General features: G+C 50.2%; 47 protein-coding genes and 2 pseudogenes (1 of these 49 running past the window's edge). 22 read left to right on the top strand and 27 right to left on the bottom strand.

The window, feature by feature from the left end; translation table 11 throughout:
* The 5 genes from NDA02_RS19370 to NDA02_RS19350 form a co-directional block, all read right to left on the bottom strand.
* Nucleotides 1-706: the 5' portion of a PAS domain-containing protein gene (locus tag NDA02_RS19370; protein ID WP_190790276.1), read on the bottom strand. The gene continues 4346 nt to the left of window position 1, outside the view; 706 of the gene's 5052 nt are visible here — the first part of the coding sequence; its start codon is at nt 704-706; the stop codon falls past the left edge of the window.
* Nucleotides 707-1136: 430 nt separating this feature from the next.
* Nucleotides 1137-4811 (bottom strand): urea carboxylase, encoded by a 3675-nt coding sequence (gene uca, locus NDA02_RS19365; RefSeq protein ID WP_348255659.1) that lies wholly within the window; start codon nt 4809-4811, stop codon nt 1137-1139.
* A 7-nt stretch (nt 4812-4818) separates the two neighbouring features.
* Nucleotides 4819-5454 carry an urea amidolyase associated protein UAAP2 gene (locus NDA02_RS19360; protein WP_190791624.1) on the bottom strand — a complete coding sequence of 212 codons (636 nt, stop codon included), beginning with the start codon at nt 5452-5454 and terminating at the stop codon, nt 4819-4821.
* Nucleotides 5455-5485: 31 nt separating this feature from the next.
* A complete protein-coding gene (locus tag NDA02_RS19355) occupies nt 5486-6277 on the bottom strand; it encodes an urea amidolyase associated protein UAAP1 (protein ID WP_348255658.1) in 792 nt (263 codons plus the stop codon).
* A 485-nt stretch (nt 6278-6762) separates the two neighbouring features.
* Nucleotides 6763-7245, bottom strand: a complete 483-nt coding sequence (locus NDA02_RS19350) for an Lrp/AsnC family transcriptional regulator (protein WP_348248015.1) — start codon at nt 7243-7245, stop codon at nt 6763-6765.
* 303 nt (nt 7246-7548) lie between these two features.
* Between NDA02_RS19350 and NDA02_RS19345 the strand changes: the two genes are divergently transcribed.
* Together NDA02_RS19345 and NDA02_RS19340 are read left to right on the top strand one after the other, a co-directional pair.
* Entirely contained in the window at nt 7549-8397 is an 849-nt protein-coding gene (locus NDA02_RS19345) for a hypothetical protein (protein WP_348255657.1), read from the top strand.
* Between the two features lie 65 nt (nt 8398-8462).
* Nucleotides 8463-9611 (top strand): aromatic ring-hydroxylating dioxygenase subunit alpha, encoded by a 1149-nt coding sequence (locus tag NDA02_RS19340; protein ID WP_348255655.1) that lies wholly within the window; start codon nt 8463-8465, stop codon nt 9609-9611.
* 4 nt (nt 9612-9615) lie between these two features.
* Here NDA02_RS19340 and NDA02_RS19335 read toward each other — a convergent pair whose 3' ends face one another.
* The gene (locus NDA02_RS19335; RefSeq protein WP_348255653.1) at nt 9616-10647 is read right to left on the bottom strand and encodes an alpha/beta fold hydrolase; all 1032 of its coding nucleotides are present in this window, start codon (nt 10645-10647) and stop codon (nt 9616-9618) included.
* A 180-nt stretch (nt 10648-10827) separates the two neighbouring features.
* Between NDA02_RS19335 and NDA02_RS19330 the strand changes: the two genes are divergently transcribed.
* Nucleotides 10828-11889 (top strand): IS4 family transposase, encoded by a 1062-nt coding sequence (locus NDA02_RS19330; RefSeq protein ID WP_348255675.1) that lies wholly within the window; start codon nt 10828-10830, stop codon nt 11887-11889.
* 7 nt (nt 11890-11896) lie between these two features.
* Here the strand turns inward: NDA02_RS19330 and NDA02_RS19325 are convergent, their stop codons facing one another.
* Nucleotides 11897-12661, bottom strand: coding sequence for an SDR family oxidoreductase (locus NDA02_RS19325; RefSeq protein WP_190791556.1), 765 nt, complete (start codon nt 12659-12661; stop codon nt 11897-11899).
* 55 nt (nt 12662-12716) lie between these two features.
* Entirely contained in the window at nt 12717-13397 is a 681-nt protein-coding gene (locus NDA02_RS19320) for an isochorismatase family cysteine hydrolase (protein WP_190791557.1), read from the bottom strand.
* A 471-nt stretch (nt 13398-13868) separates the two neighbouring features.
* Between NDA02_RS19320 and glnT the strand changes: the two genes are divergently transcribed.
* The 15 genes and pseudogenes from glnT to arsH all read left to right on the top strand — a co-directional run bounded on the left by glnT (nt 13869) and on the right by arsH (nt 27739).
* Nucleotides 13869-15230, top strand: a complete 1362-nt coding sequence (glnT, locus tag NDA02_RS19315; RefSeq protein WP_190791558.1) for a type III glutamate--ammonia ligase — start codon at nt 13869-13871, stop codon at nt 15228-15230.
* Between the two features lie 156 nt (nt 15231-15386).
* Nucleotides 15387-16187 (top strand): ABC transporter permease, encoded by an 801-nt coding sequence (locus tag NDA02_RS19310; protein WP_347277862.1) that lies wholly within the window; start codon nt 15387-15389, stop codon nt 16185-16187.
* A gap of 280 nt (nt 16188-16467) precedes the next feature.
* A complete protein-coding gene (locus NDA02_RS19305) occupies nt 16468-17226 on the top strand; it encodes an ABC transporter ATP-binding protein (protein ID WP_242067283.1) in 759 nt (252 codons plus the stop codon).
* A 179-nt stretch (nt 17227-17405) separates the two neighbouring features.
* Nucleotides 17406-18380, top strand: coding sequence for an ABC transporter substrate-binding protein (locus NDA02_RS19300; protein ID WP_190791561.1), 975 nt, complete (start codon nt 17406-17408; stop codon nt 18378-18380).
* A 223-nt stretch (nt 18381-18603) separates the two neighbouring features.
* On the top strand, nt 18604-19323 hold the full coding sequence (locus tag NDA02_RS19295; protein WP_348248009.1) for an SGNH/GDSL hydrolase family protein: 720 nt from the start codon (nt 18604-18606) through the stop codon (nt 19321-19323).
* A 508-nt stretch (nt 19324-19831) separates the two neighbouring features.
* Nucleotides 19832-20149: pseudogene (locus tag NDA02_RS19290) on the top strand (metalloregulator ArsR/SmtB family transcription factor).
* 114 nt (nt 20150-20263) lie between these two features.
* Nucleotides 20264-21277, top strand: coding sequence for an ArsJ-associated glyceraldehyde-3-phosphate dehydrogenase (locus NDA02_RS19285; RefSeq protein ID WP_348248008.1), 1014 nt, complete (start codon nt 20264-20266; stop codon nt 21275-21277).
* A gap of 24 nt (nt 21278-21301) precedes the next feature.
* Nucleotides 21302-22564 (top strand): organoarsenical effux MFS transporter ArsJ, encoded by a 1263-nt coding sequence (gene arsJ, locus NDA02_RS19280; protein ID WP_348248007.1) that lies wholly within the window; start codon nt 21302-21304, stop codon nt 22562-22564.
* 34 nt (nt 22565-22598) lie between these two features.
* On the top strand, nt 22599-23753 hold the full coding sequence (arsB, locus tag NDA02_RS19275; protein WP_190792436.1) for an ACR3 family arsenite efflux transporter: 1155 nt from the start codon (nt 22599-22601) through the stop codon (nt 23751-23753).
* A 96-nt stretch (nt 23754-23849) separates the two neighbouring features.
* Entirely contained in the window at nt 23850-24299 is a 450-nt protein-coding gene (locus NDA02_RS19270; RefSeq protein ID WP_348255651.1) for a dual specificity protein phosphatase family protein, read from the top strand.
* A gap of 106 nt (nt 24300-24405) precedes the next feature.
* Nucleotides 24406-24549, top strand: coding sequence for a hypothetical protein (locus NDA02_RS19265; RefSeq protein ID WP_190792434.1), 144 nt, complete (start codon nt 24406-24408; stop codon nt 24547-24549).
* A gap of 129 nt (nt 24550-24678) precedes the next feature.
* The gene (locus NDA02_RS19260) at nt 24679-25041 is read left to right on the top strand and encodes a metalloregulator ArsR/SmtB family transcription factor (protein ID WP_348248005.1); all 363 of its coding nucleotides are present in this window, start codon (nt 24679-24681) and stop codon (nt 25039-25041) included.
* A gap of 126 nt (nt 25042-25167) precedes the next feature.
* Complete coding sequence (locus NDA02_RS19255; RefSeq protein WP_348248004.1) at nt 25168-25617, top strand: ArsI/CadI family heavy metal resistance metalloenzyme; 450 nt, start codon at nt 25168-25170, stop codon at nt 25615-25617.
* Nucleotides 25618-25732: 115 nt separating this feature from the next.
* Entirely contained in the window at nt 25733-26983 is a 1251-nt protein-coding gene (locus NDA02_RS19250; RefSeq protein ID WP_199296604.1) for an MFS transporter, read from the top strand.
* 90 nt (nt 26984-27073) lie between these two features.
* Nucleotides 27074-27739, top strand: coding sequence for an arsenical resistance protein ArsH (arsH, locus tag NDA02_RS19245; RefSeq protein ID WP_190792431.1), 666 nt, complete (start codon nt 27074-27076; stop codon nt 27737-27739).
* Nucleotides 27740-28420: 681 nt separating this feature from the next.
* Here the strand turns inward: arsH and uraH are convergent.
* The 9 genes from uraH to NDA02_RS19200 all read right to left on the bottom strand — a co-directional run bounded on the left by uraH (nt 28421) and on the right by NDA02_RS19200 (nt 36796).
* Nucleotides 28421-28783, bottom strand: a complete 363-nt coding sequence (uraH, locus tag NDA02_RS19240) for a hydroxyisourate hydrolase (protein ID WP_348248052.1) — start codon at nt 28781-28783, stop codon at nt 28421-28423.
* 58 nt (nt 28784-28841) lie between these two features.
* Complete coding sequence (locus NDA02_RS19235) at nt 28842-30266, bottom strand: amidase (RefSeq protein ID WP_348248003.1); 1425 nt, start codon at nt 30264-30266, stop codon at nt 28842-28844.
* Between the two features lie 9 nt (nt 30267-30275).
* Nucleotides 30276-31001: an aspartate/glutamate racemase family protein gene (locus tag NDA02_RS19230; RefSeq protein WP_190792427.1), complete on the bottom strand. Its 726-nt coding sequence runs from the start codon at nt 30999-31001 to the stop codon at nt 30276-30278.
* 5 nt (nt 31002-31006) lie between these two features.
* Nucleotides 31007-31369 (bottom strand): hydroxyisourate hydrolase, encoded by a 363-nt coding sequence (locus NDA02_RS19225; RefSeq protein ID WP_190792426.1) that lies wholly within the window; start codon nt 31367-31369, stop codon nt 31007-31009.
* Nucleotides 31369-32226 carry an ABC transporter permease gene (locus NDA02_RS19220; RefSeq protein WP_190792425.1) on the bottom strand — a complete coding sequence of 286 codons (858 nt, stop codon included), beginning with the start codon at nt 32224-32226 and terminating at the stop codon, nt 31369-31371. Before NDA02_RS19220 ends, NDA02_RS19225 begins: the two co-directional genes overlap by 1 nt.
* 31 nt (nt 32227-32257) lie before the next feature.
* Complete coding sequence (locus tag NDA02_RS19215) at nt 32258-33118, bottom strand: ABC transporter permease (protein WP_190792424.1); 861 nt, start codon at nt 33116-33118, stop codon at nt 32258-32260.
* 12 nt (nt 33119-33130) lie between these two features.
* Nucleotides 33131-34237 (bottom strand): extracellular solute-binding protein, encoded by a 1107-nt coding sequence (locus NDA02_RS19210; protein WP_190792423.1) that lies wholly within the window; start codon nt 34235-34237, stop codon nt 33131-33133.
* A gap of 55 nt (nt 34238-34292) precedes the next feature.
* The gene (locus NDA02_RS19205; RefSeq protein ID WP_199296603.1) at nt 34293-35375 is read right to left on the bottom strand and encodes an ABC transporter substrate-binding protein; all 1083 of its coding nucleotides are present in this window, start codon (nt 35373-35375) and stop codon (nt 34293-34295) included.
* A 281-nt stretch (nt 35376-35656) separates the two neighbouring features.
* Nucleotides 35657-36796: an ABC transporter ATP-binding protein gene (locus NDA02_RS19200; RefSeq protein ID WP_190792421.1), complete on the bottom strand. Its 1140-nt coding sequence runs from the start codon at nt 36794-36796 to the stop codon at nt 35657-35659.
* Between the two features lie 679 nt (nt 36797-37475).
* Between NDA02_RS19200 and NDA02_RS19195 the strand changes: the two genes are divergently transcribed.
* From NDA02_RS19195 to modB, 3 genes are all read left to right on the top strand, one after another.
* On the top strand, nt 37476-37871 hold the full coding sequence (locus NDA02_RS19195; protein WP_190792420.1) for an AraC family transcriptional regulator: 396 nt from the start codon (nt 37476-37478) through the stop codon (nt 37869-37871).
* 156 nt (nt 37872-38027) lie between these two features.
* Nucleotides 38028-38852 (top strand): molybdate ABC transporter substrate-binding protein, encoded by an 825-nt coding sequence (modA, locus tag NDA02_RS19190; RefSeq protein WP_190792419.1) that lies wholly within the window; start codon nt 38028-38030, stop codon nt 38850-38852.
* 132 nt (nt 38853-38984) lie between these two features.
* Nucleotides 38985-40889: a molybdate ABC transporter permease subunit gene (gene modB / locus NDA02_RS19185; protein ID WP_190792418.1), complete on the top strand. Its 1905-nt coding sequence runs from the start codon at nt 38985-38987 to the stop codon at nt 40887-40889.
* 21 nt (nt 40890-40910) lie between these two features.
* On the opposite strand, the gene NDA02_RS19180 is transcribed toward modB, so the two are convergent.
* The 4 genes from NDA02_RS19180 to NDA02_RS19165 form a co-directional block, all read right to left on the bottom strand.
* Nucleotides 40911-41189: a Mo-dependent nitrogenase C-terminal domain-containing protein gene (locus NDA02_RS19180; protein ID WP_190792417.1), complete on the bottom strand. Its 279-nt coding sequence runs from the start codon at nt 41187-41189 to the stop codon at nt 40911-40913.
* 374 nt (nt 41190-41563) lie between these two features.
* A complete protein-coding gene (locus tag NDA02_RS19175) occupies nt 41564-42460 on the bottom strand; it encodes an alpha/beta hydrolase (RefSeq protein ID WP_190792416.1) in 897 nt (298 codons plus the stop codon).
* 556 nt (nt 42461-43016) lie between these two features.
* A complete protein-coding gene (locus NDA02_RS19170) occupies nt 43017-43583 on the bottom strand; it encodes a CAP domain-containing protein (protein ID WP_190792415.1) in 567 nt (188 codons plus the stop codon).
* A gap of 383 nt (nt 43584-43966) precedes the next feature.
* The gene (locus tag NDA02_RS19165) at nt 43967-44242 is read right to left on the bottom strand and encodes a UBP-type zinc finger domain-containing protein (RefSeq protein WP_190792441.1); all 276 of its coding nucleotides are present in this window, start codon (nt 44240-44242) and stop codon (nt 43967-43969) included.
* Nucleotides 44243-44742: 500 nt separating this feature from the next.
* On the opposite strand from NDA02_RS19165, the gene NDA02_RS19160 reads away from it, so the two are divergent.
* Nucleotides 44743-49854, top strand: coding sequence for a protein kinase (locus NDA02_RS19160; RefSeq protein WP_348255646.1), 5112 nt, complete (start codon nt 44743-44745; stop codon nt 49852-49854).
* A gap of 359 nt (nt 49855-50213) precedes the next feature.
* Here the strand turns inward: NDA02_RS19160 and NDA02_RS19155 are convergent, their stop codons facing one another.
* The 6 genes and pseudogenes from NDA02_RS19155 to NDA02_RS19130 all read right to left on the bottom strand — a co-directional run bounded on the left by NDA02_RS19155 (nt 50214) and on the right by NDA02_RS19130 (nt 57513).
* Entirely contained in the window at nt 50214-52256 is a 2043-nt protein-coding gene (locus tag NDA02_RS19155; protein WP_348255644.1) for a CARDB domain-containing protein, read from the bottom strand.
* A gap of 273 nt (nt 52257-52529) precedes the next feature.
* The gene (locus NDA02_RS19150) at nt 52530-54665 is read right to left on the bottom strand and encodes a serine/threonine-protein kinase (protein ID WP_348255642.1); all 2136 of its coding nucleotides are present in this window, start codon (nt 54663-54665) and stop codon (nt 52530-52532) included.
* 587 nt (nt 54666-55252) lie between these two features.
* Nucleotides 55253-55736, bottom strand: a pseudogene (locus NDA02_RS19145) (SDR family oxidoreductase).
* Between the two features lie 45 nt (nt 55737-55781).
* The gene (locus tag NDA02_RS19140; RefSeq protein ID WP_190792411.1) at nt 55782-56180 is read right to left on the bottom strand and encodes a hypothetical protein; all 399 of its coding nucleotides are present in this window, start codon (nt 56178-56180) and stop codon (nt 55782-55784) included.
* 644 nt (nt 56181-56824) lie between these two features.
* Complete coding sequence (locus tag NDA02_RS19135) at nt 56825-57118, bottom strand: hypothetical protein (protein ID WP_190792410.1); 294 nt, start codon at nt 57116-57118, stop codon at nt 56825-56827.
* 146 nt (nt 57119-57264) lie between these two features.
* The gene (locus tag NDA02_RS19130; protein ID WP_199296601.1) at nt 57265-57513 is read right to left on the bottom strand and encodes an HAD hydrolase-like protein; all 249 of its coding nucleotides are present in this window, start codon (nt 57511-57513) and stop codon (nt 57265-57267) included.
* Between the last annotated feature and the right edge of the window lie 158 nt (nt 57514-57671).

Here is a 57671-nt window from a genome sequence, read left to right as displayed (position 1 = left end):
GGGCGGGCAATACCGCCGCGTCAACAAGTAGCGGGAAAATGCCAGCCGGAGTATGCCAATTAATTTCAGCCCCGGCAATTTTCTCTCCCCGTGTCGCTCGTACTGCCGGAACCTGCTCCGACGGAATGATTTGTCCTGCTGAGTCCGTACAGTAATAATCTCTGTTGTAGGTTGCCCCAATATAAGTTGCCCCAATATCCTTAGCAATATTGATTCCTGCGATCGCGTTGGCGGCTTGATTGGAGAAGATCACCCGCTGTTGCTCTGGGTCAACCAGAATCAAAGGAGTCGGCAGCAGATTGAGCACTGCTTCTAGCCATTGCCGTTCGTCCGTTTGTTCCTGCGATCGCAACGCTTCAATCCTTTGCTGAAGCTCAGCAACCTGGTCCTGCAACTGTTTATTGTGCTGTTGTAATGCAGCGATTTGTTTTGCCAGCAGTGCTTCTGGAAATTGAGTATCCGGCACTGTCACAGATTCGGAGAGACAGCTTGCCTTTCCATGGTTAGAAGTAATTGTATTTCCAGCACAGCAGTGGCACTGAGAGTGCCGGGCATACCGCTCAACCAGCTCAGAGCGAGAAACGCCCATCTCTTTTGACTGTTGCTCAAGCAACTGCCAGGCAGTGTTCGTTAAAGATAACTTGACTGCTTGTTTGGATTCTCCCCGCCAAGCCTGAGTGAACTTGCCAGTTTTATCGCGCTTCATTGAGGTACTGCCCGTATGCCCATATGGCTTTCATCAATTAAATCCTGTCAAAGATACGCAATCAATCCATCTCAAGACGGAAGACCTATATCCGCAACCATGCATAAGGCTTTGTAGCAAATAATGCTTGATGACAGAAGTCAATTGTGTCGCAAGAATTGGGTTAATGGTAAGGTAGGCGAGAAAGGTTACTGACTCACCCTTGGCTACCTCACCCTTTACTGATTCACCCTTGAACGTCTATTTCTGCTCTATTCGGGCGGGGGAACGCTACATTCAGGAAACAAGATTTGGTCGGCACTTTGCGGAGCGATTGGGCTGTTAACAAACGACCCAACCCCGTTGTGGGTCAGGGAGATCCGTTTCTAGCCGTTTTCGGTATCCCTCTTCCAGGTTTTTGCAACCCACTGGACAAATGATCTTGCTGCCCTTATCGAGAGTACTGATTTCCTTCCCCTTGGTTCACAGGCTGAATCGCGAGTAGCAATTGCCCTGCGGTTACGGTTTGCCCCGATCGACAAAATACCTTGGTAATTGTCCCAGTACACTCTGCATCCACAGCAATTTCCATTTTCATCGCTTCGAGAATTACGAGACGATCGCCTTCAGCAACCCGATCGCCAGGCTGTACCAGAACTTGCCAGACGTTAGCAGAAATATGACTCACCACCGCTTCTACATCATCGGGAAGCAGGGTTTCAGACGTTTCGGTTTCGGGCTGAGCCGCCTCCAAAATTTCTTGCTGGGTAAATTCTCCTGCCGCAGCCCAGCGATCGCGTTCAGCCGCAAAAGCAGCCTGCTGTTTGGCTCGAAAGGCAGCAATGTCTTCTGCGTTCGCCCCCAGAAAGTTCTGATACTGCTGCAAACTAAAGGTTTCTTCCTGGATGTCAAGCTTGACTTTGCCCTGAATCACGTCTTCCCGATAACTTAGCAATTCTTCTGGTGAAACGGGAAAGAAGCGAATTTGATCAAAAAAGCGCAGCAGCCAGGGCTGGGTAAAATCCTGGGTGCTTCGGTAGCGATTCCATACGGGAACGGTACGCCCCACAAACTGATAGCCCCCCGGACCTTCCATGCCATAGATACAAAGATAGGCTCCGCCAATGCCCACTGCGTTTTCGGGTGTCCAGGTGCGGGCAGGGTTGTATTTTGTCGTCACGAGCCGATGGCGCGGATCCAGGGGAGTGGCAACGGGTGCGCCGAGATAGACATCGCCCAAGCCCAACACCAGATAGCTCGCGTTAAACACAATATCCCGCACCTGCTCAGTGCTGTCTAAGCCATTGATGCGGCGAATAAACTCAATATTGCTGGGACACCAGGGCGCATCGGGTCGCACCGACTGCATATATTTCTGAATTGCAAGCTGCGTCGATTCGTCGTTCCAGGACAAAGGCAGATGCACAATCCGAGTAGGCACCTGCATCGCATCAATGTCAGGCAACTCAGACTCTGCGGCAATTAATCTTTCAATAAGCTCCTGAACGGGCAGCACACGGCTATCGTAGTGAACCTGAAGCGATCGAATTCCGGGGGTGAGATCGATAATGCCCGGAAAATGATTTGCCTTTAGCCAGTCCATCAGGGCATGAACCCGAAACCGTAAGTTTAAATCGAGGACTAAGGGACCGTATTCAATCAGCAGGTTTTTGTCGCCGGACTGCCGATAGGTCACTGCGATTTGAGTGGAGGAGAGGGGGAGGTGGTGGAGGATCGGTGAGTGGGTGGAAGAGATCAGGAAAGGAGGGGATGGAGAGGGAGACGATTCCTGCGCTGCCTGACTGCGGAGCGTTTCGATCTGGTGATCCTGCGATCGTTCCCGCTCCAGGGCTTCTTGGGCAGTGAGGCAGTAGAACTGCACGGTGTCGCCGGGTTTGAGCTGTCCGATTTTCCAGAGTTCGGACTGGACGATCGTGGCAGGGCAGACAAAGCCGCCTAAGCTGGGGCCATCGTGTGCCAGGATAATGGGCATATCGCCGGTGAAATCGATCGTGCCGATCGCGTAGGCATTGTCATGGATATTGGAGGGATGAAGCCCGGCTTCGCCACCGTCGGTTCTTGCCCAGCGGGGTTTGGGTCCGATTAGCCGGATTCCAGTGCGGGCGGAGTTGTGGTGAATGAGCCAGCGCGTGGAGAACAGCATCTCGATATCCGCTTCGGTAAAGAAGTCAGGGGCACCGTGAGGTCCATAGAGTACGCCGATTTTCCATTCGTGGGTGTAGGACGGAATCAGCTCGGTTGGTAGGGGGGCAGGAGCTAGAGGGTCAGGAACTGTGCCAGATGATGCGGATGCGCTGCCCGTTTCGAGCCTCAAGACATCTCCAGTTCGCAGGGTGCGTCCGCTATGTCCGCCAAATTGTCCCAGGGTGAAGGTCGATCGGCTGCCCAGATATTCGGGCACGTCAAATCCGTGCTGGACGGTAACATAAGTGCGGTAGCCTGCTCCCTCGATCGCTCTTAGTTTGAGCGTGCTGCCTGCGGTAACAGGAACTGCAGCCCAGTAGGGCACGGGCTGACCGTTGAGCGTGGCTTTCATCGCCGCTCCAGTGAGACAAATGACCGTATCGCAGTTAAAGTGCAGCGTGGGACCCATGACGGTGCATTCCAGCCCTGCTGCGGATTCCGGATTGCCCAAAATTCGGTTTGCCAGACGAAACGCCAGATGATCCATTGGGCCTGAGGGCGGCACGCCGATATCCCAGTAGCCCGTGCGCCCAGGATAATCCTGAATGGTGGTGTAGGTTCCAGGATTGAGAACATCGATCGTGCGCGGCTGGTATTGAAACTGATTCAGGTATCGTGTGCTGACCAATCCATTGACGAATTGAGGGCTGGCAATCACCTGCCGCAAATAGGCCAGATTAGTTTCGATGCCTGCAATCTCTGATGCCTGAAGGGCGGTTTGCAGTTGAGCGATCGCCTCTTCTCGCGTTTTGCCCTGTACGATCACCTTTGCCAGCAGCGGGTCGTAAAAGGGCGTCACTTCTGTTCCGGTTTCAATCCAGGCATCGCAGCGAACCCGGTCTGGAAAACGAACGACACTCAATAAGCCTGCGCTCGGCTGAAAGTTTTTGTGGGCATCCTCGGCATAGATTCGCACCTGGATCGAGTGTCCCTGAAACTGCGGACGATCGTGCAGAAAAGCAGTATCACCTGCCGCCAGCAGCACCATCCACTCGACGAGATCAATCCCACTGACCATCTCCGTCACGCCATGTTCGACCTGGAGGCGAGTGTTTACTTCCAGGAAGTAGAACTGCTGCTGGTCGACGTCCAACACAAATTCAACTGTGCCCGCCGATCGGTAATTGACTGCCTGTCCCAGTCGCACCGCACAGTCAGAAAGCTGCTGCCTCAGCGCATCGCTAATTCCAGGAGCAGGGGTTTCTTCAATCACTTTCTGGTTGCGTCGCTGTGTCGAACAGTCACGCTCTCCCAGCGCAATCACATTACCGCAACCGTCTCCAAAAATTTGAACTTCGATGTGTCTTGCCGTTTGAATATATTTCTCTAAAAAGATTCCTTTTTGCTTAAAATTTGCTTGACTCAGACGGTCTACTTTTTTAAACGCATCAATTAACTCTGTTTCAGAGAAGCAAACCTGCATACCAATGCCGCCGCCGCCTGCCGTGCTTTTCAGCATCACCGGATAGCCGATCGCCTCCGCTTCTTTTCTTGCGATCTCCCCATCTTCGAGTAGCCCAGTTCCAGGCACAAGCGGCACTCGATGCTGCTCTGCCAGTTCACGTGCCCGATGCTTTAATCCAAAGGCACGAATTTGCTCAGGGGTAGGACCGATAAACGCGATGCCTGCGGCTTCACAGGCGGCAGCAAATTCAATGTTCTCACTCAAAAAGCCATAGCCCGGATGAATTGCCTGCGCTCCGGTTTGCTGTGCTGCTTCCAGAATTCGATCGAACCGGAGATAGCTTTCTGCCGCTGGGGATGCACCAATCCACACAGCTTTGGTTGCCATCATGACATGCTGAGCATGAGCATCTGCGTCTGAATACACTGCCACGGATGCAATACCGAGGCGATCGAGTGTCCGAATAATCCGGCAGGCAATTTCGCCGCGATTGGCAATGAGAACTTTGGTGAACATTGGTTTTCTACCCTTCCCAGATAATGATCCGAATCGGCGTGGGATTGTACGCATTACAGGGATTATTGATCTGGGGACAGTTTGAAATCGCAACCAGCGTATTCATCTCTGCTCGCAGGTCAACAATGCTGCCAGGGGCAGAAATGCCGTCCACAATTTCGAGTGTACCGTCCTCAGAAACCGGGACGTTCATAAAAAAGTTGATGTTGCTCACCATATCCCGCTTGCCTAAACCGTAAGGTGCGAGCGCAGTCAGGAAATTTTCGACGCAGGCGTGCTGATAGCGTTTGTCCAGTCCAAACCGCACCGAATTGCTTTCGCAGCTACAGGCTCCGCCTGAGGTGTCATGTCGTCCGCAGGTGTCATTCAGAATGGTCATCAGCACTCGACCATCATTTGAAATCAGTTTGCTGCCCGTCGTCAGATAAAGATTGCCCTGAGCCACGGTTGTATCCTGGGCACTGTAACGCTCAGACGGATCATCAGCACTGTAAACCAGGAAATCAACTGCCTGATTGCCGCCCAGATCTTCGATTCGCATGATCTGTCCCTGCTTGAGCACCCGCGACCAGGGATGCCGGGCAGGAACCACTTCGTCGTAAATTGCAGTTTTGGGATCGAGCTGGGTTGATGTTGTCGTCATGGTTTTATCCCTTTCAATTAATCCCTTTCAGTTAGTCTTGAGCAAACAAAGCATCTGTATTGACAAAGCCGCGCTCTGCTTCAGGATTGGCAGTCCGGCAGAGGTCATCGGCGGCGGGAGCAGGGGAGTTCCAGACTGTGACTTGAATGGCTTTGGGTTCGTAAACGGTGCTGGGGTGCAGCGGATGGGGACAGTTCGAGAGGACGACCAGCACATTCATTTCGGCGCGGAGATCGATAAAGCTTCCCGGTTTCTCGGCTCCCTGCACAAGAGTCATTTTGCCGTCTGGCTCGATCACCACTCGCGTAAACAGGTTGAGGTTGGGTGGGATATCGCGCTTACTCAGCCCATATCGCGTCACAGCTCTGCGGAAACTATCGCGAGCGTTAACCCAAAAATCACCTTCCCCATATTTCGCCGCATTACTGGCGGCATTGCTGCACCCGCCGAACAGGTCATGATAGCCAGACGTATCTTCGGTAATCGAGAACAGCACGCGCCCCATGTCGGAATAAATCACCATGCCCTTTTTCAGGAAGGCATTGAACTGAATTTTGGCAGTATCGGCAACGTTGAGTCGCTCGATCGGATTATCAGCGTTGTAGCAAATGAGAGAAACGCCCTGAGAGCCTTCTAAATCAGTGATGCGCAAAGTATTGCCCCGTTTGATCACGCCATGCCAGTACGCGCTACCGGGCAATTTTTCATCGCGCAGAATCAAACCCGGATCGAGGCGAAGCACTGCTCCGTCAGGGGGAGTCGTCTCTGGAGATGAATCTGAGTTCGGCAAATCTGAGTTCGGCAAAACAGATGATTGCGCCATAGAATCCTCCGGTTTCGGTTGAATGATCAGTTAAAACAGAAATGAAACAAAAAACGAAACTGAAAAGAAGGAACTAGAATCACGCTGCCTTCAATAACAAAGCCCAGGAGTGACCAACAGTTACTCAAGTCCTGTATGGTTCTCCCGGGCTTTTTTCCCGCCGTGTGACTAACCTGGCTTCAAAGCTAGAAGCTCAAGCTAGCTGCTTCTCTTGGACCAGCCATCACGCCAATTACAGCCCGATCGGAACCCTAGAAGCGAATCCTATTCAGTTGCGATTGAATTCAATTTTGATTCAGCCTATGTTAGATAAAACCGCTTTTGGCAACATTAGTCAAGCCCAATGAATCATTCAACGGGTGATTGAGGGGTGAGCCTGGGACTCAATGCCAGCGGGTTGATTTCGCTTATATTAGCTCATAAGTCACTGTGGCAGCGGCAAACGAGGTTCTCTCGGCACGATCGTAGGTGGGCTAAAAGCAGGCTTAAACCTGAAAGGAATATTGGGTTTTTAATAGCTTTAATACTTGAACGGTTTTCGTGTCATTGACCTCTGGTTTCGATCGGAGATCAGACAAAAACCGGAGTAGGGTTTCGTTAGTGTCGTAGGTGACTTCCAAAAACAGGTCATAGTCACCTGTGACAAAAGCCACATAGCTAACAGAGTCTAGCCTCGTGAGCTCTTGGGCAATTTGCTGAGCCGCTACCAGATTGGTTAGCTTGACTTCAACCAGGGCAATCTGCCTGAATCCAAGCTTATCTGGATTGAGATACGCCTGAATTTTAATTGCATTGAACTCTAGCAAACGCTGGACTCGATTGCGAATCGTTGCTTCTGAAACGCCGGCTCGTTTCGCGATCTCCGTGAATGCCATGCGTCCATCTTGATGTAGAAGTTGCACCACTCGAATATCTAGCTCATCGAGTGGTAAACGATCGCTTTCCTGATTTGGTGTTGATTCAGTCATAGCGCCTGCTGATTCTTTACGGTGATGAGGCATGCAGCCAAAACGAAAGGCGAAAATAGCTAGCTTAAAACTACGAAAATCGTACTAAATTTAGCATAATCATATCAATTTTAATAGAAAATGGAAGTTTTTCTGCGATTTGTAACAGTAAATACAGCTTTAAATTTCTGTCATCGCTAAGTTGAAACCTGAAGCTCAATCTGTTTTCAATCTGTATCTTGGTCTGTATTTTAATTTGTATTTCAATTGTCCTTGTGCAGGTATTCCAAACTTTGGTAATAAGCAAGTGGTAGTAAGCAAATGATGGCAAGTGCTGTTCCTGGCTGGCTAAGAGGACTCTGGAAACGGTTGTCGATCGAAACTGGAGACGGACAGCGCGACACTGAAACACAGGTGTTTTATCTGCAAACTTCGACCTGTTTTGGAGATTTGCGAATTCCAATCGATCGCCCTGGCTTGACCCAGGCAAGCTTCTCGTCTCTGGCTTTAGCCGATGCTCTGGCACTATCACGCCAGCAGGGATTTGCAGGCATTACCCAGTTTGAGCAGGGATGCTGTCAGTGGATGAGATATATCGATTACCAGCCGCCACAGCCTGTTCGGGATATCGGATTGCTGTATTGGGACAATGACATTTTGATCGAGGAAGGAATTGATCAAATATATCGGGAAGAATGGCAAAAGGTGGACGATGGCAATGGTGATTATACGGCTCTAGTTCTAACTGAAGCTTTAACTGACGATCCTTCATCCCATTCTGCTACAAACTGGCAAGCCAGCTTGGTCATTGCCGGAGATTATTTTGTTTACACCCAGAATCGATCGTTTTCCTTACCGTCAAATGGCTCCCTAACCGATTGCCTCCTTCAGGCCACCGCCCCTGAAAAACAGCAAGACTATCTTGCCTGCGAAATTTCGTTTGGGCGTTGTCGATCGGGTCGAGTCCCGTGGGAAATTCAGCGATCGACGATACCCTGGCGCGAAGGCTCTGCTCTGTGGTCTGCGTCAGATTTGACAATTGACCTGGAGAACCAGCGAGTTTTGCAGGCTACTCATCAGAATGATAGTGATGAGGTTGAGAGGAAAATGCAGCAGGAAATCCGAGAATGGCAAATCTGGGAATGGGGTACGGGCCAGGTATTTGTTTTCTAAGTTAGGGCTGAGACATCGTTTCGATTTAGTTTCGATACAGTTTAATTTATCTTCTGGTATCCCTTATGGTGATTAGTCTGAGTAACATTTCCAGTCAAAAGAAAAGCACGTTTTTTGCTGCGCCTCTGTACACCTCCGCCGCGCTCTTGACGTTTGAGCAGCAGCATATTTTTCGGCAAACCTGGCTTTATATTGGACGAGCCGAGGAACTCATGCAGTCGGCAACCGTTAGGGCGATCGAGGTTGCTGGAACCAGCGTCTTGATCACTCACGGCAAAGATGGCAATCTTCGCGCGTTTCACAATGTCTGCCCGCACCGAGCCGCCCTGTTTTGCAGTGAGGCGGGGCTGTATCAGCTCAAGCATCTGATTTGTCCTTATCATGCCTGGACTTACAGCTTAGAAGGTGATTTGGTGGGTGTTCCCCGGGAAGAACGGTTTGCGTCTGAGTTTTGTCGATCGGACTACCCGCTAACGCCAGTTCGATTGGAGCAGTGGCAGGATTTTGTGTTTCTCTGCTTTTCAGATGCTGCTCCGCCGCTAATCGAGTTTTTGGGCAGCATCCCTGCCGCGCTAAACGAGCACTTTACCCCCCAAACAACCCTGCTGCTACAAAAGCAATATTCGGTGCAGTGTAACTGGAAGGTGTATCACGACAATACCCTGTGTGACTATCACGTTGCCGTGGCGCATCGCACGACGCTGGATGTTGTTCAGGGTCCGGTGAGCCGTTACCAGCATGAATTTGATGCATTTGTGAATCTGCTGTACACACCAACAACCAAGGATTGGCGATCGCAGAATTCGGTGCTCGCGGAACTCAACGATCGCAGTCGTGAGGGCTTCTTTACCTTTGGCATCTTTCCAAATCTGCATCTGCTGGCATTGCCCAATGGAGTGATTGCTTGGCTCCGCATCGACCCGGTGAGCGTAGACCAGAGCCTGCTCAACCTGGAGATCTACGGGGTGCCTGAACTCAGTCCGTCGATCGATCAGCTATCGCAAGACTTTGAAAGCTTTACCGCAGAAGATATGGCAATTACTGAAAGTGTGCAACGAGGCTATGCGAGCGGGGCATATCATTCAGGCCCGGTAAATCAGCTAGAAGATCGTATTGTGCACCAGCAGCAAATCATTTGGCAGTATTTGCAGGCAGGGTTGCAGCGCGCTCGATCCAGCGTTTCTCCAGAAATCGCAGCACTGTTGTCAGATTAATCTCTTAGGCTAACAGCTCGGCGATTGTTGCCTCAATCAAAGCGGTATCTGCGGCGTTATATCCTGGTCCTCCGGCACAATGTCCCCAAATTGACTGCATAATTCTTAATTCGGCACTCGGCATGTGCGCCACTTCGATCGCATTATCTTCCGGTGGAAAGTACAAATCAGTCGCGCTGGGCATCACGATCGCCTTTGCCCGAATCGATCGCAGTGCCAGGGCAAAATCGCCTTTGTAAAGCGAATTGTTGCTGATGTCCCCGTGCTGCCACGTCCAGAGCATGGCTAGCAGGTCATTGGCATCCCAACTGAGATGATCGTCTTCCCACCATTTCAGCAGGGCTTCCACCGTCTCGAATCCCAATTCTCGATATAGCCCTTCTCGATAAAATGCCTGTGAATATGCCCACCCTGCATACACCCGTCCAAATGCCTTAAGTCCTGCCGTTGGTGGCTCGGTGTAACGCCCGTTTTGCCAGGTGGCATCGGCAGTCAAAGCCGCCTTTACCCCTTCTAGAAACACGCGATTATGCACCGAGGTTTTTGCCGAACCGCAGTAGGGAAAAATGCGCTCAACGCGATCGGGATACAGGGCTGCCCAGTGATATGCCTGCTGCGCTCCCATCGACCAGCCCAGAACCAGGGCAATGCGCTCAATGCCAAACTGTTCGGTAATCAGGCGGAACTGACACTGAATGTTGTCGTACAGCGTCACGTGGGGAAATGCCGCACCGTCTGGAATATTTGTGGCTAAAGTATTGCTGGCTAAAATATTGCTGGGCGAGGAGGACAGCCCATTACCAAACAAATTGGGCACGATGATGAAATAGCGATCGGGGTCAAGGGCTCGGCCAGAGCCAATCAGAACTGCATTGCTACGATGGGTTCCCGTGTAGTGGGTCGGAAAAATAATCACATTATCTTTTTGAGCATTCAGCGTCCCGTAGGTGGCATAGGCAAGTTTTGCATCAGGCAAAATCTCACCCGATTGGAGCTGAACGTTTCCCAACTCATAGACTTCGTAGTCGATCGCCATATTTTTTGCTAAGGATCACGGATTCAATAAGCTTTAATTCTCCATCTGAAGTGCTTCTGGTGGGTGCTGTTCTGTTGGTGCTCTTTGATGGGGCGGTATTCTAAGTACTGGACAAAAGCTTGCAAAGACTGAGTAGGAGAGGGTTTCATGGGAATTACCACATTCATCCATAAAACCCTCATGAACCAGATTACTCTAATCCAAAAAGCATTGCAGCCCCACTTGAGGTGGCACAGAGCACGAGTCGCTTTTCTAGCACTGTTCCTGGTCGCCTTATTTCGGGTCAAAACGGTGAACTTGACCCAATTGGCAACTGCATTCATGGGTCAAGCCAAACTGGAATCAAACTACAAACGCCTGCAACGGTTTTTGGGTGAGTTTGAGTTGGATTATCATCGCATCGCCTACTTCGTGGTTGAACTGATGGAAATTCCTCAACCCTGGATATTGTCTGTAGACCGGACAACTTGGGAGTTTGGCAATTGTGTCCACAATATCTTGATGCTGGGAGTCGTTCACAAGGGCGTTGCCTTTCCCCTACTCTGGTGGATGCTGGATAAAAAAGGCAACTCCAATACCAATGAACGGATTGACTTATTGGAGGAGTTTTTTCAGGTGTTTCCCGAGGTTGAAGTGGAATACCTGACGGCAGACCGGGAGTTTCTGGGACAGGATTGGTTTGGGTATTTGTTAGAGCAAGGCTTCGTTGAATTCCGCATCCGAATTCGGGAAAGCGACAAACTAGAGAATGGTCGTCAATCGCTGAAAGCTAAAGTCGTCTTCAGTCCTCTAAAGGCTGGACAACAACAAGTGTTACGTCATCGTCGTCAGGTTTGGGGACATTGGGTTTACGTCAGTGCGTTACGGCTTGAGGATGGGAAATTGTTGATTGTCGTCACCAACCATCGTCCCCATTGTGCCATTGCGGATTACGGTAAAAGGTGGGCGATTGAAACCCTGTTCGGTTGTCTGAAAACCCGAGGATTTTGTTTAGAGTCTACTCACCTGAAAGACCCGGAGCGTCTTAGTCGGATGATCGCACTCCTGACCATTGCCTTATGTTGGGCATTCCGTACTGGGGAATGGCTAGCCGAACAAAAGACAATTCCAATCAAAAAACATGGACGTAGAGCCAAGAGTATCTTTCGCTATGGTTTTGACCACCTGCGTCAAATATTACTGAATCTGGAGGTGTTCGCCGATGAGTTTTTCCACGTTCTGCAATTTTTGTCCTGTACTTAGGGCGGTATTACACAATTGTCTTTGCTCCGTCTACCACGATCGATGCTCCATGCATCAGGGCAGGGGCATCTGCCGCCAAAAACAGCGCAACCTGAGCGATTTCTTCGGGTGTTCCCAATCGACCGATCGGCATGGTGGCAATTCCCTGATTCCTGGCTTCAACGGGGTCTGAATCAACGTTAAATTCCTGTTGCAGCATTGGGGTATCGATCGGACCAGGACAGAGCGCATTAATCCGAATATTGGCTTGGGCATATTCCAGTGCCAGGGCACGGGTAAAGGACAACACGGCTCCCTTACTGGCGCAATAGGCAGCATAGAAGGGCTGTGCCACGATCGCTAATTCTGAAGCAGTATTGATAATCACGCCATGACCCTGCTGCTGCATCTTGGGAATGGTTTGCTGGCAAAGGGAAAACACCGAAAGAAAATTGACCGTCATGATTTGTTCTAGAGTGGCATGATCAGTCTGGTCAAAGGGAAGGACGGCAGAAATGCCCACATTGTTATAAAGAACATCAATCCGTCCATAGGTGCGCCAGCAGGCTTCTACGGCTTCGGCACACTGAGCAACGATCGATAAATCGGCGGCGTAAAACTCAAACTGATAGCTCTGGGCAAGTAGTTCTGCGGCAAAGGCTTCTCCGGCTGCGACATTTCGATCGATTCCAAAGACGATCGCGCCCTGTTCGCAAAAGAGCTTAGCAGCGGCTTTGCCAATTCCCGAACTGATACCCGTGATAATCGCAACTTTATCCTGAAGTCGATTCATTAGCCAATCTAAAATGAACTTACTGAGCGATGACTTTAGCGAACCCAATCCCTGATCAAAGCGAACTCATGACCTCGATCACCTGGTCAGAAGTCGTAACGCTGCCAAAAAGACCGCCCTCTATTTTGACCATTTCGATCGCTGCCCAATGCAGCCGCTCATCGCTTTCTGCGCAGCAATCCTCCAGCAGCAGGGTATCATAGCCGCGATCGCTCGCTTCTCTGAGGGTGGTATGTACACAGACGGCAGTTGTCACCCCGCAAAGAATCACGTTCCGAATGCCTCGCTGCCGCAGCAAATGATCCAGATCAGTGGCATAGAACGCTCCGCTTCCTGGCTTATCGATAATCGGTTCTCCCGGTTGAGGACTCAGTTCGGGAATAATATCCCAGCCTGTCTCGCCGCGAACCAGCAATCGTCCCATCGGACCTTCGCTGCCAATTGCAGCACCCGCTTTTTCGTTGCGCCAACGTTTTGTTGCAGGCAGATCCAGCAAATCCGATCGATGTCCTTCCCGGGTGAAAAAGACCGAAAACTGCTTTGCCCTTGCAGCGGCTAACAGGCGTTGAATTGGGGCAATGGGGGCTTGGGTCAGAGAAATATCATATCCCTTTTTTGCCAGGTATCCGCCCGGACTGCAAAAATCTGCCTGCATATCAATCACGAGAATCGTAGTGTTGTGCGGCTGCAAATTGCCGTCATACGGAAAAGGATGAGGATCAGCCGGAATATACATAATTGGGAAAGTCTTGATGAGACAAAGATAAGACAAACCAGTACAAAATCTTTTAATTCTAAGCCGAGCCAGAATCAATATTTCGAGCTGTGATGAGGGAAGACGAGGAACAGAAGGACAGGAAGAATAATAGTTGTTTCAACGGTCATCATTCTCACTCTATGCAATGAGCATGATCGATGTAAACAAACTTAATTGATTCGGATTGACCGCGATCGATAACATTCCTTGTATATGTTGATACAAAACTGTTCAACCCGACTCAATACACTACAAGGCTGTGCTGTGATCGTGCATCGGTGTTGAGGCCGCTCATTTTTTTGAAAATATCGTGCGGTTCAATTAAGAAATCCGTTAACCGATTGACTAAATATTGCGATACATTGCGATCGCCTTTTGCAAAAGTATCCAGAATAACCCAGTGAAAGTTTCTAAATTTTCTCTGCTCGTCTTCACCCTACCGCTTTTCTAATGGCTCAACTTTTATCTCCCGAACTGGAATCGCTCAAATCAACCCTGGAAGCGCAGGGAGTTAAATATGCACTGGCAAGTTTTGTGGATATTCATGGTATGTGCAAAGCCAAAGCCGTGCCTCTGTCCCATTTCGGTCAAATGATGCGAGGTTCGGAACTGTTTACAGGAGCTGCGCTAGACGGTGTACCGCAGGATGTTAGCGATGAAGAAGTTGCAGCAATGCCTGATCCTGCCTCTGCCACAATCTTGCCCTGGAACTCGGAAATTGCTTGGTTTGCTAGCGATCTCTACCTGGAAGGAAAACCGTTTGAGGCGTGCTGCCGCAGTATTTTGAAAAGAGTGCTGGCACAAGCCGCAGAGATGGGCTTCGGCTTTAATTTGGGAATTGAAACGGAGTTCTTTATTCTCAAAGAAACAGCAGACGGTAAGCCAATTCCAATTAGCGATCGCGATGTGCTGCATAAACCCTGTTACGACGTGCAAGGGCTGCTAGACAACTATGCCTGGGTGACAGAAATTGTCGAGGCAATGAATCAGCTCGGCTGGGATGTGTATTCGTTTGACCACGAAGACGGCAACGGACAGTTTGAAACCGACTTCGCCTACACCGATGCCCTGACAATGGCGGATCGCTTCACGTTCTTCCGGCTGATGGTGAAGGAAATTGCTCGCAAACACGGCTTTTTTGCCACTTTTATGCCCAAACCTTTTGCCAACCGCACGGGCAGCGGCGCACACTATAATATGTCGCTGGCAGACCTGGAGACGGGCAAAAATCTGTTTGAGTCCGCAGACGATCCGCGTGGCTGTGGGTTATCGAAGCTGGGCTATCAGTTTATTGCGGGCGTCTTGCGTCATGCTCCGGCGATCTGTGCGACGATCGCTCCTACGGTCAACAGCTACAAACGCCTGATTGCCCGAGGCAGTATGTCGGGCTTTACCTGGGCACCCATTTACATTTGCTACGGCAACAATAACCGGACGAACATGCTGCGAATTCCGCTGGGTGGCGGCAGGGTCGAGTGTCGTGCGGCAGATATCTCTACCAACCTGTATCTGGGGGCAGCGATGATTTTGGCAGCCGGACTGGAAGGAATTCGCGAAGGACTCGACCCGGGTGAGCCGCACACCGAAAATATGTACAAGCAGTCCCTCGCAGACCTGCAAGACATGGGAATTCGCTTTTTGCCGCGCAACTTGGAAGAAGCGATCGCCGCCTTTGCCGCAGATCCTTTAAGCGAGCAGGTGATGGGGTCGCTGATGTACCGGACGTATATCGACTTTAAATCGCAGGAATGGCAGGCGTATCACAACCACGTTTCCGACTGGGAGATTCAGCGGTATCTCAAGTTCTTCTAGTCAGGACGATTCTCCTCGTTGGGGGAATTGCTCATGGATTGCTCGTTTCATTGTTTATTTCATGAACTCAAGGAGGAAATACCGCGAGTGGCTCACTCTAGCACGACCGAACCAGGCAGTCCTAATTTTGCTCCGCTCCCGTCAAACAAGCGCTACCTGAAGCCGTCTGTATTCTGGAGTATCCGTCAGGGATTTCCTCGCTGGCTTTCACTGACGGTCGGGGCGTTATCGCTCCTGATTCCGTTTATTGCCTGGACGATCGTGAGCTATGCTGGCGTGGTTTCCCCGATGTTTTTACCGACTCCCACGGCAGTGCTTCAGGCAGGGCTGCAAATGCTGACTGAAAATAACCTGTTGCTTGATATTGGGGTGAGCAGTGCCAGAGTGGCGGGCGGCTTTCTGCTGGCAGCTCTAATTGGAGTGCCGATCGGATGGGCAATGGGTGCGTTTCACAGTATGGATAGCCTGTTTGCGCCGATCGTTGGAACGGTGCGCTATATGCCCGTTACGGCGTTTGTGCCGCTGATCGTCATCTGGGTAGGACTGGGCGAAGAATCAAAGATTCTTATCATCTTTTTGGGCGTGGTTCTTTACAACGCGATGATGGTGGCGGACGCGGTAAAGTTTATTCCCAATGAAATGATCAATGTTGCCTATACGCTGGGTGCGACTCGTCGAGATGTGTTTTTTAAGGTGATTCTGCCTGCCACGTTCCCCAGTGTGCTGGATACATTGCGCGTCAACATTTCCGGTGCGTGGAACTTTCTGGTCATTGCCGAACTACTGGCAGCTCAAAGCGGTTTAGGGTTCAGAATTATTCAGGCCCAGCGATTTCTACAAACCGAAAAGGTGCTGTTTTGTATTGCGGTGATTGGCTTGATTGGGTTGATCATTGACTATGGCTTGAAGTGGCTTTCGGCAAAACTCACCCCTTGGGCAGACCAAATTCGCAGCTAGACCCCATTCAGGCGGATCCTGCTCACTATTTAGGCAGATTGCGCGGAAATTGTATTTTGATTTACATATTGCGGGGTGTGAATCATATTTAACTGATGATTGGCAACACGCTTAAAATCTTGCATTCACCCATTCTCTTTGCTTAGCAATAATTTTGTTTGACCAATGTTTGACGAACAGCTCAGGACACCCAGATATGCTTGATACCCGCTTCGGTCATCAGCCACGAGAATTGAATACTGCGGATGGGAGTTCCGAAAGCATTGCAGTTCAGCCCAAAATGGAAATTCGATCGCTCTCCAAGCAGTTCTCGATGCGGGGCGACCAGCCGTTAACCGTTCTTCAGGACATTAACCTGAAACTTTATCCTAGAGAGTTTATCTGTCTGGTGGGTGCATCGGGCTGCGGGAAGTCAACGCTGCTGAATATTGCCGCAGGGCTTGCCACTCCCTCGACTGGACAGGTGTTAGTGGATGGGGAAGATGTAACTGGGCTGCCCGGTTCCGATCGCGGTATGGTGTTTCAGGGCTACACGCTGTATCCCTGGCGAACGGTCGCTCAAAACGTTGCCTTCGGGTTGCAGCTTCGCAAGTTGCCCAAGGTTGAGCAAAAAGAGCGAGTGTCCTACTTTCTGGATGTCGTGGGGCTAACCCAGTTTGCCAATGCCTACCCTAAACAGCTTTCTGGCGGTATGAAGCAACGGGTGGCGATCGCCCGTGCCCTGGCAAATGAGCCGTCGGTTTTGTTAATGGATGAACCATTTGGCGCACTCGATGCCCAGACCAAAGAGCAGATGCAGCAATTTTTGCTCGACGTTTGGGAAAAGACGCACGTCACGGTTTTGATGATTACCCACGATATCGAAGAAGCAATTTTTCTGGCACAGCGCGTCTATGTAATGGGGGCGCGTCCGGGACGGCTCAAGCAGGTGATAGAAACGCATCTACCGGAGCATCACGATCTGGAGGTTAAGCTTTCGCCAGAATTCATCAGCATCAAACGAGAGATTATCCGCCTGCTACATGAGGCTGAACCCTAACCTGCGATCGCAGATTGCACGCCGTAATCTTCGCTGCACTGTTATCGTGCAAGCCTTCGGGCAAAGCGTTGATTTCTGTTTCAAGTCGTTTTGGTTAAGTTTATTCGTCGATCGCATTAAAGGAATATCGGAGAGTTATGAATCGGACTACCGCTTTACTCAATCGTCGTCGTGCGCTCATGCTGATGGGGGGCTTGGCAGGCGGGTTGGCGTTACATGGCTGTACCCAGGGCAATGCTGGCTCTTCGTCTAATGCGGCATCTCAGACCATCACCTCTGGGGTAAATCCCTGGCCCGGCTTTTCAGGACATTTTGTCGCACTGCAAAAAGGTTTCTTCAAGGAAGAGGGGCTAAATGTTCAAGAAGCTTTCTTTCAAAGTAACAGTGATGAAATAACCGCTTTCCTGGCAGGAAAACTGGATGTTGCCTGGCTCACGTCAGGGGATGTACTGCAATGTATTGAGAAAGATCCAACAATCCGCATGATTTATGTGGTGGATTATTCCAATGGCTCAGATGGCATCATCGGGCGCAATATCAAGTCTCCGGCTGACCTGAAAGGCAAAACTGTTGCTCGCGAAAACATTCTTTTTCAAAATGTGCTGCTGCAAGCTTATTTAGCTAAGGGTGGTTTAACCGAGGCAGATATCACCCTTAGGGATATGACCGCGGCCGATGCAGCCACTGCATTTGCGTCTAGACAGGTTGATGCGGCAGTCACTTTTGAGCCGTGGTTAACAAAATCAGCCAAGGACGGGGGCGGAGAAGTGATTTTCAGCAGTAAAGATACTAACTTGATTGCTGATGTCATTGCGACTCGTCAGCCGATGATTGAAACACGCAAAGCAGATTTGCAGGCTTATTTGCGGGCGGTTGATAAAGCGGTGAAGCTGGTCAATGCCAGTGACGCAGAGGCGATCAAAATTACGGCAGACAAACTTGGAGTTTCTGAAGCAGAAGCCAAATCCCAGATTGCCGGGGTAAAAATCTTTGATATTGCCATGAACAAATCCATCGGCTTCAATGCCAATAGTCCTAACAATGTGATGAAAAACTTCGAGCTCAACCTGAAAGAAGGTGCCCGAATGAAAGTTATTTCCGATGGTATGCAGATTGATAAACTTTACGATGATTCAATTCTGATGTCTCTGTAGGGTCAAGGAAGCAGCCAGGAGATCAAGAATTGTGGGAGATCAAGAATTGCGGTTATGTCGCACAGAGTTTGTAGTAACCAGTAATTTGCATCGTTTGCGTTGTTGTAAGGTCTGGATCAACGCAGCAAGATGACTCCCACGATCGCTTCCGCTATAAATCCATCTGCCGATTCATCTCATCCCCACTGTTGCAATGCTAGGGTCGAGCAAGGAGGGGAAGGGGATGACTTCGTTCCGACTGACACGACGACGATTTCTGCAAGCAGCGGGAGGAGCAGGCCTCCTGACGGTTTTAGGCTGCAATGGGCAGGAGCAAAACATGGTGACGCTTTACACCTTTGGCGATTCGATTCTAGATTGTGGACGGTACAACGAGTATGGCGTCCATCCGGGGCAACTGTTAGTACAGAACGATAACCGTCTCTTTGCTGAATTTGAGGGACAGGATCTCGCCTCGATCGGATCTGCCCGCTTAGAACACCGTGCTCGTGATGGCGCAACGGTTGAAGGTTTACCTGCTCAAATCAAGGGATTGCAGGTTCAGGGAAAGTCAATTGCGCTGATCACGGTAGGCGGCAACGATCTGCTGCGGGGGCTGATCGCCGATACGGGTGCAGGAATTGCAGGCTTTGCCAGTGCCCTCGACGCTTTTGTACAGCAGTTGCCCATCCGTCCGGTTTTGCTGGGTAGCGTCTATGATCCCACCCTGGGAGATGACCGTCGCAATTTCGTAGGGGTTGAGCCAGCGATCGCCCGTAACAATCTTGGGCGAATGAATACCGCCATTCAAGACATTGCCAATCGCTATGGGCAATTTGTCGATCTGCATGCTCATTTCCTTAAAGGCGATCCTTCCTGGTTCACTGCAACGATCGAACCCAGTTTGCGAGGAGCATCTGAAGTACGGCGCGCTTTCCTTCCTTATGTGATGCAACTAGTGTGATGCACCTAACGCCAAAAGTGTAATTTTTTGTGTTCCTTGCATCGATTGAGATCTGCAGGATACCAAAACCTGATCGCGCCGACAGTAGATTTCCCGGCTAGCCTTTTGTCACTTTTCATCATTGCAGTTCGGCGACCTCGTGCGCTTGGGTAAAAAAGGCTTTTGCTGCTGCCCTATTTTGCTTTTCAGGCGTTGCTGAATCGGGATATGAAGGGTGCAAATTCAGCTTCTGTATCGCCCCCTAAATCCCCCAATGCTGAGGGACTTTGAATTCTGGTTCCCCCAAAGTTGGGGGGCTAGGGGGGCGTATCATACGCTTATTCAGCAACGCCGCTTTTCACTCAGCCTCACAAAGTTGAGTACCGAGTTCTGCAAGTTCGATGTTTTAAGCGTACGGATTGGATTAGCGTTAGAGCAGCACTGGGTGTCAAGGCGAAGATGAATGCTTTAGGATAGAGGCCACATCAATAAAACTTCATGGATACGGTGAATCCGAACGGTTAAGGCAATCTCTTCCCCTTCTAAACTGGTTGTGGCTGGCTTTCATGCATTCTCAGAACCATTGCGCGTCAAAATCGTGGAGCTGCTGCGGGAGAATGAGCTTTGCGTTTGCGACCTTTGTGAGGTGCTGGACGTGGCTTAATCGAAGCTGTCGTTTCATCTCAAGACTCTGAAGGATGCAAGCTTAGCGCGACCGCGCCAGGAAGGACGCTGGATCTACTACAGTTTGAATGTGCCACAATTTGTTGTCCTGGAGCAATACCTCTTGGAGTTTCGCCGCTACAGCCTAATGCTGCCTGCCTGTCCTTGTACCGATAAGGATTAGGACACTCAATTCATTTGTGTGAAGTGCTATATAAAGTGCATTGGTGCCATTTTCTAGCATCCATCAATAAAAATTGATAGACTACTCATCAATATAAGTTTAGATGGAGGAGCGATGGCAATACGGGTTGGAATCAACGGATTTGGACGAATTGGACGATTAGACCTGAGAGCCGCTTGGGGGTGGGCAGATCTGGAGTTTGTTCATATCAATGAAGTCAAAGGTGGCACTGAAGCTGCTGCTCATCTGTTAAAGTTCGACTCGGTACACGGACGCTGGGCACCCGATGTTACGGCGGGCGACGATCGCATTTACATTGACGGTCAGCCAATTACCTTTTCCGAACATACCAAGCCAGGCGATGTGCCCTGGGATGAGTTGGGTGTTGATATTGTGCTGGAATGCTCTGGCAAGTTTCGCACCCCAGAGACGCTCGATCCCTACTTCAAGCGAGGCGTTCGCAAAGTGATTGTGGCGGCTCCGGTGAAAGAAGGAGCATTGAATGTGGTGATGGGAGTCAACGATCACTTGTATGACCCCGCTCAGCACAATTTGTTAACGGCGGCTTCCTGCACCACCAACTGCCTTGCCCCGGTCGTAAAAGTTATCCATGAAGGCATTGGCATTAAGCATGGCGTTGTCACGACTATCCATGACAATACCAATACGCAAACGCTGGTTGATGCCCCGCACAAAGATTTACGACGGGCACGCGCTTCTGCCCTGTCCCTCATTCCCACCAGCACAGGTTCGGCGACCGCGATTGGCCTGATATATCCCGAACTGAACGGCAAACTGAACGGGCTGGCGGTACGAGTGCCCTTGCTGAATGCGTCCCTCACAGACTGCGTGTTTGAAGTCGATCGCCCAACCACGGTGGCAGAGGTCAATCAACTGCTTAAAGCCGCATCGGAGCAAGAGCCGCTGAAAGGCATTCTGGGCTATGAGGAGCGTCCGCTGGTCTCGATCGATTACCTCAATGACCCGCGATCTTCGATCGTCGATGCGCTGTCCACCATGGTCGTAGACGACACCCAGGTCAAGATCTATGCCTGGTACGACAACGAGTGGGGTTATTCCAACCGGATGGTGGAACTGGCGCGAAAAGTTGCATCCAATCTGAATTGAACCTGAATTAAGGAATTCTCTGACATGGCTTCTTCCTCTGCTCCCCGTGCCAGCCTCAAAAACTATGCGATCGTCACCCTTGCTTATTGGGGGTTTACGCTAACGGATGGCGCACTACGAATGCTGGTGCTGCTCTATTTCAACGAGATTGGCTACACGCCGATTCAGATTGCATTCCTGTTTCTGTTCTACGAAGTGTTTGGCATTGTCACGAACTTTCTGGGTGGTTGGATTGGCTCACAGTTCGGGCTGAAAGTCACCCTATACAGCGGGATTGGGCTTCAGGTGCTTGCCCTGATCATGCTGTCGTTTCTAAACCGTGACTGGGCACAGTGGTTTGCTGTGCTGTATGTCATGACTTCTCAGGCATTCTCAGGGATTGCCAAAGACTTAACCAAAATGAGTTCTAAGAGTGCAATTCGATTGGTCGTACCTCAAGACGCGCAATCCTCACTGTTCAAGTGGGTGGCAGTTCTAACCGGATCAAAGAATGCATTGAAGGGCGTGGGGTTCTTTCTAGGAGCCGCACTGCTGGGCACATTCGGATTTGTTACGTCGCTGTGGATCATGGCGATCGGGCTGATCTTGGTCCTGTTTACTGGGGTCATGCTGCCCAGGGGCATGGGCAAAATTAAGGCGAAGGTCAAGTTTACCCAGCTATTTTCCAAGAGCCGTGAGATCAACATTCTGTCGGCAGCGCGTTTCTTTCTGTTTGGCTCCAGAGATGTCTGGTTTGTGGTGGGGCTTCCTGTTTTCTTGCGGAGTGCGCTGGGCTGGTCGTTCTATCAAGCGGGGGGATTTTTAGCCTGCTGGGTGATTGGCTACGGCATTATTCAGTTTCTAGCTCCCACTTTGCTGAGGCGCTTTGGCAACGGTGAACCACCTAAGTCAAAAACCATTCAGTTCTGGACAGGCATTCTCACTGCCGTTCCTGCCAGTATTGCCTTAGCCATGCAGTTGAATGCACCACTCAATGTAACGATCGTGGTGGGACTCATGATCTTTGGCATTGTCTTTGCTTTCAATTCTGCCGTTCACTCCTATCTGGTGCTGGCGTTTACCGACGATGACAAGGTTGCCCTCAATGTCGGCTTCTATTACATGGCAAATTCGGGTGGTCGACTAATCGGCACCGTGCTCTCTGGCTTAATTTATCAGCTTTATGGATTAGTGGGCTGTCTGTGGGTGTCGTCGCTGTTTGTCCTGGCAGCCTGGATGATCTCACTGAAACTGCCTGATCCCCAACCGAGTAAAGCCCTTGCCTGGAAAGCAGGTGACGGCGACTAATCTCTTTCATTTCATCTCATTCGCGGTTGTTCTCATGGCTTCCAAAGGTTCTTCAACGCATTCCCATGCAGTGCAGGCAGGCGGTTCGCTCAGCTTCTTCGAGCGATATCTGACGCTCTGGGTGTTTCTTTGCATTGGCGCAGGAATTTTGCTGGGGCGGCTGTTCCCTAGTGTGGCGATTGCGCTGGATGCAATGAGCATTTATCAGGTTTCAATTCCGATCGCCATCTGCCTGTTTTTCATGATGTATCCGATCATGGTGAAGATCGATTTCTCCCAGGCAGCGCAGGCGGTTCGCACTCCCAAACCCGTGGTTCTAACGCTGGTCGTGAACTGGCTAATTAAACCGTTCACGATGGTTGTCTTTGCCCAGTTCTTTCTCGGCTGGCTCTTCCGCCCGCTGATTGTGGGCACTGAAGTGATTCGAGGCGTAGAAGTGTCGCTGGCAAATTCCTATATTGCAGGAACCATCTTGCTAGGGATCGCACCCTGCACGGCAATGGTGTTGCTGTGGGGCTATCTCTGCTACGGCAATCAGGGACATACGCTGGTGATGGTTGCGGTCAATTCGCTAGCAATGCTGTTTCTCTATGCGCCGCTCGGTCGCTGGCTCCTGGCAGCCAATGATCTGGCTGTGCCTTGGCAAACGATCGCGCTCTCTGTCCTGATTTATGTGGGTCTGCCGCTGATTGCAGGAATGTACTCGCGCTATTGGATTTTTAAACATAAGGGACGGGAATGGTTTGAACGACGGTTTTTGCAATATCTCAGTCCGGTCGCGATCGCCGCGCTGCTGATTACGCTGATTCTGCTCTTTGCCTTCAAAGGGGAACTGATTGTCAATAATCCGCTGCACATTCTGCTGATTGCAGTGCCATTGTTCCTCCAGACCAATTTCATCTTCCTCATCTCTTATGTGGCAGCACAAAAGCTCAAACTGTCTTACGAAGATGCTGCCCCGGCGGCACTAATCGGAGCCAGTAATCACTTTGAGGTGGCGATCGCTACCGCAGTTGTGCTGTTTGGGCTGAATTCGGGTGCGGCTCTGGCAACGGTGGTGGGGGTGCTGATTGAAGTGCCTGTGATGCTGATGCTGGTTGAAATCTGTAAGCGGACTGCAATGTGGTTTCCGCGAGAGCCAGAAAAGGCAACGCTGAGCGACCCGCGCTGTATGAGTCCTTATCGCTAGTTCAAGAGAACTTTTCGTATCTGCGAGATGAGATTCGATCGCTGGTCATTGGGCTTGTTGAATCGATCGAAAAATGTGTTCTACAACAGCAAAACTATGAAAGAGCAAGCAATACAACCGATTGAGGAGAATCTGTGGTGGGTGATTCCCGGTAAATTAGCAGGAGTCCGTCAACCTGTCGGGGAAGAACTCTCCACCCTGCAAGCGGCAGGTATTGGGGCGATCGTCTCGGTTTTTCATGAGCCAGCCAATCTGGAGCGATATCAGCAAGCCGGGATTCCTTTTGTCTGGCTCCCGATTGCGATCGATTCGGTTCCTACAGATTCTCAGCTTCAGGAGTTTCTCGATTTTGTTCAGCAGCAAAACGAGGCAGGGCGAGCCGTTGCCGTACATTGCAGCACGGGGAGACATCGAACAGGAACCATGCTGGCTGCTTATCTCATTAAGAATGGTTTGTCTTACTTGGAGGCAATGAAGTCGGTGGTGAGCGCAAATCCTGAAATCGAACTTCCAAGCAATCAATCGGCTTTCCTACAAGTGCTATAGCCAGTACAACCGAGCAACGATCGCTCTTCCTCACACGGTTCAGAAACATTGGCTCAGTCGGGGTGTTGCAATTTACTGTACCAATGGCAGACGGCGCACAGGAACGATGCTGGCAGCTTTTCTAATTGAAACGGGTCTAACGTTTGATCAGGCAATAGAAGTGATTCTCACCGCTAATTCACAAATTGAATTGCGAGAGGCACGGCTCAATTACCTGAAAGCATTGGCTGGTGAGCGAAGTTCAAAGTAATGCACAACACTAGCAGATTCATTCCTCTCACTGAATTTCACAAATATTGACAAGTTTCAATATTGACGATTATCAATTTAAGGATTAGAGTTGCTCCCATACACCCCTACAGTTCCTTGAGAAGAAGTTGTGACGCTTAGACAAGCAGAGCTAGAACAAAAGACGCAAGAAGTTGGCCGTTGCGGTACGGTTGCGGCTCTCACCCTCTCTGAGGAGCAGGCGCGGCAATATTCGGAATGGTTTAAGGTGCTGGCAGATCCCACCCGGCTGCGAATTCTCAACCTCCTATCCAGGAATGAAGAACCCTTGTGCGTTTGCGATATCGTGGATCGCTTTGATTTAGGTCAGCCCACCATTTCCCATCACCTGAGAATTCTGCGAGACAGTTGCTTTGTGAAAACAGAGCGACGCGCCAATTTCATCTACTACAGCATCAACCGCGAGTGCGTGACAGGGCTTCCTGAAGCTGCTCGGCTGATTATGGGGAGCTAACACGGAAACGAATTGTTCAACAACTGCTTGTCTTGAATATCGAATATTACCAATGTTCGATATATTGACACACTCTACTCAAAGTTCAATAAGAAAGTTCAACAAGTTCTATTTAGGAGAAAAATCATGACAATGTTTAAAGCTCATGTTGCATTGAAAGCCACGAATCTCGAAAAGTCTGTTGCCTTCTACCAGGCAATGTTTGGTGTTACCCCAGTCAAACATAAAACGGATTATGCCAAGTTCGATTTAGACAATCCTGCTCTCAATCTCACCCTGAATCTGACCCAGCAAGTTGAGCCACACGGGGCACTCTCGCACTTGGGCGTTCAAGTAGACAGCAGCGAAGCTGTGAAGCAGGCGATCGATCGTTTTAAAGCGGCAGGCTTGGCAACCTTTGAGGAACAGGATACGGACTGTTGCTATGCCTTACAGGACAAGGTTTGGGTAACCGATCCGGACGGCAACCGCTGGGAAATCTTTGTGGTCAAGGTGGCAGACACAGCTTCCGAACAAAATGTGGGTTCATGCAGCACTCGATCGCAAACTCAGCCAGTTAAAACCTGCTGCGCTTAAGCAAAGGGCTGTTCGTCATCCCGTGTGATAAGCCAGAAACCGAATCAGCGGACGGTGATAAACAGCCTTCTACTCTTGCAGTCTGCATATGCCAATTCATCAGATAAGAGCCATCATGAGCAATAAACCTTTCACTAGCCTGATGCGTTTTGGTCCAGCAGACCAGCGGTTTATTAGTGCTTTAGGAGTCGCTCAAATCTGTTCCTGGGGCTCGCTCTATTACAGTTTCCCGCTGCTTGCAGAAGCGATGTCAACTGAGTTTGGCTGGACGAAGACGAGTCTTTACGGGGCAGCAACATTGGGGCTTTTGCTCTCTGGCATTGCAGCTTACCCCGTTGGAGCCGGGATCGATCGAGGCTACGGACGAAGAATTATGTCTCTCAGTTCGCTTCTGGCAGGACTGCTCCTGATAGGCTGGTCGCAAATTTCCAGTTTGATTGCGTTCTACATCATTTTTGCAGGAATTGGCTGCTTGCAGGCAGCGACTCTGTATGAGCCTGCTTTTGCGGTGATTGCAAATCAAATGGGCGGAGACAAAGCTCGGCAGGGGATTACTGCATTAACGCTTTGGGGTGGATTCGCCAGTACCGTTTTCATTCCTCTGACCGAATGGCTACTGGCACAGGTCGGATGGCGTGAAACATTGATGGTATTGGGAACCGTTAATATCGTGATTTGTGCCAGCCTTTATGCAGCAGTGATCCAGCCGAAGCTTGCTCCCCTGCCAGCTTCACTCCTGAAAAAATCATCTGAACTCAACAATCGTCAGACAATAACTTGGGCACTCCAGAACCCTATTTTCTGGGCACTGCTGTTGTCTTTCATGGTTTATGCTGCTGTCTTTTCTGCCTTTACTTTTCACCTTTACCCATTGCTACTGGAGCGGGGGTTGCACTCAGCACAGGTGGTAACCGTTTTAGCAGTCATCGGTCCAGCGCAAGTTGTAGGACGGCTCTGGGTGTGGAAACTTGCTCCACACGCTTCAATTCAGAGGATTGGCTCTTTTGTTGTTGCGTTATTTCCCCTGGTATTTCTAGGAATTGCTTGGCTACCACCAACATTAACTGTTTTGATTAGCATTGCTGTTCTTTATGGGGCAGTCAATGGGGTCATGACGATCGTGAGGGGAGTTGCCATTCCTGAAATGCTAACGCGCCACTCCTATGGCACGATTAACAGTGCCATTATTGCACCATCTCTCGTTGCAAAGGCTTTAGCTCCGGTCGGTATCGCGATGCTTTGGGTAAGAACGGGTGGCTACAATGCAGTTCTGACGGCACTCTTTTTAGCAACCCTGATTTTAGCTGTAGGGTTTTGGATAGCGGTTGTGTTGAGGCAAATCGTTTACCCTGACATTTTTAAATAAAGGGAATTGTTCATGTCTTCAACTCTACTGAAGCTGACTCAACGCTCATTTTCTACCAGTTTTCGGTTGTCACTTTGCTGCTGTTGAACCATGTCATTCAATCACAAGCCCAGAATTCTTTTCTTGTATGGCTCGCTACGTGAACGCTCCTACAGCCGTCTTTTGGCAGAAGAGGCTGCCCGCATTATTGAAGAACTTGGCGCAGAGGTTCGCTTTTTTGATCCTCGTGAACTTCCCATCTATAGCAGCGTTCCTGACACTCATCTCAAAGTGCAGGAGTTACGCGAGTTAAGTTTGTGGTCTGAGGGGCAGGTTTGGTCAAGCCCAGAAATGCACGGTCAGATTACGGGCACTCTGAAAAACCAGCTTGACTGGATTCCCCTTAGTATTGGAGCTGTTCGTCCCACTCAAGGCAGAACACTAGCTGTGATGCAGGTGAGCGGCGGCTCTCAGTCTTTTAATGCCGTTAATACCCTGCGTATTTTGGGTCGCTGGATGCGGATGTTCACAATCCCCAACCAATCATCGGTTGCCAAGGCCTACGAGCAGTTCAATGAGGACGGCACGATGAAAGACTCGCCCTACCGCGATCGCGTGGTAGACGTGATGGAGGAACTCTACAAGTTCACCTTGCTGCTGCGCGATCAGGTGGATTATCTGACCGATCGCTACAGTGAACGTAAGGAAAAGGGCATTCAGGAGTCTATGAGCGACATTGGTAAGACAATCAATGGCGTTAATCTGAGTCAGATGTAATACGGAATCCGGATTGTAAAGTAACACTATTTTATGCCTCCTTCCACCAGTGAAAAAGGGTGTGTTGTCGAATGACTTCTGGCCTGGCTGTAAGGATATTGCAGCGAGATACTAAGGTTTCTTCGAGTGCATCCAAGTTCTCAAACTTGCGATCGACTAAGGGTTCATCGCTCAATTGCCACAAACGTTCAGCAGGTTGTCACTCTGGAGAATAAGACGGGAGGAATTCCAGATGAATGCCTTGGGGGACAACGGCTTGTTTGGCTTAATGCCACCCCGCTCCATCAATCACTAATAAAACCTGCTTGTTGGCTCCTGCCCTGACCGCTTGGGTAAACTCCTGCAACGCTCGATTGAACCAAGGCACCCTGACTCTCGGTAGGATGAACCACTGGGTTAATCCACTCTGAGGACAAACGAAGGCATACAGGTAGAGCGATTGATAGCGATGATGCGCCGTTGCAATAGGGATTGTTTAGCGTAATTGTGCATCCCATCTCTCCATTCTATAGCGTTACTCTATAGCCGGATTCCTATCACAATTTGAACGATCGAATGCCACCTCTGTGATTAAGATACAAAAACTAACTTGCATTCCTTCCATGAACAGGTTCGATAAGTTGTCTTCCGATGGAGATAGGTGGGGAGCACAAATCCCTGCGTCCTAACTTCACACGCTTTTTAGCTGCCTCGATATGTGCTGTAGGCAAAGGGAGCAGCGAGCAATGGAACATGATAATGAGCGGTGGAGTCAGCAACGCCAAATTGAATGGAAATGCGATCGAGAAAGGGAGGACTCGGTAAGTTCTCTAACTGCTGGGCAAAATATTCACCGATGCCAAAAACTAGCTCGTAGACCCCGACTTGAAGTTCGTTTTCTGTCAGCAGCGGCGCATCTGTGCGACCATCCTGGTTGGTACGCACTGTTTTTAATAGAGTCTTTTCACCTGATTCAGGATTAACTCGCCAAAGCTCGATCGCAACATTGATCGCCGGACAGCCGTGGGCTGTATCTAAAACGTGAGTCGAGAGTTTTCCAACCATTGCATTGCAGTCCTTCATCGTGCCTGAATAATTAATTTGGAGCGTTTAATTCGGAGCGTTAAACCCAACGGTGACGAAAGTTTAGAGTTTCTTGTAGAAAATAGGCGAATTGGAGCAAGGCTGCTTCACCGCCCGGTTTACCTACTAACTGCATCCCAATCGGCAAACCAGAGGATGTCCAACCGCAGGGAATCGAGACAGCGGGAAGACCTGTGAGGGAAATGGTATAGGTGATAGTGAGGTAGTCAATAATCGTCTGCATTGGAATACCGTTAATTTCCAAGATTTCAAGCTCTGTATGGAGGTAGGGAGGAATACTGGCAGTAACAGTAGCGAGGATATCGTAGGATTCAAAAAAGCGTAGAAAATTGAGATAAAGGCGATCGCGGTCGGCTTCAGCTTGCAGCAAATCGGCGGCGGAGATACCAATGCCTCGCTCAATGTTCCAGCGAACGCTTTCAGACAGCAAATGGGAATACTTTTCGTAGTGATATTTTTGCTTGTGCAATAAGGTTGCGGCACGGAGGGTTTCAAAGGCAAAGGTCGCCATTGAGCAGTCTGGATGAGCCGCTTTAACGGGTAAATGAGCGGCAATCTGAGCAATTGCCTGCTGGAATACTGCCTCGACTTCAGAATCGATCGTCGCAATGCCGAGCGATGGACTGAAAGCCAACCGGACGGGCGATCGCAGCAAAGGTGAAAAATCCGGCATTGTCCAGGCGGAACTGCTCCTCGAAAGCGGATCACGATCGTCTACGCCTGCCATCACTGAAAGCATCAGCGCAGCATCTTCGACGGTTCGTGCCAGAATACCATCTGTATCTAGAAAATCCCAAAGCAGCGGCTTCCGACGACGGGGAATGCGTCCGGCAGAGGGGCGAAGTCCAACGATCCCGCAAAAGCTGGCAGGTGTGCGGCATGACCCACCCATATCGGTTCCCTGCGCCAGATAGCTCATTCCGGTACAGACCGCAACGGCTGCCCCCCCGCTTGACCCGCCCGAACTGCGATCGGGGTCATAGGGATTGGCAGTCGGTCCGTACAGCGCATTCGTACAGTGAGTACCCATGCCGAATTCTGGGGTATTCGTTTTGCCAATCAAAATTCCCCCTGCCGTAAGCTTCGCAGTTCCCCGAAGGGGAAATCGCAATCGCGCCACACAAAGTTCATCCTGCTGCGGCACATAGTCCCGATAAAGGGGTGACCCGAAGGTGGTGCGAACATCTGCCGTGGGCGTTAAGTCTTTCACAGTAAAGGGAACGCCGTGTAGTGCCCCAACCCATTCACCCCGATCGATCGCGGCATCTGCTTGAATTGCTTCAGCTTCAGCCCGTTCCCGGCAAAGCGTGATCATTGCCTTGAGGCGATCGTTGAGGCGATCGATTTGCTCAAAGCAAGCACCGACCGCTTCTACGGCACGAATTTGTCGATTGCGAATTGCCTGGGCAAGTTGGGTGGCGGTAAGTTGATGAATCGCAGTCATGATTTAGCGTCATGATTCAGTAAACAAGCGTCCCCAGCCTTTTACAGGGGTGGGATCGACTCCTGCGATTTTAAGGGATTTCCAGACCACTGCCGAGATGGTGTCATAAATGGGGATGCTCAATGCTTGCTCTAGCTCATCTACTAAAGGAGCCGCCCGCAGATTCGTGCAGAAAGTGACGATCGCCTGAGGTCGTTCTGCCGCAGTCCGGTAAATCATCGAGGTAATCTTCTTAGGCGTTACTTCTGAGAAATCAAAGTTGACAGATAAATCGAGGTGCTGCTCGGCGATGCAGTCAAACCCTTCGCGGGCAAAGTTGGCGATAATTCGCTCCTGCACTTCACCCAGATAGGGCGTGACGAGTCCGAGTTGGGTGATTTGACGATTCCGCAAAATTTCAGCAAGTGCCAGCACAGAAGTCGTTGCCGGAATACCCGTCGCGGCGGTAATTTCCTGACAAAGCCGCACATCTGCCTCGAAGCCTAACCAGCCCGCTGACGTTCCATTCCAGGCGATCACATCAACCTGGGCATCTGCCAGCAATTGAGCCGCTTCTAGCAAAGGGGCGTTGTCAAACTGCGCGAGTGCCTGTTCCCGCAGCGAGATTTCCGTGACGCGAAATCGCCCGAAATGAGCCGAGACATTGGGCAACTCGACAACGATTGCACTCGTGATCGGCTCCAGGACGGTGTTAGAAGAAGGGGTGAGCATTCCCAGCAGCACGCGTTTTGTCATCACCTTCATCCACCCCGAAACAGCGAGAATCCCCAGGGCGAAACCTTCAGCGGCAGATGGTAGTGCTGTTCGATTGCATCAATGCCAAATCGAAACGGAACCACATCCAGGAAGGGACGATCGGGCAACGGATATCCAAGCTGACGATAGAACGCGCCCACATGAAAAACTGCCTTGTAGATACCTGGTTCGACCTTCTCTCCCTGAGCTTTTCCATGGGCGATCGGATGGTCTAAAGTCCCCTGGCTCGACAAGATGCCTGAAGCAATCGGTGCGGGTACGCCAAGCTGAAAGATTTCGACCTTCATTCCCGCCGCAGGCAACCCGCGAGTCACATCCACCACATGAACCGAAATTCCACCCGCCATCAGGATTTAACCAGGAATTTAGATAATCCAGAAGCACGCTCCATCAATATCATCAGCAGCGCAGTTGATAGAATCAGCAGACCCGAAATAGCAGCCGCTCGGACATCTAAATCATTTTCAATCATTGACCACATCCGGATGGGCAGTACCTCGGTTCTAGAATCAGATAAGAATAGCGAAACGGTAATATTGTCAAACGAGCTGAGGAACGCCATAAATGCACCTGTGATCACACCTTGTTTAATCAGCGGTAATGTGACATGAAAGAAAGTGTAGATTGGACTTGCACCCAAAACCGTTGACGCTTCACGCAAAGAGTTACCCAGCTGAGCCAAACTGGCGAGCGTGGTGCGAACGACATAGGGAATACAAATCACGACATGACTGATAACGAGTGTGAGAATCGAAAGCCGCCAGCCAATCATGCTAAAAAAAGTCAGCATTCCCAGACCGACCGCAATTCCCGGTAATGCCAGCGGTGACATGACCAGCGCATCCATTGCCGATACCCAGCGGGCACGACTTCCCGCCATTGCAAGAGAAGCGCAAACGCCCAGAACGACACAGAGCAGGGTTGCCCACAGCGCGATTTGAAAACTGGTGACGGCTGCCGACCAGAGTTCGGGATAGTCAAACAACGCCAAATACCATTGCAGCGAAAAACTGGGCGGCGGAAACCGCAGCGTTGGGGCAGAACTGAAGGACGCAATCAGGACAATCAGGGTCGGCAGGGTGAGCATCAGCAGACTAAAGGCAGCAATGCCGCCCATCACCCAGTTAAACGAAAGCCGATCGATTTGAGGCGATGGGTGAGAGGACGATCGCGCTGATGCAGTTTTGGAAGCAGCAATTGACATCATTAGCTCCTAGTTGACTCCTAGTTGACTCCTAGCGAATATAGGCACGGCTCTTTTGACCGAGTGCACTGAGTCCCACCACCACCGCTAGCACGACCGCCAGCAAAATCGCAGAAACGGCAGCCGCAAACGGACCATTCAGCAAGACGACCGCCTGCTGATAGATCAGCGTCGGCATAAACATCACCTGACCACCCCCAATAATCGAAGGCGTGACAAACGAACTGACCGTAATTGCAAATACCAGCAGACAACCAGAGACCACGCCCGGTAACGTCAGCGGAAAAATGATCTTCCAGAAAGTGCGCCAGGCTCCGCCCCCCAAACTTGTTGAAGCAGCCGCCAAGCGTGGATCAACCTGCGAGAGAGAAGCGGCGATCGGCAGAATCATCAAGGGAAGCTGAATTTGGGTCATGGCGATCGCTACCCCATGATGCGTAAACAGCAGTTTGATTGGCTCTGAAATTAATCCCAAACTCTGCAAGAACGAATTCACCAATCCCTGCTTGCCTAGAATTACAACCCAGCCAAACGTTCGCACTACAGCACTAGTTAGAAGTGGCAGCAGAATCAAAAACGTCAGAATTCCTTTCCAGGCAGCAGGAGCATTGACAAACACATAAGCGACGGGATAGCCCAGAATTAAACAGCCCAACGTCACCTGAATGCCAAGCCAAACCGTGTCGCGCAAAACTTTCAGGTTCACCGGATCGCTGAAGAATTCGCCGTACTGCCCCAGGCTAAAGCCCGGCATGCCCGCAGCCTGCTGAAAGCTAGAAGCCAGTAAAACCGCAAGCGGTACGACGTAAAACAAATGCAGAAAGATTGCCAGCGGCAGAGCCAATTGCCCTTCGCGCCGCGCAAATAACCGCGCAAATCCCTTGGCAGCCATAATGAAACCCTCTTAAGCTTGAACCGTTTTATCGAATCGTCCGACCCACTCGGTCCGCTGTTTGTTAATTGTTGCCCAATCTAAAAGCTCCAGTTTGGGCAGAATTTCGTCTAGGCTGTTGCCAAGTTTCTGAGCAATGTCAGCGGGAATAGGCACGTTTTTGTTCGTAGGCAGGACATAGCTCATTTCGGTCATCTTGGTCTGAACATCGGTGCTAATTGCTGTGTCAATATAGGCAGCAGCCAGATCGACACTGGTATTGGGATTTTTGACAATGCTCATCGTCGGAGTCAGAGCAAAGCCGCCTTCCTTCGGCATAATCCAGTCAATGTCCACGCCTTTTGACTGGAGCAGTTTGACGCTGTTTAAGTCATGTGGTGCAATGTCGATCTCTCCCTGTTGAAAGAGCGTGATCAGTGCCCCAGCATTGGCAACTACTCCCGCCAGATTCGGCACTAGCTTTTCTAGCTGAACAAATGCCGGGTCAAGATTTTCAGCACTGCCGCCGTTCATTTTGGCAATTTTTTGCATAAAGCCGATCGTGTGGTTGTTCTTCATGGCCATCAGTGCAACCCGACCCTTATATTTGGCATCCCATAAATCTGCCCAGGAAACCGGGGGTGTTGTAATCACCTTGGGATTATAGGCAATGCCCACTGCCTGAACTCCAATCAACGGTCCCCAGGTATCCTGACTTTTGAACCGCTCGGCTAAATCCCCGTAGTTCTTGAGCTGATCGATCGGCAGTTTTTGAAATAGTTCTTCCTTCGGTGCGCCATCAAACACGCCATAGTCCAAAGACACCACATCAAAAGGCGGGCTGCCAGGAGAAGCTGTCAGCTTGGCAATTTGATCGGCAGACACCAGCGGCACTAAAGAAGTTTCTGCATTCGTAGCCGCATTGAATTGAGGCACAACGACTGTGCGGTTAAATTGCTCCCACGATCCGGGTAGCGTTGTAGCGATGAGCTTGCCGCCTGCCGTACTGGCTGCCGTACTGCTTGTGGTGTCAGGAGCTGAGCCTGTCGTACAGCCTTTCAGCACCCAGCCTGCCCCAGTAAACAAAGTGGCTCCCAGCATCGCTCGGCGGGTCATGCGAACGATTTCATGATTTGACATAAAAGTTTCCTTAAGTGGATTGAACTGCAATGACAAAAGAATCAACCCAAAAAGATTAAACCGTTACCTCCTTGTTGAATCGCTCAATCCACTCCGATCGATTCTTGCTAATCGTTGTCCAATCCTGGTAGATGTACTTTTCATAGTCATTGAATGTTTTGGCGACTTTTTCTGCCAGAATTCCTGTCAGTGGCGCGTTTTTGTTCACAGGCGCAATGAAGTAGGGTTCACTTGCCATTGCCGTTTGCACCTCAGTGCTGAGGGCGGCATCAATATAAGCGATTGCCAAATCCGCATTGGAGACCGGATTCTTGACAACGTGCATCGAAGCCCCAAACGCATAGCTACCTTCTTTGGGAATCGTCCAGTCTACATCTACGCCTTTGCTTTGCAGAAGGGCAATACTGCTGAGGTTGTGCGGCGCAATATCAATCTCGCCCTGCTGAAATAGCGTGCCCAGCGCACCCAGGTTCGGCGCGATCGCACCCACATTGGGCAAAAGTTCCTTTACTGCTTTGAACGCAGGCTCCAGATCTGCCTCGCTGCCACCGTGCATTTTGGCAATTTCCACCATCCAGCCTGTGCCTAGGGTGCTGCTCATGTTGGTAATTCCAACGCGCCCTTTGTATTCTGGCTTCCAGAGATCAGCCCAGGAGGTTGGAGGAGTGGTGATTTTCTTCGGGTTATAGGCAATGCCAACAAACTGAAGCCCAATAACGGGTCCCCAGTCGCCATCTCCCGACTTTTGATAGCGTGGCAGTACATCAGCAAAGTTTTTGCTTTTATCTGCTGGAAATGCCCGTAAAATTTGATCTTTCGGAGCAGTAATCAGCGGACCTGGATCGAGAATTGCCACATCGAACGGTGAATTATTTGCGCCCGCAGCCTGCAATCGCGCCACCTGATCCACAGCAAACATGGGAACCAGAGTAACCTCTGCCCCGGTTGCTTTCTTAAAAGCAGGAACTAAGATTTTGCGGTGAGCATCTTCCCAGTTCCCCTGATAAGTTGCTGCTACCAAGCGACCACCCGAACTTCCTTCATCGCCTTCTGCCTGGGTCTGATTTGCACAGGAATTCAAACCTGCGATCGCCAAGCCAGCCCCGAAGCTTGCGCCTAAAAAAGTCCGGCGTTTCATACCATAATCCATAATTTGAAGAACTCCTGAAAGCGGATGTAAAAAGAGATTGCGGAACAAAGGTGAACAATGGCTTGAATTTCCGGCTGAAAATCAGACTGAAAAACTAAATCTGCTCTCACGTCCCCTTTAACTGCTTTATCAATCAACGCCAACAATGAAACTCATGGAAATCAACGAATGAATGGCGAATGAATAGCAATGCAGCGAATAAGTAGCCATGCAGATGAATAACACTGCAAAACGAAAGTCAAAAGAAACAGAAATACAAACACAAAACGCTAGCTGACAGTTGGGAACAGCGAACAGGCGTGGGGAGAAGCGAGTTCCAGATAGATTTGCTGCCCCTTTTCCAGCAAACGAGTTCCCGGAACCCGAGGCTGCGTCACTTTCACTTTGGTATCCGGCGAGACTTGCACCTCGTAGGCAGTCACCGCTCCCAGGGGCAAACACATCTCCACCGTACTGGACAAGCTATAGACGGTCGGCTGGGCTTGAATTCGCAGGTTTTCCGGTCGGACTGCGAGCAGCAGATCGCTAGCTGGTTGAATTGGCGTTTGGCTTGCCACTTGCAGATGTCCTCCTCCGGGAACCTGCACCACATAGTCTGAGGTCTCCCGTCCTACCAGCGTTACAGGCAGCAAATTACAGGTTCCGACAAAGGTGCTGACGAATTTTGTCGCAGGCTGATCGTAGATTTGACTGGGTGTATCAAACTGGTGAATTTCGCCCTGGGACATGACCGCAATTCGATCGGACATACTCATCGCTTCTTCCTGGTCATGCGTCACCAGAATCGCCGTTACGCCTTGCTTGCTCAACAGTCGCCGAATCTCGATTTGCATATCTAGCCGTAGATTTTTGTCTAGGGCACTGAACGGTTCATCGAGCAGCATTAGCTTTGGTTCAACTGCCAGGGCACGGGCGATCGCCACCCGCTGCTGCTGTCCACCTGATAGCTCGCTGGGATAACGTTTTGCCAGATGCCCAAGCTGCACCAGTTCCAGCATTTCTCCCACTTTGCTGTTGACGCTGGCGTTCGGCATCCGTTTCGCTCTCAAGCCATAGGCAATATTGTCCCAAACGGTCATGTGCGGAAACAGGGCGTAGTTCTGAAACACAATCCCGACTCCCCGCTGACTCGCTGAGAGCGTTTCCACCGATCGCCCATCCAGCAAAATTTTGCCAGAACTGGGTTTAAGGAAGCCGGAGATAATTCGCAGCAGCGTTGTTTTGCCGCAGCCACTCGGTCCCAGCAGCGAGACAAATTCACCGGGCTGGATATTCAAATTAATATCTTTTAACGCGACCATTTCACCAAAACGATGCACGATCTGCTCAAGCACAAGACTGTTTCCCGAATCAATTTCGGATACTAGGGCAGACGTATCAACCGATCGAACCTGCTCAACTGACTTCATGCGCTTCATCCTTATTAGGCGGGAATAAATATTAGGCAGGAATGAACTGCCGCTTGCTTTGCCAAATCTCCATCTCTATTGATAGAGCAATTGATAGAGCAATCAAAATACTCTGATTGAACTAATTTGATTGAACTAATCTGATTGAACTAATAGCGTTACTACTATGCTGTAATCTTTAATTAATCAATGTACTGGATGCACAAAGTGAAAGAGTATCGTAAGAAACAAAGTTGTCGATTCAAGGTGAATCAACTAGCGAATTAGTTTCAAAAACTGCCAAAAACTACCAAATTGTATAATTTAGCAAGGAAACCATAAGAAGTTTGAGCCAGTCTCGCTGCAAATTCTAAATTATTAAGTTATCTGTCCTTGAGGCTAATATTGTTTGCTCCCGTAATTAAAGCAACTTTTTCGTTCGCATCCATCTACATATTCTCTATTTTGTTGCGCAAGTAATTTATTGTTTAGTTTTTGGAATTGTCAGAAATTTTATGATTAATTCTTCATCGTTTTATCTTTTGCAGCTGCAATCGAAGTGCTTTCATCCTACAAACTCGATCGAGCTTTTCAAATGTCTAAATCTATCTAGTAATTGCCTAATTCTCTACTAAGGCGATCGTTTAGAGAAGTTCTATAATCGTCAGAAGTAAGGCATTGAGTCAATCGAGTCTTTACCATGATCGAAATCTCTAACCCTGACATCATCGCGGAGCAGTGCCAGGAACTGGCAACACGGGTGATGCGGTATACCGAGGACAGTGGTATCCATCCGGCTGCGATCGAGCAATTGTACCTGATACGATCGGATGCAGTGTTGACCGGATTTCACAGTATCAATGAGCTGATGCTTGCGATCGTCGTGCAAGGTCAAAAAGAGGCGTTATTGGGTGAGGAAGCATATCAATATGGCGCAATGCAATATCTTGCTGCTTCGGTTGATTTACCGTTGAGCGGATGGGTGGTTGAGGCGACACCCAACAAGCCGTTTTTAGGGCTGAAGCTGAGCTTAGACCCGACGCGGGACGTTGAACGGCTGCGAACGACTTCGTCGCCCGAAGTGCGCCCGGCTTAACAGCCAAATCTAAGCCTGCAAAGAATTAGCTCTTATTCGGCAACTGGCTCAAGTCTTGTGTTCTATTCAGCCTTCCACATTGGCTTTCCACATCAGCCTTCCATAAGATGGGTATCACAAGTGGCCATACCCAATCTTAGTCTCCAGGATACTTTGATGAACCGAAAACGCCTTCTCGGATTCTTAAGCGGAATAGTTGCAGCACTGCTGCTGGCAATTACTCCTTCGGGAAATTTCGCAGTAAACGGCATTCGGACGATCATGCTTGCTCCAGCCCAGGTTCAATCTACAACGCTTTTGATTGCCGCTGCAGCCAGCTTGCAAAATGCCCTTGAAGAACTCGATCCTATCTTTGAAGCAGCCGATCGCGGCATTACCGTCAACTATAACTTTGCCGCTTCAGGACCGCTTCAGCAGCAGATTGAGCAGGGCGCACCCGTTGACTTATTTATTTCGGCTGCAAGCCGTCAGATGGATGCTTTACAACAGAAAAATTTGATTGTAACCAATACCCGTCGCAATCTGCTTACAAATGATTTGGTGCTGGTTGCCCCCAGCAATTCGACGCTGGGACTAACGAGTTTTCGGCAATTGATCAATTCCAATGTCAGAAGAATTTCGGTGGGCGAACCTCGCAGCGTTCCAGCTGGAACCTACGCCCAGGAAATGTTTACAAACCTGGGAATTTTAGAGCAGCTTCGTCCTAAATTTGTCTACGGCAACTCCGTTCGCAGCGTTTTGGGAACCGTTGAAAGCGGCAACGCAGATGCAGGCATAGTCTACAGAACGGACGCGAGAATTACCAATCAGGTCAAACAGGTGGCAGCCGCCCCGAATCGCCTCCACTCCCCGATCGTCTATCCGATCGCCGTAATTTCCGCCAGCCGAAACCAGCAGGCAGCTCAGACGTATGAGCAATTTTTGAGCAGCAGTCAAGCGCAAGCTATCTTTAGACGCTATGGCTTTGGAATTGCCCGTTAGAAGAGGGAGTGAATAGTTTAGCAGGGTGCAGAGGTGAAACCTACCCCAAGGGAAGCACAGCCTCTACAGCCTCTGTCTTATCTCTACTGCTCTGCCCCTTCACTGATTTGCCCTTCCACCCCTCACCTCTTTATGACCCCCGACTTCTCTCCACTGTGGATCTCACTCAAAACCGCCGGGCTTGCCACGATCGCCACTTTCTTTACAGGGCTGGCAGCTGCCTACTGGATGTTAGGCTATCGGGGACGGTGGAAGTCTGTAATTGAGGGAATCTTTGTCGCGCCGCTCATTCTGCCGCCCACTGTAGTCGGTTTTTTGCTGCTGCTGTTGTTGGGTCGTAATGGTCTGCTTGGCCAGTGGATGGCTGGATTTGATTTCACGATCGTCTTTACCTGGTACGCTGCTGTGATCACTGCGACCGTCGTGGCGTTTCCCCTAATGTACAAAACGGCATTGGGAGCATTTGAACAGGTTGATAGCAGCCTGTTGCAAGTGGCCCAAACCTTGGGGGCATCCAAAGGGCGAATTTTCTGGCAAATCCTGCTGCCACTCTCGGTTCCAGGTATTTTAGCTGGGACCACACTGGCATTTGCGCGAGCATTGGGGGAGTTTGGCGCAACCCTGATGCTGGCAGGCAATATTCCCGGTCGAACGCAAACAATTCCGATGGCAATCTTCTTTGCGGTGGAAGCAGGCGCAATGGAAGAAGCGTGGCTATGGGTGATTGTGATAATGACGATCTCGCTGTCAGGGATTATTGTGGTCAACCGATGGCAGAAACAGCACGAGCGTAAAATTCAGAAAAATTCCTTTGGAGTTGTGGAAGCGAATGAACCCGTGAACGGCAGAAGCGATCGAATTGGTAATTCTCCTGCTGTGCCGCTGACCCATTCGCTGCTGTTGAATACAGAGCAGGGATTGCTGGTTAACATCCAGAAACAGCTTGCAAACTTCACCTTGGACACGGCTTTTGCAGCCCACGGAGAAACGTTAGGGCTCCTCGGTGGCTCTGGTTCCGGCAAGAGCATGACGCTGCGCTGTATTGCGGGGGTCGAAACACCAACCCAAGGACGAATTGTTTTGAATGGGCAAACGCTGTTCGATTCAGCTCAGCGAATTAATATCCCCAGCCATCAACGCAGAGTCAGCCTGGTATTTCAAAACTATGCGCTATTTCCTCACATGACCGTTGCCCAGAATATCGCTTTTGGGTTGCAGCGTTTACCTAAAGTCCTGCGATCGCAGCGAGTTAATCAGCAGCTTGCCCTGGTGCAGTTACAGGGATTAGGCGATCGCTATCCGCATCAGCTTTCGGGGGGACAACAGCAGCGAGTTGCGCTGGCGCGGGCACTGGCAACCGAACCAGAAGCGTTATTGCTGGATGAACCGTTTTCAGCACTGGATACCTACCTCCGCAGCCAGCTTGAGCGGCAGCTCGTCGAAACCCTGTCTACCTATTCTGGGGTGACGCTTTTTGTCACGCACAATTTAGAGGAAGCCTATCGAGTGTGTGAAAAGCTGCTGGTGATGTCTGGCGGCAGGGCGATCGCCTATGACTCGAAACACCAGATTTTTGAGCATCCTCGCACGGTGCGCGTAGCCCAGCTCACCGGATGTAAAAACTTTTCCCGGGCTGCCGTCGCTGGATCAGATGCAATCGAGGCGATCGATTGGGGCGTGACGCTGCAAACCGTGGAAGCCATTCCCGATAACCTTACCGATGTCGGAATTCGTGCCCATCAAATTCGTATCACGACGCATCCTGAAGCAGGCAAAACAAACACTTTTCCCGCTTGGGTAACTTCCACCAGTGAAACGCCTCACCGAATCACCCTGTTCCTCAAGCTAAATGCTGCGCCCAAAGACTTACAGGACTATCATCTGCAAGCGGAATTGTTTAAGGATAAGTGGCGGGCGATTAAGGATCATCCTTTTCCCTGGTATGTTCAATTTGACCCCCTGAGCCTCATTTTGATGGCTGACTTGAAACAAAGTGTCTCAATGCTGCCAACTCAGCGAAAATGGGTGAATGAGTAGCAGAATGGAACCGGACATGATTCAGGATAGAACCGGGCTTGATTCAGGATAGTCTGCTAAATACACCAAAGCTTTAAACCGTAGTTCAACCAGTTGGTCATACAAGGGATTGAGTTTGCACAAAGGGGGAATGTGAACCAAAGGGCGATCGAAGAACTTGATGGTTCGTTCAAAAGGACACTGCGCCGGAATGACTTTGCATATCCAGTGCGCCATCTCATGATTGCGGATTTCAACCGATTCGAGTTGTTGACGGAGTGCAGCGAGAAGATTGAGGTGGTTGATTGTGAAGCGTTTCATATTGATGTTCCTCCAGAGCACTGTGAGTCGTTGGGATAACTTGAAGTCTGTTTCTTGCTATCTGAATCTAAATTAGCGAGGGAAGCGTTCCGAAAGCGTTCTCAAAACGTTCCGACCCTGATCAACTCACACGACTCTGTGATTTCTGGCATTCTGTAACTTCTGGCGCAGAGTTTCTCAACAGGAATCGATGGCTCGGCTTTAGGTCGGCAAGCGACTCGTACCCATTCAAACCGCAGCCTGAGATTAAAGGCATTGCTGAATGGAAATCGGATTTGCGGATAGGGAGTTTTGCGCTAGTGGTCGTTTGCAAATCACCCTTACAGAATTCACCTGTCGGAGCAGCAATGCCAGCTTAAAACGCCAGATTAAAATTATTCAGAAACTACAAGCAACGGGAGAAACTTGCGAATTAATCCGATCGCCACAGCAGGAAGTTCCAGGTGGGGGGTGAGCCTGGTGTCGTCTACAGATTGAAAGGTGCGAATTGCAGATGGGTTAAGTTTGGCAAAACGCTGTCCTAATTCAGGGCTGGTGTACTCGGTCGGCATTCCGTAGATCAAAGCGGTGGGTGTCACGAGCTGGGGAATGAACTGTGCCAAATCAAAACTCAAATCGCCGCGTACAAACGCCAGTGCCGCATATTCTGCATTGGGCTGCTGAGCAGACTGGAGGTAAGCTTCGACAATTTCTGGATAAACCCGATCGCTTTTGCCAAATTGCCGCTGTTCTAGAAAACTGCGAATTCCAAACGCGGTCGCAACCCCTGCACTGTAGAAGAGGCGATCGAGGAGCGGCGTTTTAATAAGTTGGGCAAAGAAATTGTCTTGATAGTTCTGCTCAAAATCATTCAATCCCGCTGCCGTCACCAGGATCAGGGATTTGAACAAATCGGGATGTTGCACCGCAGCCCGTACCGTAAACGCAGCCGTTAAACCCGATGCAATCACCGTGATCGGCTCAGTGCAACTCTGTTTGATAAACTCCACGATCGTTTGCACATAATCCTCAACGCGATAATTGCGAGCCGGATGATCAGAACGTCCCCAGCCAATCAAATCAGGTGCGAGAATCCGGTAGTCTGCGGCAAAAGCAGGATACACTTTTGACCATTCATAGGCAGAGGAACCGCCGCCGAGCGCATGAAGAAATACCAGCGTTTCTGGGTTAGTATTCCCTGTGTTCCACAGCTTGTCCTCAGCTGTGTAATACGCGATTTTTCCCAGAGAAGTGACGATCGATTGCTGGCCAAAACCCATTGGTATAAACATCGTTTGAGCCTCTGATAAATGAGCATCTAATCTTTGAGCGGCTCATGTCCCCAGTTTTTCAGCGAGGATCGCCAGCGAGTAGGTTCAATCTTGCCAGACGGTTTTTGCGCCGAGAGACGATGAATATAGCCCATGACACGACGCACCTGGTGATTATCCAGTGTTATCCATATGATGTGCCATGCTACTTCTCTTCTGCCTTCTTAACGTCTTTCCGATGGCGGAGCACAGTGCTATCCCCAAGCCCTTAACGTGTTAAAGACGGATTGAATTTAAGAAAATCGCGATCGTGGTTTAGCTGCTGCTAAAGGAAAAAAGGTTTGCGTTTGAGTTAATCGATCGAGGAATTTGCGTCAATGCAGTGAGTTCAGGTTCACAGACATTTATTGCTGAGATGGATTGCTAAATTGATTGCTGAGAAAAGGCATATTTTCAGGGAATGCGGCAAAGCCAGTCATTGAAGCGATAAGACTCTGAACGTGGTAGAAGCTCCCTGGTTGCTGTCGCGCTACTGAGTGAAGGTGGTAGCGATCGAATTTCTAATGCAGGATCGAAGTTAGCGCTTGATGAAAACCTGAGTGAAATAGAATTCGCCCTGATTATTTTGAGCGACTCCAACTCCAGTCAGGTTGTAGTCCCCCATAATGTTTTGAAAATGCCCCGGACTCTTGAGCCATCCATTCACGATTTGAGCCGTCGGATTGCTGAAGCCTTGATTGAAGGCAACATTTTCGGCTGAGGCACGCAAAGGAATCGAGTTTCTAATCGTTAGCACCCGGCTGCTAAAACCGTCATGACTTAAAGCACGGAGATCTGCCATCGATTGGCTGTGCTGCCTAGCCTGTTGGGTAATTGTGCTGTTCAACCTCATCGAAGATAACCCTTGCTGCTGGCGATACTGGTTAATCTTCTGGAAGACCGATCGCTCTAAGGTTGCTAAAGCTGTAGAGGCGGCTCGCTTGATACTCCGAGGAAACGTCTGAGGAAGCGCGTACCTCTCCGCCGAAAGTCCTCCGAACTCGCTTGCTCCACCAGAGCGAACAGGCTGGAAATCGAGCGACCGCTTCGTAGATCCTCCTAAAGATAGTGGTGATCGAGTTGTAGAACGCGACATGCTATTCATGTAGAACTACCTCCAAGCAGGTCTAGATTGCAGCCTCTACACTACTAGGCTTTATCGGAGGTGGATGTGACAGCGATCGATGACGAATGCTGCGAAATGTGTTGGCGGTACAAAAATCGATCGTTTTTGATTGAAAAACAGGACTTGTTGCACAATGCAGCAAGACGCTCCTTTCCAGCCAGATTGGGCAAAAAGCAAAGCAAACCGCGCGTACGGACGTAATTTTGCGGAGATTTGCGATCGTTTGGGCGAAAATCTCCTTTGTTGCAGGCTTTCTGATGCGATGATCAGGCTGTCCGGCTAACTAAAATCCTGCTTAAGCGTCGTTTGGAAATCGATCTATTGGAATTATCAGAATCCGTTATTGAAATCATCAGAATTGATTAATAGTTCTTCCCCTGCTCATCCACAAAGCACCACAGCCATTGTTCCCCCAGCTCTGCCGAACTAATTACAGAATGTCCCGTTTCCTTGTAGTGATGACGGGCGTGCTGATTCTTAGAGGAATCACAGCACAGCATCTTCCCGCAGGTCTGGCAAATTCGCAAATGAACCCACCGATCGCCTACCCGAACGCACTCCTCGCACTGAAAGGTAGGATAGTTAGATTTTAGGATCAGGTTTTCTACAGTCAATTCATTCAAATGTTGACAGGGCATTGGATTACCGGGGGGTAGATAAGTTAAGAGCGTATCTTCAATCTTGTTCACCCATGATAGTCTCATCGTGCAGGATAGAGACACTCTATTTATGTTTTTGCGACACAGCCCAATGGCTTGCTGCGCTATTTCCTTTAAATAATGTATAAAAATAAAAATACCGAATCGAAATCCTTCAGCTGTGATCTCAATCAATGGCCTCCACTGACTTCGATCAGTGATCTCAATCAGTGCCCTTTCCGGAAGGTTGACTGACACACTGGAATCAGATGATCATCTAGGAGGATGTTTAAACAGTCGCAAGTGTCCTACATCGCCCCGCTATTTCCCTTTCTGGTTCCCCATCTGGGTGCATTTTGAATCCCTAAAGCGAGCGATGTTCTCCCCGAGCCTGGAGGTTCAGGGGGCAATTTGGGCGATAGCCACAACTTTTCAAACGTCCTCTACGTCCTATTTCTAGTTGTCGCGATCGATTCGGCGTAAGTCAAAAAATTACTGTTATGTCAAACCAGAACAGCGGACAGTGGCAGGCTGGGGACACAATCCTGGATCTGTATCGGGTCATCGGAATTCTGTATCAGGATGAGTTTGGCGAGGTCTACCGGGCGCGGCATCTGGGCTGGAATGTCGATTTGTCAATTCATCGTCTCAAGCCGAGGGCGATCGCAGCGATCGGTGGAATCGAAGCCTTGAAGCAAACCGCCGATGCCTGGGTAGGCTTGGGGCTGCATCCCCATGTGGCAAACGCCTACTATCTGCGGTGGGTGAATGAGCCGTCCGGTGAGCAGCCATTGGTGTTTACCGAGTTTGGGAGTGACGGAACCCTGCATCAGTGGATTCAAAATTGGCGGCTTTACGAGCAGAGCGCACTGCTTCGTCGCATTCTAGACATCGCCATTCAGCTTGCCTGGGGACTGCAAACCCTGCACGATCAGGGCTTAATCCACCGAAATCTAACCCCTGCAACCGTCTTAATGGCTGGCGATGGCATTGCCAAGATCACTCAGGTTGGGCTAGCCGAGGCTCCCCCAGGTTATCAATCGCCCGAACAGATCAATCAGACTGACTTAACTTCCCAAACTGACCTCTGGGGTTGGGGGTTGACGCTGCTGGAAATGTTTACAGGTAAACCCATTGGGTCGTCGAGTCTGGGGGCAGTTCAGGTGCTCGATCGCTATCTAGAAGGCATGACCTCTGGCATTCCCCGGATGCCTGCGCCCGTAGCAGAACTGCTGCGTCGATGCTTCCAGAATGCTCCAGATCTGCGTCCTGGGAGCCTGCGGGAGGTCGCCAATCAGATGCAAGCAATTTACCAAACGGTGACAGGGACACTCTACCCGCGTCAAGAGCCGTCTCCGTTGCGAAGTGCCGATTCGTACAACAACTGGGCACTGGCACTGGTGGATCTGGGTCAGGGCGCAGAAGCCCTTCAGCGTTGGGACGAAGCCCTCACCCTTCAGCCGCAGCACCTCAATTCAATCTACAACTGGGGAATAATGCTTTGGCGATCGGGCAAAATAAGCGATCGCGATTTGCTGAACCAGCTCGAAGCGAACCGTCCTTCTCCTGAAGATGGGCACAGCAAGTATTTTCTGGGGTTAGTGCATTGGGAGCGGGGCGACTATGACACTGCACTTCGGCTCCTAGAAGAAGTTCAGGCGCAGGGCATCCACACGGATACTTTATCGCCGCTGCTGGCACAACTCCGGGAAAAATGTCCCCAGGCGAAGCAGCTATTGCCAGAGTTTCGCGATCGCGTTATGGAATACCAGCAAGGCACTAGTCGTTGGGTATCGTCGATCGCACTGAGTCCCACCGGACTGTATGCGGTATCGGGCGGCTCGGATCGCCTGATTCGGATCTGGGAGGTTCCCAGCGGTCGCTGCGTTTGTACCTTTCGGAGACACCGAGGACAGGTGACTGCCGTATCGCTTAATTCCGACGGTAGCCAGCTTTTATCGGGCAGCGAAGACCAAACAATCAAACTTTGGAATATTGCTTCTAATAGCCTTCAGTTCACGTTTGGCGGGGTCGAACGCGTTCGCTTTCGGGATAAAATTCGTCGCCTGTTGAATCCATCGCCGCCTACTAGCAGCAGCAATGGGCACAAAGGTACGATACGGGCGATTGCCTTTAGCCCCGATCGACGCAACATTTTGTCGGGTGCAGATGATTCAGCTCTGAAGCTTTGGGATGTAAACTCGGGCAGATGCCTGCAAACGCTACGGGGGCACCGGGCGCGGGTGTTTGCGGTGGCGTTTGATCCAACCGGACGCGAAGCTATTTCTGCCAGCAATGACCAAACGATTAAACTCTGGAATCTGACAACGGGGCAGGTGCTTCAGACGTTGAAGGGACATCAGCAGCTCACAGCGATTGCCCTTAGTTCTAGTGGACGCTATGTGCTGGCAGGCGATACCTCGATCAAGCTGTGGGATCTCTCGACGGGGCAGGTGGTGCGAACGTTTGACGACCCAGGGGTGCAGGCGATCGCCTTTAGTCCCAACGAGCGATATCTCTTGTCAGGCAGCCAGGATGGGCGACTGCGAATTTGGGAGGTCGAGTCGGGGCGATGTCTGCGGACCTTTGAACCGCATGAATCGGAAATTTACGCGATCGCGCTCAGTTCGGACGGTCGCTATGCCTTGTCTACGGATCGCGACAGCCTGAAGCTCTGGGCAGTTCACCTGAATGCCCCCGCTGATTTTGCCCCTCTGTCGCTGTCGCAAATGTTGCCTGCGGCGGTAGTTCTGACGGGCGATCGTCGCTATGAGGAGGAAATTACCCAGGCGGAGTCAGCTCTGAAACGCGGCGATGCCCCTGCGGCAGCTCAGCATTTGCGCGCAGCACGCTCCGGCTACCCACGGGGCATAGAAGCAGTGCAGGCATGGTTAAAGCTTTATTTCGACTTACCGCGCCAATCTCTCCGCGAGATCTGGGAGCAGACAACCCTGGACGGGCACACGGCTTCAGTACGGGCAGTTGCCTTTCAACCCAATGGACAGTCCATCCTTTCTAGCAGTGTCAATCGCACCCTTAAACGCTGGGATGTAGAAACGGAACGCTGTCTGCTCAACTTTGAAGGACATCAGAGTATTGCAGAGGCGATCGCCCTCAGTTCAGACGGAACCCAGATGCTATCGGGCAACGCCGATGGAACAGTGACGCTCTGGGATGTGAACTCAGGCGAAAGACTCCGAACGCTGACCGGACATCAGGGCACAGTGCGGGCGGTTGCCTTTCATCCTCAGGGACGCTATGCCGTGTCAGGCAGTGACGATCGCACGGTGAGACTTTGGGACACCGCAACCGGACGCTGTCTGCGAACCTTGACCTACCACACCGATCGCGTCACCGCAGTCGCAGTTAGTGCGGACGGACAATCGCTGCTGTCAGGTGGGGCGGATAAAACCGTAGTTTTGGCGGAATTGGCAACCGGTGAAGTGCTGCGAACCCTGGAGGGACATCGTGCGATCGTGTCTTCTGTCGCGATTGGTCCCGATGGACGAATGGCACTGTCAGGCAGCGATGATTGGACGCTGAAGCTGTGGAACCTGGCAACTGGAGACTGTGTGCGAACGCTGAGCGGACATATTGAGGCAGTGAAATCAGTTGCCTTTAGCCCTGATGGTCGCTTTGCCGCATCGGGCAGTGACGATCGCACGGTGAAACTGTGGAACCTGGCAACCGGAGACGCTGTACAAACGTTGACCGGGCATACGGAAAGGGTTCAGTCGGTCACCTTTAGTCCTGATAGTCGCTTTGTCGCATCGGGCAGTGACGATCGCACAATAAAACTGTGGCTACTGGACTGGGAATTGAACAATCGATCGCCTGCCGATTGGGACGAGGGCGCAAGTCCTTATCTAGATATCTTCTTGAGGCTACATACGCCGCCTCGTGCGACGCTGCCCGATTTGCGCGAACCCAGTCCCGAAGACGTTAGGCAAGCCCTCACCCCGTATGGAACGCCTGCCTGGGGAGAAGCCGACTTTAACCAGTTGATGCGGCTACTTCAGCAGGTGGGCTATGGCTGGCTGCGGCCAGAGGGGGTTCGCGAGCAGTTAACAAGCCGCACTCGATCTGCCACTGTATCTGCTTCACCGGCGGCTTTACCGGGAGCCTTACCGGGAGCTATACCAGAGAGCTTACGGAGGGCTGTGGCATCTCCGGATTCAACCGCGTTTGCGACGGCATTTGCGACGGAGTTCGCGACCTCACTGGGTACGACCTTCACAGAGCTGGAGACAACCGCTAAGGTCATTCTGACGGTGACAGAAGGGGTTTTGAAAGGGCAGAAGTTTAGCTTTCGCGATCGCACCGTTTGTATTGTCGGTCGGGCAAAGGACTGTCACTTGCCACTGCCCAACGACGAAAATCACAAAACGGTTTCCCGCTACCACTGCCTACTAGACATTAATCCGCCCTCGGTCAGCATTCGCGATCTGGGCAGCCTGCACGGCACTTATGTCAATGGTCAAATTATTGGACGGCGAAATCCCGACCAATCTCCGGAGGAGGGAATGCAGATTCGTTCTTCCGGGCATCACTTGCGGCAGGGAGACGAAATCAAACTTGGCAAAACCGTCTTTAAAGTTGCGATCGAAGGCGTGAATCCAATAGCTGCTGCAAATCGAGCTGTCTTTCATGAAACGGGCGTGGGTCAAACCGCAATTTTGGATCAGAAAACCGTAAGCGATCGTTCGGCGTTGAATCATTTAGGTCACTCGTCTAGTGCTGCACCGCTCCCTGAAATTGCAGGCTACAAGATCTTGCATCGGCTTGATGCCTCGGAAGTGGGAACAGTTTCACGCCACCCCGATCACGTTTCGATTTATGAAGCACAGCAGCTGCAAACCGATAAAGCGGTCACGCTAAAACTTTTTCAGCCCGAGAAAACGGTTCCGCTTTCGGCGATCGATACATTTTTGCGATCGGTCAATGCGCTGAAATCGCTTCAGCATCCCAACCTGCTTCGCCTTCAGGAAATTGGCATTGCCAGTGAAGCTTTCTTTTTTGCCTATGACTCGTTTGAGGGAAAGAGCGTTGCCGATCGGGTTCGGCAGCAGGGAAAGCTTTTGCCCCGCGAAGCGATTGAGATTGTCCTGCAAGCTCTGGAGGGGTTAACTTACGCCCATCAGGCAACTTTCCCAGATCAATCACCCGATCAACCTCAAAGCAGGATTCATGGACGGCTCACACCCAGCAATCTGCTGCTTACCCCAGACCAGGGCGTCAAAATCTCTGACTATGGAATTGCCACTGCGATTGCACAAGCCGGACTCGGCGATTTCTCTGCCGCAAATGCAGCCGCTTTTATGCCGCGCCAGCAGGCGATCGATTTCAAAGCGACCCAACCTGAACTTGACCTGTGGGCGATCGCTGCTTGCCTTTACTATATGTTGACGGGGGCATTCCCCCGCGACTTTAAAGGCGAAGATCCGTATCTGGTACTGCTGCAAACCAGTCCTGTGCCAATTCGCCAGCGCGAAGCCGGAATTCCCAAAGCACTTGCGGAATTGATCGATCTGGCACTCGTCGATAATCCCGCAATTTACTTCAAGAATGCAGCCGTCTTTCAACAGGCGATCGCTTCTGTGTCAATTGACTAGTATTGCTGCATCGGGAATCCAGAATTGAGTTTGGCAAACATTGATCAGCCCCCTAAGAGCAGCCCGCTAAATAGATCATCGCTGGCAACAGGGGGCTTTAAGCATTCGGACAGATTTGTCGATTCCTGTTCAAACGGCGATCTGGTTCGCCCCCTCGCGGGTGAATGCTGGGGGGAACCGAGCCACTCCTGCTCACGCTCAAAGTCCCCTAATATTGGGGAATTGAGGCTGTGAAGCCTGGAGCGTTTGCAGAATCAGCTTGTAGATACCCCGTTTGTGGATAGACAGTTTGTAGATACTCAGTAGCCCTTGCTGGAGAACTTCGATCGTTCAGAAAGTTCCACAAGTGAAGGACAGCGTCACTGTTTAGCGGCATTTGCCCGGAGGGGCGATCGACTCTGGGTTCTAACCCTTCTCACCGGCGATTCAAGCTGGGCCCCAAAGGGCGACATGTCGAAAGTATACTGACCGATCGATCGACCCAGCTTTAACCCATCCACATTGGCTGAATCCACATGGATGCCTCCATAAATCCGGCTCATGCCCGCTTCATCTGCTGCCTGCTTAAAGCTGGTGAATGAACGGACAACACCTGGCAATCCAATCGAGGTCGTGCTAAAGCTGGTATTTTCGCCGAACAGAGAGGTAAGAATCGTGGATGCGGCACCGCTAAACGTGCTGTGTCCTGAAACGTAATCTGGGAAGGGAGGAGTCGGAATGAGCGAAGTCCAGAAGGGGTCTGCGATCGTGGCATCATTCCCATCTTGATCTGCCAGTCGAATTGCGGTCACAGGCCGCCAGTTGTCATAAAGATACTTGGCATCCCAGGCAGCAATGCCAGCATCTGCTTGAGCACAATTCAGCAGGGCGAACAGCCGAGCATTTTCAGCCAGCGTATTCTTTTTGATCACAGCCAGTTGTTCGGCAACCAGATTCCAGTGTCCCGGTGGGGTAAACGTGCCTGCACTATCTGCCCAGAACAAAGCAGACTCGGTCTGGTCGGCGGTGCGGTTGGTGCTGTTTGCACTGCCCACCGCTTGCACTTGATTCACCTCTGCTGCATATTGAGCACTGCTCAAGGCAGGAGGACCCGATAACATGGAACGGAACTGAAAGCCGTATTTAAGCGTAAATGGCGTAACTTTGCCCCAGTGAGGCAGAACGGCTACAGCGGAGGATGTGGGCCGCCAGCGACCCGGTTCCAGAGTGTGGTTATAAGGAGGAACAGAATTGCCTGAGCCATCCTCATTCGGTTTTCGCTCTTCCAGCATGGCGACTGCAACGTCTTGACCCAGCGTGATTCCTCTGGTTTTTGCCTGACCGTTGGTAATCTCGGCTAACGACATCTCAAGCTGTTCTTTCAACAGTTTGGATTCAGTGGGATATAGATTCAGCAGAATTTGGTGAGCTGCCACTGCCACTGCGGCCTCTCGCGAAACGGGCCCTAAAGAATTTTTATTGACTGCATTAAACATCGCGGTATGGAGGATTGCCATATTGCGAGATGCGATCGGAGGAGAACTTTTCGTTGCCACGATCGCATTCAAAATCGTTGCGTTCCAGTCCACCACTACATCCGTTCCAGAGGCAGAAACCCGATGGTAGGCTGCATTGTTGGTTTCATTGCTCTCGGAAATGGTTTTCTCAGAATCAATATCGACAATGAGATAATAAGCTCCCGGTGCGACCCCAGCCGGATTCGTGAAGTTAAAGGTAAATTTTCGCGTGTTGCCTGCCTGAATCTGAACATTGCCCCGATTGACGCTGTCTAGAAGCTGATCGCTTGCATCAAGAACAAGGTCAGGAGAGGCATAGATATCGACCGCCAGCGATCCTGAAGCTCGAGCCTTACCCACATTGGTGATATCTACCTTAATTTTTCCTTTGTCATCCTTCTTTCTGGGATCGATCGTTTTTGGCATGGTCACGTCATCCACCGCACCAATTAAATCAGAACCACTGCTGCCTGCGCCCCCGTGCTTGCGATTCACCCGCACTGAGCCAGGGCGATTTCCCACCAGCGGATCTTCTGCTGTAGTACCCGTCAAGCCATCTTGATTGCTATGCGTCTGCGAATTATGCGATGTTGGCTTATTCTTATTTTTTGAACCTGTGAACTGTGCCGATCGGCTATCCATTCCTGAGCTTCGATCGTCATTCAAGCCTTCCGCATCTTTTGGGAAAACCAAATCAAAAGTCGATTGTTTTTTATTATTTGAAGTATTATTTTGAGTGTGACCGAGCTTGTTCCCGGGAGCGTGACTGAAAGTTTCACCGGAATAAAGAGCCGATCGAGCGCGAGTTGCCCGATGCAGAGAAGATTCTCCGAAATCTCCTGACGGTCCAAATTCTCTGGCTAAATCAACTGCACCAGAAGCCAGTAAGGCTGTAGAGTCTTCCATTCTAAACCTCAAACTTTTAGCAGGTTCCTATGTCTTTACACCGGTTCTTTCTTAAAAACCGAAGGATTTTCGTACCGGATCATCAAATTTGCTCAAAATTGCGGTCGATCGCCGGAATACCGTCAGTTTTTGGCTCAGGGCAACCTAGTTTCTAGATCCAGAAACTTCAGATGCAGAAACTTCCCCCCCCTCCTATGCCTTACCAGGCAGAAGCGGCTGTAAGGATTGGAGATCAAACCCCTGAGCGAATGCCTGAAAATAACTCGATAATTTCTACAAACGCCAAATCTTAATTGCTTTGTCTCGGCTACCGCTAATTAATGTTTTTCCATCCGGGCTAAGTGCAAGCGATAAAACCCAATCCTGATGTCCAGGCAGCGTGTTTAGCAATGCTCCGGTCTGCAAATTCCAAAGCTTGATCGTGTTGTCTTCGTGGCTACTGACCAGTGTTTTTCCATCCGGGCTAACAACCAGCGATCGAACAAAGCCCGACTGCTCTGGCAGAGTCTGCACTACTTTTCCAGTTTTGAGATTCCAAATCAAGGTTTCATCCGTTCCTCCTGTGATCAATGTTTGCCCATCAGGACTCATCGCGACCGATTCCACTGCACCGGCATGTTGATCGAGCGTATGAACCCGTTTCTCTGTTTCTAAACTCCAGACTCTAATGGTTTGATCTTCACTGCCTGCCGCTAAAAGTTTTCCATCAGGGCTAATTGCAACGGACTTAACTGGCTGTGAATGACCTTCAAAGTCACACAAAAGTTCCCCGGTTTTTGTATTCCAGACAGAAACGGTCGTAGCGTAATTGCCTGACGCAAGCATTTTTCCATCTGGACTAAAAGCAACAGAGGAAACCCAATCGGGATGATTAAGGGTATGTATCAGCTTTCCAGTGTTGAGATCCCAAAGCCGAACGGTATTGTCTCGACTCCCCGTAGCTAGCATCCCTCCATCGCGGCTAATGGCAACCGCCACCACCTCGGCAGTATGTCCTGAAAAAGTTTGGAGCAATGCGCCAGTCTGCGAATCCCACAGCTTCACGGTATTATCTTCGCTGCCGCTCACAAAGGTTTTGCCATCGGGGCTCATGGCGATCGCATCAACTGCCCCTCGATGGACTGCTAACGTGTTCGCAAGGGTAAATAAAGATGAATTTTGGCGTGAATTCTGGGACGAATTCTGGGATGAGCTCTGGGACGAACTCGGCGGCTGTGCAGGCAAAAATTGAGTTGTGAGGGCTCTACTGCTGGGAATCGCTTGAAACCGCCAATATCCATATCCTGCAAAGGTAGATGCCAGCGTTACTCCCACAAGCGCCCAGCGATTGACAAAACGGTTTAGAGAAAGAAGCAATTGCCAGCGACGAGCGATACTGGTGCTTGCGATACTCGTACTTGTTGCACCTGTACCTGTTGCACCTGTACTTGCCACACCTTTACTGGATTTTATGATGGAATCACCTAAGGCAGTTGGGAATGGCTCTACCGGGTCAGGAAGCGTGCTAGGAAGCGTGCCAGGAACTGTAGCCGGGTCATAAATTACGGTTTCCTCAGAAACAACACCCTGTAAAACAACATCCTGTAACTGTCGCAGGTCGAATAATACTTCCTCAACGGATTTGTAGCGATCGATGAAATGGGTTCGAACCATCTTATCGACAACATCACCAAACTCCTGACTCACCTGAGCCTGTTCTCGCCAAATCACCTCACCGGTCTCAAAGTCTTCTTGCAGCTCATGCGGCGGTAAACCCGTGAGTGCCTGCACTGCCACCATCCCTACCGCATAAATATCGCTGTTAAAGCGAGGCTTACCCCCCTGCTGTTCGTTTGGCATATAGCCAGGTGTGCCAATGGCGATCGTGACGCTGGTTTGCCCTTTTGCTTGCAGGTGAACGACCTCGGTGCTAATTTGTTTGACCGCGCCAAAGTCAATCAGTACAATCCTGCCGTCTTCTTGTCGCCTAATCAAATTACGCGGTTTAATATCCCGGTGAATCACGCCCTGCCGATGCACAAACTGAAGCACACTGAGGATGTCGCTGATCATCGCAATCACTTCTGCCTCACTCAGCCGCTTGCTGTAGGCTAGCTCGTGGCTCAGGTCGTGTCCTTCAACAAATTCTTGGACTAAATAAAATTCCTCATCCTCTTCAAAATGGGCAAGCAGACGGGGAATTCGATCGCTTCTGCGACCCAACTCATATAGAGTTGTGGCTTCCGCATTGAATAGACGCCTCACGGTCTTTAAAGTTGCCGTGTCCGGTGATTTTGACTTCAGCCGCTTCACAACGCAGCGAGGAACCGTAGGAAGCTGCTTGTCTACAGCGAGATAAGTATCGCTAAATCCTCCCCCACCTAACCGCTGGATGATTGAATAGCGTCCACTCAGTGTTTTGCCAATCATGATTGTTATGTAGCTTACAGAATCGAGTCTGATTATTCTACGGTCACTATATTGATGCTCACCCTAATAATTTCAGCAATATAATATCAGTTCTAAAGTGGGTTCTTACCTCCGGATAAACCCAAAAGAATATATCTTCCATATTGCTGTCTTATGCAAGAAGTCACAAGCTCTTCATTTTAATTTCAGTTGGAAAATACGCTTCCTTCAGTAGTCAGTCCGACGATCGATGTTATCAATAACACATTTCTTCTAATCTACCTTTCGACAGATGGCTTGAAGGATTACAAACCGAGATTAGAATTCAAATGCGATTCAATCGATTCCTGCACAAGACCTAAACAATAGAACGTATTCCGATAGCAAACCTGAACAATCAAGGGAACACTGACAGAACAACGGGGGTAAAGCTTCGGATTAACTGTATCGATAATCACAGAGGCTTTTTTTGATACAGTGTTACAAATATTAGGTATTGTATCAAGAAAGAGATTGAAGGCGACCAACGAAAAAACCTGCTTTTGCAGGCAGAGCCGATCGACTTCCCTGGATTGCGGCTACGAGCGATTTTGTCGCGCCAAGCGCGTTCAGTTGAACCTAGAGCGATTGCCCTCGGAAACTTCAATTCTCTGTTCATCCACCCAGCGATTGTCTTCGGACAAGCGATTGTCTTCAGACAACAGTACCGCGATCGCACACCAATGTCATCAGGCCCACCAACGCGACCCAAAGCCATTTGCGAAGCGATGAAGCGGTTAATGTCTGAATTGTCTCGCACTATACCAGCGCCAAAATCCGTTTCGATTGTACCGGGAGCGATCGTATTCAGCGTAACTTGTCTTGTCCCAATTCCTTCGCCCTATACCGGGTTAACACCTCGACCGCGCCCTTCGCGCTAGCATAACCGGCATAGCTTGGGCAAGGTACTGCTTTGCTGCCCAGTGCTTCGATCGCCGAGACGACTACTTTGGCTTCCACTTCATTTCTGTGATCCGTGACGATCGCACCCGTTCCTTTTTTTGCCAGTGCCAGAGCAGTATTTTTGCCCAGTCCTCGACTTGGTCCTGTAATCTAAGCAATTTGGCGTTGCAGGATGGAGGGAGGAATTAGATGCCTTTAATCTGGCAGGTTAGTTGCAGAATCTGTCGGCATACCAATTTGCTCGGTGTCAGGTAACACTCCTTGTAACGAATCGCTGCTGTTTGCAGGAATATCTGGATTGTTATGGAGATTGACAGCCCCCTTCTCAGCTGAAGGTTCGACAGTAGAAAAGGCTCCCATTTCGCCGGAAGCATCAGCCGTTTTCGCATCTCCTGTTCCAGGTGCACTTGAGAAATTGGTAGCGATCGGAGCACTGATTGGATCGCCCTCCGGTTGTCTACCACCGACTTCTACACGAGCGTCCAGCATTGCACTCCCCTGCATATTTTGAGCAGTTAATGGCTGAGACTGCGCGGATGCAACAACTGCTTGATCAGGATTGACGGCTTGATCAGATAGGGATGGGTCACTCATGAGTTTCTCCTCGCATAGGAACTGCAAAGTGGTTATTGAAAGCGGTTAATGGATGTATCGATTATCAGCTTCATCTGACATGCTTTGGGAAGCTTCGATCGTCTCCTCATCTGGATTAGCAGCATCTTCTGGAGGCGGGTGATCTGTGGAAGGGATATTAGTGGGATAGGATCAGAAGCGACCTCTTCCAACACTGTTTCATCGTTATGGCTTGTACTCTCCGTTATGATTCACGATTTTCTTCAACATTCATGTCTACAATCAATCTTCAATTTGGATTTTCAATTTGGCTTGTAAAGCGATCGTGAACCGCGCAAGTACAGCGTTTAAACTCATTAACTGAGGCTATTAAAAAGCTTCATCAGTTTCTTAGGGCTTTTGCATTAACAGAGTATTTATATAAATATCTCCACTAAAGCGATTTAATACGCTTATCGCATCAAGTCTTTTCCGATTTATTAACGATTTTAATTATTAAAGCGCGATCTTGACAAGGTTGCTTCATCCAAAATAGCGAAGCTTATGTATTCATAAGGGAGTGCCTTAAATTAAAAAATCATGTAAGCACAAAACCATATAATTTGCCCAACGAAAGGAAATTGGTTAAATGTTTAGTTCTGCTGCTGCAATTCTTTTTGAATTCATCAGTGCGTCACTGCATTTGGAAATACTGCTCTATAACGTGCCAACAGTGGCAGCTCAAGTTTAACTTGTGGTAGAAGCCAATAGGCGTATATGATTTCTGTCATTTCTGCTGGTTGTACATTCGTTGAATCCGCTTGATGCCCCATTACCTGCTCCAAAATTTCCTCTGCCAGCGCTATGAATTCCTGAGATTTGCGTTGGCGGGGACGTGGCAGCGTTACAGGCATATCTACCGTAATCTGACCATGTTCGATCAGGAGAACGCGATCGCCCAGCATCACTGCTTCATCCACATCATGAAGTAATTAGAAAAATAGAAAATCGGTGTTCCTGCCAGATTCGTTCAATTAGTCGCTGCATTTCAATCCGGTCAGGGCATCGAGGGTCCCCAAGGATTCATCGAGCATGAGCAGAGAATATGATCTGAACAAGAGCCATTTTATGGAGAGACATTTGTAAGTTCAGCCACAGACGCTTGATGTTGCTCAATCCAATCTTCTGCCCACTGAAACTGCACCCCAGCCCGGCGGGCAGCGGTTTCATCTTCTGAGCGATCGCCCACATACCAAGTATTTTGAGGGCTATGCTTGTACCGCGCCATCGCCAGTTTCAGCATTCCTGGGCCGGGTTTACTGTACTGCCCCGACCACTTGCTTTGACTATGGTTGTGGAAGTTGTGACGAGTCACGCGAAAACATCGTCTGCCTTCAAAACCGGGACAGAAGTAGATTTCTTTACAGCAGTTTTTAGGTAATTAGCCCCTTTTCTATTAAGCTAACGAGTGGACAATCTATCAAGTTGGTGAAATGCCTGTCGCTTACTCAACGGATTTACGCACTCGTGTAA

The organism is Leptolyngbya sp. ST-U4 (assembly GCF_039962215.1).
Classification (GTDB): Bacteria; Cyanobacteriota; Cyanobacteriia; order Elainellales; family Elainellaceae; genus Leptolyngbya_A.
The sequence above is the reverse complement of the archived record's forward strand: the minus strand, read 5'-3'. Positions and strand labels throughout refer to the sequence as shown.

Bases quoted from the DNA above. Each gene is read 5' to 3' on its own strand.
- NDA02_RS19305 (WP_242067283.1), top strand. From the start codon at position 16,468: ATGGAAATTCGATCGCTCTCCAAGCAGTTCTCGATGCGGGGCGACCAG.
- arsB (WP_190792436.1), top strand. From the start codon at position 22,599: ATGGCTTCCAAAGGTTCTTCAACGCATTCCCATGCAGTGCAGGCAGGC.
- NDA02_RS19225 (WP_190792426.1), bottom strand. From the start codon at position 31,369: ATGGCGGGTGGAATTTCGGTTCATGTGGTGGATGTGACTCGCGGGTTG.
- NDA02_RS19165 (WP_190792441.1), bottom strand. From the start codon at position 44,242: ATGCCCTGTCAACATTTGAATGAATTGACTGTAGAAAACCTGATCCTA.
- modB (WP_190792418.1), top strand. From the start codon at position 38,985: ATGACCCCCGACTTCTCTCCACTGTGGATCTCACTCAAAACCGCCGGG.
- NDA02_RS19215 (WP_190792424.1), bottom strand. From the start codon at position 33,118: ATGGCTGCCAAGGGATTTGCGCGGTTATTTGCGCGGCGCGAAGGGCAA.
- NDA02_RS19265 (WP_190792434.1), top strand. From the start codon at position 24,406: ATGCTGGCAGCTTTTCTAATTGAAACGGGTCTAACGTTTGATCAGGCA.
- NDA02_RS19230 (WP_190792427.1), bottom strand. From the start codon at position 31,001: ATGACAAAACGCGTGCTGCTGGGAATGCTCACCCCTTCTTCTAACACC.
- NDA02_RS19150 (WP_348255642.1), bottom strand. From the start codon at position 54,665: ATGATTGGCAAAACACTGAGTGGACGCTATTCAATCATCCAGCGGTTA.
- NDA02_RS19340 (WP_348255655.1), top strand. From the start codon at position 8,463: ATGGTGATTAGTCTGAGTAACATTTCCAGTCAAAAGAAAAGCACGTTT.
- NDA02_RS19345 (WP_348255657.1), top strand. From the start codon at position 7,549: ATGGCAAGTGCTGTTCCTGGCTGGCTAAGAGGACTCTGGAAACGGTTG.
- NDA02_RS19330 (WP_348255675.1), top strand. From the start codon at position 10,828: ATGAACCAGATTACTCTAATCCAAAAAGCATTGCAGCCCCACTTGAGG.
- NDA02_RS19140 (WP_190792411.1), bottom strand. From the start codon at position 56,180: ATGAGTGACCCATCCCTATCTGATCAAGCCGTCAATCCTGATCAAGCA.
- uraH (WP_348248052.1), bottom strand. From the start codon at position 28,783: ATGGTTGGAAAACTCTCGACTCACGTTTTAGATACAGCCCACGGCTGT.
- NDA02_RS19235 (WP_348248003.1), bottom strand. From the start codon at position 30,266: ATGACTGCGATTCATCAACTTACCGCCACCCAACTTGCCCAGGCAATT.
- NDA02_RS19160 (WP_348255646.1), top strand. From the start codon at position 44,743: ATGTCAAACCAGAACAGCGGACAGTGGCAGGCTGGGGACACAATCCTG.
- NDA02_RS19195 (WP_190792420.1), top strand. From the start codon at position 37,476: ATGATCGAAATCTCTAACCCTGACATCATCGCGGAGCAGTGCCAGGAA.
- NDA02_RS19355 (WP_348255658.1), bottom strand. From the start codon at position 6,277: ATGGCGCAATCATCTGTTTTGCCGAACTCAGATTTGCCGAACTCAGAT.
- NDA02_RS19295 (WP_348248009.1), top strand. From the start codon at position 18,604: ATGACTTCGTTCCGACTGACACGACGACGATTTCTGCAAGCAGCGGGA.
- NDA02_RS19255 (WP_348248004.1), top strand. From the start codon at position 25,168: ATGACAATGTTTAAAGCTCATGTTGCATTGAAAGCCACGAATCTCGAA.
- NDA02_RS19200 (WP_190792421.1), bottom strand. From the start codon at position 36,796: ATGAAGTCAGTTGAGCAGGTTCGATCGGTTGATACGTCTGCCCTAGTA.
- NDA02_RS19325 (WP_190791556.1), bottom strand. From the start codon at position 12,661: ATGAATCGACTTCAGGATAAAGTTGCGATTATCACGGGTATCAGTTCG.
- NDA02_RS19250 (WP_199296604.1), top strand. From the start codon at position 25,733: ATGAGCAATAAACCTTTCACTAGCCTGATGCGTTTTGGTCCAGCAGAC.
- NDA02_RS19350 (WP_348248015.1), bottom strand. From the start codon at position 7,245: ATGACTGAATCAACACCAAATCAGGAAAGCGATCGTTTACCACTCGAT.
- NDA02_RS19335 (WP_348255653.1), bottom strand. From the start codon at position 10,647: ATGGCGATCGACTACGAAGTCTATGAGTTGGGAAACGTTCAGCTCCAA.
- modA (WP_190792419.1), top strand. From the start codon at position 38,028: ATGAACCGAAAACGCCTTCTCGGATTCTTAAGCGGAATAGTTGCAGCA.
- NDA02_RS19180 (WP_190792417.1), bottom strand. From the start codon at position 41,189: ATGAAACGCTTCACAATCAACCACCTCAATCTTCTCGCTGCACTCCGT.
- NDA02_RS19320 (WP_190791557.1), bottom strand. From the start codon at position 13,397: ATGTATATTCCGGCTGATCCTCATCCTTTTCCGTATGACGGCAATTTG.
- arsH (WP_190792431.1), top strand. From the start codon at position 27,074: ATGTCATTCAATCACAAGCCCAGAATTCTTTTCTTGTATGGCTCGCTA.
- arsJ (WP_348248007.1), top strand. From the start codon at position 21,302: ATGGCTTCTTCCTCTGCTCCCCGTGCCAGCCTCAAAAACTATGCGATC.
- NDA02_RS19360 (WP_190791624.1), bottom strand. From the start codon at position 5,454: ATGACGACAACATCAACCCAGCTCGATCCCAAAACTGCAATTTACGAC.
- uca (WP_348255659.1), bottom strand. From the start codon at position 4,811: ATGTTCACCAAAGTTCTCATTGCCAATCGCGGCGAAATTGCCTGCCGG.
- NDA02_RS19155 (WP_348255644.1), bottom strand. From the start codon at position 52,256: ATGGAAGACTCTACAGCCTTACTGGCTTCTGGTGCAGTTGATTTAGCC.
- NDA02_RS19270 (WP_348255651.1), top strand. From the start codon at position 23,850: ATGAAAGAGCAAGCAATACAACCGATTGAGGAGAATCTGTGGTGGGTG.
- NDA02_RS19300 (WP_190791561.1), top strand. From the start codon at position 17,406: ATGCTGATGGGGGGCTTGGCAGGCGGGTTGGCGTTACATGGCTGTACC.
- NDA02_RS19210 (WP_190792423.1), bottom strand. From the start codon at position 34,237: ATGTCAAATCATGAAATCGTTCGCATGACCCGCCGAGCGATGCTGGGA.
- glnT (WP_190791558.1), top strand. From the start codon at position 13,869: ATGGCTCAACTTTTATCTCCCGAACTGGAATCGCTCAAATCAACCCTG.
- NDA02_RS19220 (WP_190792425.1), bottom strand. From the start codon at position 32,226: ATGTCAATTGCTGCTTCCAAAACTGCATCAGCGCGATCGTCCTCTCAC.
- NDA02_RS19175 (WP_190792416.1), bottom strand. From the start codon at position 42,460: ATGTTTATACCAATGGGTTTTGGCCAGCAATCGATCGTCACTTCTCTG.
- NDA02_RS19285 (WP_348248008.1), top strand. From the start codon at position 20,264: ATGGCAATACGGGTTGGAATCAACGGATTTGGACGAATTGGACGATTA.
- NDA02_RS19170 (WP_190792415.1), bottom strand. From the start codon at position 43,583: ATGAATAGCATGTCGCGTTCTACAACTCGATCACCACTATCTTTAGGA.
- NDA02_RS19205 (WP_199296603.1), bottom strand. From the start codon at position 35,375: ATGAAACGCCGGACTTTTTTAGGCGCAAGCTTCGGGGCTGGCTTGGCG.